This window comes from uncultured Parabacteroides sp. (assembly GCF_947855115.1).
In the GTDB taxonomy this organism is placed as follows: Bacteria; Bacteroidota; Bacteroidia; order Bacteroidales; family Tannerellaceae; genus Parabacteroides.
In genome coordinates this window covers 1-57671 of the sequence record NZ_CANTZW010000023.1, presented here as the reverse complement: position 1 = coordinate 57671, position 57671 = coordinate 1, and the positions used below count along the sequence as shown (strand labels likewise).

Here is a 57671-nt window from a genome sequence, read left to right as displayed (position 1 = left end):
GTATGATAAGGAAGGTAATAAGATCGAATCGTTCGTCTTGAACGATCCTACATATGGTGGAAAGATTTTGGTGGCGGGAAAGAATTTCGGTTCTGGCTCTAGCCGTGAGCATGCGGCTTGGGCGATCGCCGATTATGGTTTCCGTGTCGTGGTCTCCAGCTTCTTCGCTGATATCCATAAGAACAATGAGCTGAACAACTTCGTGTTGCCAGTTGTTGTGACAGAAGAGTTCCTCGCTGAGTTATTCGATTCGATTTATAAGGACCCGAAAACAGAAGTCGAGGTAAATCTGCCGGAGCAAACTATCACAAACAAGGCTACGGGTAAAAGCGAGCATTTTGAGATTAATGCGTATAAAAAAGATTGCCTGATCAACGGATTGGACGATATCGACTATTTACTGGCAAATAAATCAAAGATAGAAGCCTTCGAGGCTGCACGCTGATTATGATAGAAATAATGGATACAACCCTCAGAGATGGGGAGCAAACTTCGGGTGTCTCTTTCGCCGCTCACGAGAAACTCAGCATAGCGCAAGTGTTGCTGAGGGAGTTGGGCGTGAACCGGGTGGAGATCGCCTCTGCCCGGGTGTCGGACGGAGAGTTTGAGGCCGTGAAGCGTGTAGCCGCTTGGGCCGCCCGTTCTGGAAATCTGGACAAATTGGAAGTCTTGGGTTTCGTGGATGGTACGGTCTCTCTCGATTGGATTGAATCCGCTGGTTGCCGTGTCGTGAACTTGCTTTGCAAGGGATCTTATAAGCATGTCACCGAACAGCTCCGGAAGACCCCCGAGCAGCATATTGATGATATCCGTACGGTCGTGTTGGAAGCTGCGAAGCGAAAGATCGATGTGAATATTTATTTGGAGGATTGGTCGAACGGAATCAAGCATTCTCCGGATTATGTGTTTTTGGTGATTGATGCGCTGAAAGAGCTTCCGATCTGCCGTTTCATGCTTCCGGATACTTTGGGGGTCTTGAATCCCGGGAATACCTACGAGTATTGTAAGATGATGGTAGACCGATACCCGGATTTGCGGTTCGATTTTCATGCCCATAATGATTATGACTTGGCGGTGGCGAATGTATATTCCGCTATTCGTGCAGGTATAAAGGGAATCCATACGACCGTGAATGGGTTGGGTGAGCGTGCGGGTAACGCTCCGTTGAGTAGCGTGCTTGCCGTCATTAAAGATCAGTTGGGAGAGGAGACGGGGCTGAGGGAAGAAAAAATAAACCGGGCCAGCCGTTTGGTCGAGACCTATTCCGGGGTACATATCCCACCCAATAAACCGATTATCGGGGAACATGTATTTACGCAATGCGCCGGTGTCCATGCGGATGGTGATAGCAAGAATAATTTGTATTGCAACGACTTGCTTCCCGAACGTTTCGGACGGGTTCGTGAGTATGCTTTGGGCAAGACTTCCGGAAAAGCGAATATCCGCAAGAATCTGGAAGCTCTCGGCATTGATATGGACGAGAGCTCGATGCGTAAGGTTACGGAACGAATTATCGAGCTAGGGGATAAGAAGGAAATGGTGACCCCGGAAGATCTTCCTTATATTATCAGCGATGTTCTCCATCATGATAATGCGTTGGAAGATCAAAAAATCCGTATCTTAAACTATTCCTTGTCTTTGGCTCAAGGGTTAAAACCGGTGGCAACCTTGAAGATCGAGATCAATGGTGAGGCTTACGAGGAATCGGCTTCCGGTGATGGGCAATACGATGCTTTTGTCCGTGCCTTACGCCGGATTTATTCCCGTTTGAACCGCCCGTTTCCGATGCTTACAAACTATTCGGTATCCATTCCACCGGGGGGACGTACGGATGCGTTCGTGCAGACAGTCATCAGTTGGAATTATGCCGGGATCGATTTTAAGACCCGAGGTTTGGACGCAGACCAGACCGAGGCAGCGATCAAGGCGACTTTGAAGATGCTGAATAAGATAGAGGATTAATTATTTAAAAGGTAAAGGTTATGAAAAAGTTGACTATCGCACTTGTAGCGCACGACAATCGTAAGGCAGAAATGGTAGAATGGGCGGTACATAACGCAGAGTTTTTGTCTCATCACCATATTGTTTGTACGGGTACGACCGGAAATTTGGTTCGAAAAGCCCTTGAAGAAAAAGGGGTGAATGCAGATATTACTTGTATGCATTCCGGTCCGATGGGGGGAGATGCCGAAATTGCCGCTATGGTTGTTCGTAAGGAGATCGATTTGGCGGTCTTTTTGATAGACGACTTGAATCCGCAGCCACACGAGGCCGACATCCAGATGTTGCTTCGCCAATGCCGTGTCCATAACGTACCTATCGCTTGTAATCGTTATAGCGCGGACTTGATGATTACAAGTGCTCTGTGGGATGATGATACGTATATTCCCATGGAACCTAAATATATACATTTCAATAGAGAATAAATAATAAACATTTACGATGAAACTGAATATAGCTGTACTTCCCGGAGACGGGATCGGACCAGAGATTTCCGTGCAAGGCGTGGAAGTAATGAGTGCCGTTTGTGAGAAATTTGGACATGAGGTTCACTATGAGTATGCCCTTTGTGGCGCTGACGCAATTGATAAGGTTGGCGATCCTTTCCCGGAGGAGACATATCGGATTTGTAAAGATGCCGATGCTGTTCTTTTCTCGGCCGTAGGTGATCCTAAGTTTGACAATGATCCGACAGCGAAAGTACGTCCCGAGCAAGGTCTTTTGGCGATGCGTAAGAAGTTGGGTTTATTCGCCAACATCCGTCCGGTGCAGACTTTCAAATGCCTGTTGCATAAATCTCCGTTGCGTGCCGAATTGGTTGATGGCGCAGATTTCTTATGTATCCGTGAGTTAACCGGCGGTATGTATTTCGGTGAGAAGTATCAAGACAATGATAAGGCATACGATACAAATATGTATACCCGTCCGGAAATCGAGCGTATCTTGAAAGTGGGTTTCGAATATGCGATGAAACGGAATAAGCACTTGACGGTTGTTGACAAGGCAAATGTGCTTGCCTCTTCCCGTTTGTGGCGTCAGATCGCTCAAGAGATGGCTCCTAGCTATCCGGAAGTAACGACAGACTATATGTATGTGGACAACGCTGCCATGCGTATGATCCAAGAACCGAAATTCTTCGATGTAATGGTGACCGAGAATACGTTTGGCGATATCTTGACAGATGAAGGTTCTTGTATCAGCGGTTCTATGGGCTTGCTTCCTTCCGCTTCAACCGGAGAAAGCACACCGGTTTTCGAGCCGATCCATGGTTCTTGGCCGCAGGCGAAAGGTCTGAATATAGCGAATCCCTTGGCGCAAATCCTTTCTGTAGCGATGTTATTTGAGTATTTCGATTGTAAGGAGGAAGGAGCCCTGATCCGTGAGGCCGTAAACGCTTCCCTCGATGCGAATGTCCGTACACCAGAGATCCAAGTGGAAGGAGGAGCGAAGTATGGAACGAAAGAAGTAGGCAGTTGGATTGTCAACTATATCAAGGAAAAGTAGTATAAATGGGTCGATTTTACGCAAGTAGTGGCGTAGGTTCACGAGTATAGTGATATCGGCTTATACGAATAGTGGCATCGATTTACGCCGGTAATGGTGTAAGACGATGCCACTACTTGTATAAAATAGCCTTAACGGGTCATCTTCATTAACTCATCGATAATTGTTTTATCATATCCCATATCTAAGGCCTTTTGGAAGTCCGACGCGGCCGAGACCTTTTCGTATTGGGCGAGTTTTACTTTACCGCGTAATACGTATAATGCGGCTGTAGGGGTACTTTCCACAAATACACGGTTTATATCGGCCATGGCTCGGGCATTCTTGCCCATCATGAAGTATAGATCGGCACGGCCTTCGTATAAGATCCATTCACGGGGCATCTCGTTGATCAGGTAATTAAAGATACGTTCACTTTCTTCGTAATTGCCTCGTAACTTTTCAAGGATTGCGTGCCCAAGGCGTCCTTTCACGGATTTCTCGTTTACTTCCAATATCTTATCGAAATCCTGCTCGGCCAAAAGATAGTTCTTATGTTGTAAATGGAGCATCGCTCTGCAATATAATGCCTCCTGATGATGGGGATTCAGGATTAAGAGGGCATTATAATCATTAGTCGCTTTCTCGATCTCACCCATTTCCGCATATAAACCGGCGCGATTTTCCAGTATAGCCTCGTTATTCGGATGGCGGCTCAAGGCTGCGGTATAGGAGAGAAGGGCATCTTCTAGTTTCCCTTGCCTGCGCTGTATCGTCCCGAGATTCATGAGTAGAGCATAATTGTTTGGATTACCCGGTTCTAGGCGCATGGCGGCTCGTAGACTCTCTTCGGCCGAGACTAAGTCGTTCTTATCCAAGAAGTCGAAACTTTTTTCGACAAACTTTTCGTATGTTTGAGCGTAACCATAGCCTATCGAAAGGAAAAGGGTGACGAGTATCGTAAGGATTTTCATTTTGTCGTATTTAACCTGTTGCTTGATTGATCGCAAATCTACGCAATAATTTCATGGTTTTACCGGATTAAAAAAACTTTATACCTTTGCTACATTTCATAATATTTTGGGAAGTAAGATTGTTATATAAATAATAGATAAACTAAAAAAGAAAAGATATGTTATTATTAGCTGCCGTAGAGGCGAATTCTAAGTTGGAGGAGACAATAAAGTATTTGGTTGAGCATGGATCTCAGTTAGGGCTTACACTTATTAAAGCCCTTCTTGTGTTTGTAATTGGACGGTTGATCATAAATTTACTTAATAAATTAGTCCGAAAGATATTAAGCAAACGTGATATCGATCCATCGGTTAAGACATTTGTCGGAAGTTTGGTAAATGTCAGTTTGACAATATTGTTGATTATCTCTGTCGTGGGGGCTTTAGGCGTACAAACTACATCATTTGCGGCATTGTTGGCTTCTGCGGGTGTTGCGGTCGGTATGGCATTGAGCGGTAATTTATCGAATTTTGCGGGAGGGTTGATTATTCTTCTTTTCAAGCCTTATAAGGTAGGTGATTATATAGAGGCACAAGGTGTTGGTGGTACGGTGAAAGAAATACAAATGTTCCATACTGTACTAGGTACTACGGATAATAAGGTTATTTATATACCGAACGGCTCTTTAAGCAGTGGTGTTGTAACTAATTTCAGCAACCAGACTACTCGCCGTGTAGACTGGACTTTCGGTGTGGAATACGGAAGTGATTATGAAAAGGTAAAACAAGTAATAGAATCTGTATTGGCGAAAGATTCCCGTATCTTATCCGAGCCGGCCGCTCCATTTATCGCATTGACTGCCTTGGCAGATAGTAGCGTAAATGTGGTGGTACGCGTTTGGGTAAAGAGTTCTGATTATTGGGGGGTATATTTCGATATTAATAAGAACATCTATGCGACCTTCAATGAGGTTGGTATCGGTTTCCCGTTCCCGCAGCTTACCGTACATCAAGCGAAAGATTAACGTTGACGATAATTAATGCTTTGTCCTTGAAAAGATTCTTTTTGTTCAATAATCTTCCATCTTTGTTAGATGTATGATTATTTTATAGGCACTTGGACAAAAAGATTTATCTTTGTGAATCTTAATTCAGACATCAGACACAGAGTTGTATACGATATTACTGAACTTTATTTTATTACTTTAGTATTTTTATTTGATTATATTTAAGTGGAATGATTTAGGGCTCATCCTTGTAAATTAAGGATGGGCCTTGTTTTTATAGCATAGCGGTGTGTAGGGATTCCACACTTCGACGGGGAATTTTTCTACACTCTACGCTTTGTTCCACATGTCGGTAACTTGTTGGCCAGTTCTTATCTTTGGGATAATTCTCCTATTTACAGCTTATTATACCCTTGTTGTCTTTCTCCGTGAATTTTGGCACGGGGATTGTATTTCATTGTGCGATTTATGATGTAAGAGAAAAAAGGTTTAGGTATTTAGTTTTTTAAAGGTATGAAAAAGATTGTTTTCGGGGTTATTATCGCTTTATGCGGTTTATTTGTTTCCCCAAATGCAGGAGCGCAAATGGGGATGACTGATGACACTAAGGAAACCTTGATACAGGATAAGTTTTATCCGGTAGAAGTGACAGATATGCCTCAGGTATTGCGTGACGCGATAAATATTTCTTATGAGGGATATATGGTGAAATCAGTTGAGGTATCAAACAATAGTACATTTGTAAAATACAAGGTGGTATTGGTTTCCAGAAATGGTAAGATATATAAGGTTTATTTCGATGATAGAGGTCATGTCGTAAAAGAACATGCTTATTTTGAGTAAGCCTATAAAGATATTTATTGAGTAGATTAGATTTCCGGCCGTTTTGCCTGTGAAGGTAGGGCGGTTTTTCTCCAAAATATATAGTTTCATGATATTACTATATAAATACACTGTTTACATTTTTAGTAGTATAGTCGTCTTGTTCGTGAGAATAGGGCGATTTTTGTTATAAGACACTAAATCATTGTTAATCTCATACCCCCTCAAAACCTTTTCTAAACACCCCCTGTTTAGACTGTGATTAATAAATAAAATCTATTTTGATTATGGACAAAAAATGTACTTTTATTGCTGTGGCCCTGATGGTTGCGGGTACGTTCTCGGCTAACGCTCAGTCGGGTGCGACCGTTCCGGAGGCTCAGTGGAAAGCCGGAAACTATTATTATTTAAAGACAGGTTCCTCCGTTTTGTCTTTAAGTGGTGAGAAAGCAGACTCGGTGATCGTGAAAACGTTGGCGTCGGACGCTACCAAAGCCGCTATTGATTCTGCTTTGTGGCAAATCACAAATGCGGGTACGACTCCAGCCGGCCCTGTGTATCAATTCAAGAATAAAAAGACACAGGCCGTCTTGTCATTTGCGGCTTCATCTAAGGCAAAGCCTGTTATCGCATCAGGTGTGAACCAGTGGACATTCTCTGACGCTGCCGGTGGTAGCGCTATTCAGGCTTATTACGGAAACAATCAAATCCTGGCGTTGAACGTGACTGGAGCGGACTTAAGTTTGGGATCTTCTGCCTCTTCTACGAAATTTACCGTAGAAGCTCCTAACGATGCTATGTGTTTGAGCGCAAGCGAATTGGGAGATGGCTTCCAAGTCTTCCAATTGACATTTGGGGGAAATTACCAAGGAAATATCTTCGAGGGCAAGAATTTGATCGCAAAGAATACGACGGCTCCTTCTACAGGCGCTGTTGCCAACGCTAAATACGTGACTTTGCAGATCCAAGGCGACCAAGTATTTAGTGATGGTAAAGCAAAATACTTAGGTGTCGATACTTTGAAGAATGTGATCGCCGGTGCTACCGGTGTATACGGGGCTAAGTTTACGGTTGACTCCACTTATGAAGCTAGCGGCTTACATACGTTGGGTAACGCGGATTTCCAGAAATTCTATTTTACGATCAACTTGAAGAACGATGCTTTGGCTATGTATGCCGCTGCCGCTCCGACCGTGAACGCAAGTCCGATGACCTCCGTTCCAAATGTTCGTGTAGTATATGCCAGCGTGATCGAGACGAAAGCCTTGACCGTATCCGACTTGCGCTCCGGCTCTACTCAACCTGCGCAAGGTGCCGCTCCTGTTATTACCGTAACGAAAGGAACTCCTTCTACGATCGCTACAGGTACAGGCGTATACTTCTTGAAGAGCGCAAGCAAGGGCGATAAGGGTGGACAATATGCTGTCGCTTATGATAAGAGCGCCGCTTCCGATAAATTAATAACCATAGCGGGCTTCAAACCTTCTATTTATCAACCGAAGGGACAATGGTATATCAAGGAAAACAACGGAATGTATTCGGTTGTAGATCGTAATACGAATACGACTATAATCTCTAATGAGGAGATCTTCGCCGTTCAAGGTATGGCCAATACCTATACATTTGGTGGTAGCACCGATTCCATCACGGTAGAATATCAAGCGAATGTGGATTTAAAGGATAAGTTCTTAGGCACTCGTCATTTCTCAGCGGAGGAACTCGCTGATAATGGTTATGTATTGAACTTGATCTCCGGTACTCCGGGTGTAGACGATCTGTATGCGTTTACTTCAGATTCCGTGTTGATGATTAAATCCGGTGACGCCGCGAACGCTGCCGCTCTTCGCATCGTGGTTAGCCAAGATTCCGTACAGAACGTGACGGATGGTTTAGGTGCCCGTGCTTTGGGTGATACCTTGTATCATGCGACTTATATGTTGAAAGAACGTTTCAGTAACGATTTGGTTGCCAGCGAGAATGGGGGCCCGTTGAAATTATCTGATTATACCGCTCCGTTGGAATTTGTATTCAATACGGCTACGACCGGTGGTAAATACCAGATGGCTACCACTGTAGGCGCGACCACTCAATATGTCTTTATGAACGTGAATACGGCGAACCTAATTCTTTCCGATAAGGTTAACTACTTCGATTTTGTCGCTGTAGACGCTCCAGAGTACGCATCTATCGACAATTCTCACGAACGTTTCGGTACAAATGGTAAGTTCTTGACGATGAATCCGCTGAATTTCTTTGCCGAAGTGAAGAACGACGGTCAAGATATCTTAAAGTCAACTTATGAGCCGGACAATTTCTCTTTGTGGATTCAAGAAGCCGATACCGTGATCGCAGGTAAACCGTTGTATTTCCTCACGACATCGATCTATACGCCGGAGGCAACTACCAAGGCAGTTTCATCTCGTTATTGTATGATATCCTTGCGGGATTCTAACGAGACGTTCGTTAGCAATGGCGCTACTTACTATCGTGTAGGCTTCAGTGATAAGGCGAATATCATTCCGTCTTTGGATAACAACGCTTTGTTCGCCTTCAAGACAACTCAAGATGGCGGTTACTTATTGGAGAACCAGAAAGAGTTGAATCGCACCGTGGCCGCAGGCGAGTTGAAGACTCCTTACGTAGGTGTGGTAAACAATGTTGTGGTAATGTCTAGCGTTGGTGTTCCGTTTACGATCGAGAATGCTCCGACTCCGGTTTCCAACGAACAATTGGAAGAGGTTGCCAGCTTCACGGTAATCGCTGGCGAGGCTAGCGTTACGGTCTTGAATGCGGCAGGTAAGACCGTTACATTATCTAACATCTTAGGTCAGACCATAGCTTCCACTGTCGCTTCTTCCGACAACTTCGTGATACCGGCATCGAAAGGCATCGTGGTAGTTTCCGTTGAAGGCGAGACCGCCCGGAAAGTAGTCGTTAAATGATGAATAACTGATATTGGATATCAGTCTGTATATTACACCGGGACTCCTATTTTATAGTAGGGGGCCCGGTGCTTTATTTTATAGATAGGCCATTTGCATGGAGAACTTTTATTCCTCCAGTTTATTCTTTAGATAAGCGATCTTCTTCTCTGATTTCTCTTTTAAGGTATTCATGTTCTTGATGTCGCTTAATACGGTAGCGAGGTTAAAAGTGTTGACGATCGCTTTCTTATCGGCGTCTGCCATATATATAATGTAAGGCTTACCTCCCGTGTATTCCACCTTGATCCGTTCTTTCTCGTTATCGTAGATGAATTTGACCGCATCTACACAATGTTCCCCTTTATACGTCACCACCTCCGTGGTACTTCCCATGTCCTTGAAGCGGTAATTCAGCCCGCCGTCGTACGGGATGGAAGCGGTCTCGGCGAACAGGCCGTCTTTCGTGCTCAGCTTGACTCCCGTATGCTCGATGGGGCGTCCTCCGTAATATACGCTAGCCAGATACATCTCGCCCTCCTCGTTCACGCCGCAACGCACGTAGCAACGCTGCACGTTGCGCTCGATCGTCTGCTGTTTCCAGATATAATTGCCGATTTCCTCGTAAACGGAATCTTTCTCGAAAACGAAGCCTTTCTTCAATCCCTCTACCTCCTTTAGCTTGATAGGGAGTAAACTGTCGCAAAAAGCGATATTACGCTCTGCCTCCTTTACTTCTACCTGTCGCATAAGCGTCAATCCCTGTTTTAATACTTTTACTTCCTTGGGATAGAGTGCCCGGATACTGTCTATCTCGTTTTTTGCCCCGAAAAACTCGTTATTCTCGTACATGACCCGGGCCTTGTCTAAACGGGCCTGAGCCGCTTTCTCATCTCCGTTACAACCCGTTAAAATGGCGGCAATGAGCGTTATACAGATCGCTAACTTTTTCATATCTTTCTCGTTCAATGTATTTAATACCACAAAAGTACATGAAATTTGATTATCTTTGCGCTCTTTATTGGATTTGGAATACATAAATATGTATATAAACGAGGAAGAGATATTAGATCATATATCTGCGAAGCCTTTCCATTTGATATCGGAGGCGGCAGAAGAACTAGGTGTTGAGGTATATGTGATAGGAGGCTATGTGCGGGATATTTTCTTGAACCGCCCATCCAAGGACATAGACGTGGTCGCGGTAGGCAGTGGTATCGAGTTGGCCAAACGGGTGGCCAAGAAGATCGGGCGAGGCGCTTATCTTTCCGTCTTCAAGAATTTCGGGACGGCGCAAGTGAAAGCCGGCGATCTGGAACTGGAATTTGTGGGAGCGAGGAAAGAATCCTACAGCCATGACAGTCGTAAACCAATCGTGGAAGACGGGACTTTGGAGGATGACCAGAACCGCCGCGATTTTACGATCAACGCCTTGGCCCTTTGCTTGAATAAGGAGCGTTACGGAGAATTGGTCGATCCCTTCGGCGGGTTGGAGGATATGGACGAGCTTACGATCCGTACACCTTTGGACCCGGATGTTACTTTCAGCGATGATCCGCTCCGGATGATGCGTGCGGTTCGTTTCGCCACTCAATTAGGTTTCTTTATCGATCCCGATACCTTCGACGCTATCATCCGTAACCGGGAGCGTATCTCTATTATTTCCAAAGAGCGTATCGTGGATGAGTTGAACAAGATCGTCTTGTCGCCAAAGCCCTCTATCGGTTTCGACTTGCTGGATAAATGCGGTTTATTGCCATTGATTTTCCCCGAGCTTTGTGCCTTGAAAGGTGTGGAGACCAAGGAAGGGATCGGGCATAAGGATAACTTTGCCCATACCTTGATGGTGCTGGATCGTTTGAGCAAGACTTCCGATAATCTATGGCTGCGCTGGAGCGCTGTCTTCCACGATATAGCCAAGCCTGCCACGAAGCGTTTCGACCCTCGTTTGGGATGGACGTTCCATAATCATAATTTTATCGGCGAGCGGATGATCCCCGGTATTTTCCGGAAGATGAAACTTCCGATGAATGAGAAGATGAAATATGTGCAGAAGATGGTAAGCCTGCATATGCGTCCGATCGCCTTGTCGGATAATGAGGTGACGGATTCGGCGATTCGCCGCCTGCTGTTCGACGCGGGAGATGATATCGACGATTTGATGAAACTCTGTGAGGCCGATATCACAAGCAAGAATCCGGAGAAAGTGCGCCGTTTCTTGGAGAATTTCCGTAAGGTACGCGAGAAACTGGCCGATATAGAGGAAAAAGACCGTGTCCGTAACTTCCAGCCCCCGGTATCCGGCGAGGAGATCATGGAAACATTTGGCTTGGCTCCCTCCAGGCCTGTCGGTGTGCTGAAAGAGGCGATCAAGAACGCTATCCTCGACGGCGTGATCCCGAATGAGTATGAGGCCGCTCGCCAGTTCTTGATCCGTAAGGCTGAGAAAATGGGGTTAAAACCTGTTGTTGCGCAGTCTGAAAAGTGAATATCTTGAGTTTGAGAAATAATTATATTCCATAATCTTCACCACCGGTTCTATAACCACCGCCGGCGATTGTACGGCCAGCGGTGAAGATTATGAAAATCATTTGTTTACGATTGATAATACAAATGGCTATTTACCGGATATATACCTTAGCTTTCTTTGCGGCCTGTTCGGAAATGGCCTCAACCAAGTAGATACCTTGTGGAAGATTGAAGGAATGCACTGATGTGTTCAATCCGGAGAAAGCTTGTACCAATTGCCCGGTTACCGTATAGACCCGTACCCTGCCAAGCACATCCGGAGCGGGAGCCGCTACGATAAGCTGTCCGGGGTTGGGCGAGTAGATCGCTATATTGCCGTCCGCTGTCATCTCGTCTGTACCGTTTAGGAAGTAACGACCGTGCGTGGAGCCGGGAACCGTTACTTGTGTGGTGAGAGCGTCTAACCGGATGCTTTCTTTCGTGAGAGCATCGTATAGGTAAAGCGAATCGCCGAAATGCTCCAATCCTTCGAAAGTCAAAGTCACTTCTTCTTCGTTATCGCTGTAGATTCCTAAAGGAATATTACGCAGGGTAGGGGTTTGATTGATTTGTACGGCCATGTCACCTGCGATCGTATATAATGAAGGTTGTCCTTTAAGATTGGAGTCGATTAAGATTTCAACATCTTCCTTTGAGTCATAAACCGTATTTGCGTTTGTGTTATAAAGTAGCAACGCCTTACTGATAGAACCTTGGCGTTTAGCCTTGATAACCAATTGTTTTTCGTTTATGGCATTTGCCTTGGTCGTGAGAGGCTGTAGCGTGTCCTTTAGACTTCGGGGCGACATCATATTTGTCGAGAATGTTAGTTGTAAAGGATTTTTGTCCTTGGATTTTACAAAGAAGCCTTGGAGAGGAGCGATTTTACCTGTACTCAGTCCGTCGGCTTGCGTGGTAATCCATCCATTTTCGGCAGAATAGATCGCGGCTTGCATGCTACCATCGGCAGCAAACCAGTAGGTCTGTTCTGCTAAAACTTCATTGTTTTCTTCAATGAACTTCTGCATATCCAAGTCTGTCATAAAAGGATTTCCGGTTAAGAATATTTCATTTCCGTTTGCGGTCTCGTCTTTCGCTTTGGTTACGGTAAATGAGATAGATTCGTTATCTCCTTTATTTAAAAGAAGTTTACCCATATCGGATTTATCTACATCTTGTTGGTGAGAATTATATTCATCTCCGTTATTTTCTGAATAATACTTATAGGAAGTATCTTTCTTTGGTATCCGAAACATGGGGTTCTTATTGTTTATAAGTGTCGCATTCTCTACCCTTATGGAAAATCCATTTCCGGGTCCGTAGTGAACAAAAGCATCATTATAAGTACTACTCCAAGTTGAGGCCACGAATATATCTTTTTGAGAACCGTCATTAAAATACAGAAGTGACGATTTATCCCATCCTCGTTGGTAAACAGCAGGGGCGAAGCGATCATTGAAATTATTAGATTTCTTGTATTCAATCTCCTCAAAAGTTGGTGTTTCTTGCCTTGAGTTATATTTCGGAGTATACATATCACCCGAATAAGTATCTTTTAGAGGGGATGAGAGGATGTACCATTTATCTTTCTCCAGTTCAAACTCAACTCTTGCTTTCTCGTAAGTTAAATATTGTTGGTTCATTAGTCCTGTAGTAGGCTGAAAGCATATTTGTTCACAACGATTCCCGTAAAATTCTTTAGCCTCATAACCCTCTGTATTGTCATGTGCCGGATCATGTACCATCATATCGTATGCCATTAATGGGGTGGCTTCTCCTATAGGAGAAGATTGGGGTTGAAGGTTTAACACGCCATTATTGTTGAGCTGTAATATGCCTAAATAAGGAAATCCCTTAATATTGTTTCGTTGAAGGATGGTCACTTTGGTAAAAGCCATCGGAGCGAAGGCGTTTCGATTGTCGTCTTGCCCCTCTTGATAATATAAGTCATCACTTATTCGGGAGCGTTCCCAATTTGCGTCATTATTCCAATTGTTGCTTTCGCTAGCAATCCATGATAGAAATTCGGGAACTATTTTGAGCGGAAGAAATACGGAGGCATTACATTGGGATGGTATATTTCCTTCTCCTTCCACTTCCTCAAAAGGTATATCTAATGTATAGATATATCCTTCCTTGAATCTATCGGAGATATTCTCATTAAAACGTATTTCCAAATAACCTTCGACATTGTCTCCTTCTGTAGATAAATTCGATAGATTTATATTCAGCAAGGTAGCGACAGGTTCCATTGAAATATCTTCTCTATCGCTCTCGGAGGTGGAGACGAGATATATGGTTCCTTCTCCTTTTTTCTGGAATTTAGATCCCTCTCGGGTAGCCTTTGCCCAACGAATCGGAATAGTCAGTTGCTTGCCAGTGTCTCCGGAACAAGCTTGTATTTGTTCTTTGCCAATGCGAAGAGATACGATATCTTCCGGGTAGTTAATATTGGGTAACCCCAGTTTCATTTGAGGAGCCTCATTTGCGGTTTCTATCGTAATTTCCGTAGGTTGCCAACAAGTCTTTTGGTCTGTATTTTCGGTTTGAGGCTCTATTGGGATGGCTACGAACCGGTTCTTACCGGCTTTAAGTGTATAAGGGAATGCGTTTTTTAATAATATCAAGCTATCCTTATTGATTTTCTTTATCAGAAAGTCTCGCATCTCAGTTGTAAAGGCGTTGTTGTCAGAGCTGGTTATGTTAAGTGCTTTTAACCCCTCCTCATCTAAATAGGGGTCATGATATACTCTCCGGAAAGTTTTTAAGATACTTTTTATGGAAGGGGATTTTCCTAAGCCCTCTACGTCTTCTTGTATAATTTCCTCGAATTCTTCTTTGGAACCGATAAACCAGTCGAATCCCACGTTGTCGATATCATCTACAGGTTCATTGTTGTCGATATTGACTCCGGAAAGTTTGGCTTCGAGCATGATTGGCTCGTTAATACAAGGCTTGTTCCCGACAAGGTCGGTGGTTCCGTTTATTAATATGGTTGTAGCCGGCTCGAAGAAGAATGTCGATACCAAGGAACATGGATCGTTGGGGTTGGGGAAAGCCGTAGTACTTTCTCCTCCTTGGATTTGTACGCCATATAGCGTGTTTGGATACAGCTCTTGTGTGTTATCTCCTTCGTCCTCGCTTTTTATTTTTACATTCAGTTGGTTGATATAGACATAAGTCCTATCGCCTTCTTCGGCCATCCATGCGTATAAGGGCAAGGCATAATCTGCTGCCTCTGGATATTTCGTCAATAATTCTTTGTAATAAATTATTGATTTTTCCTTTGCCTCATCATGCGTAAGAAATCTATTCTTCTCTTTATTTTTGTAATCATCTTTATTTGTAGAGATAATTATGCGTCCGTATTGAGTGTTATGTTCGTATTTTTCATCTGTTAGGTTAATCCCCAATTCCTCTAGTTCAGTATCGGTATATCCCGTGTAATTCAATTTTATATATGTGTAGTCTTCGTCCTTAGTATCGTATGTGCCATCGGGTTGTGGGCGCATAAAGTAGTAATATACATTCTTTTGATATTGGGTGAAGCCTTCCGTGAACATATCCATATTAGTCTGCTCATGCGTGTTGTTGACTTCTTCATTCTCTGACAATCCTAGGTTTCTCAATAAGGTATTGAACTCGGTGCGAATCGTTAGGTTACGGGTCGCTTCTCCCTCCTCGCTACACATATTATCCTGCATAACCTCTATGTTTGGTTTGGTTCGATAAATCCGGATATCATCAATTGCGTAATCTGCGCCTACCGAACTGGCACAGTTATTTAATATTTCCAACTCATACTCTTTGTACTCCCATTCTTTAGAGAAATCAAAAGAGAAATAAACTTGTTGCCAAGCGGCTACATTTTTTCCTGCGTAACCCTCGGTTCCTTCGTAATAAGACTTGTTAGCCCAAGGTATCGAGCCGGTATAATATTTATATAAAGTATGTGTATGGCGTCCTTTCGTGATGGCGTCTTCATCTTCGTCTCCATCATGTACCCCCTTGAATGTGAAACTAATGTCAGCGTCTACTTCGCTGCCTTCTCCTTTCATGTTACATACCCAAGCCGTTACGATGATCCTAGTGTCCGGGCAGAGTTCATAAGGCAAAGGTATGTTGATGATTCTTCCGGCATTGTCTGATGCGTCTAGGTATAAGAAATAACCGTTTACATCTCCCCATGTACCGTTATCGATATAGGATTGCTCTGCGATTCTCCCTAGTAGGATCGTATTGCTTAAACTTTTTCTGGCAAACCACCACTTTGCCACATCCTTTCCCAAGATTTGGTTGGAAGATATATCGGGGACATTTAAGGTCTTGAATAGACCATACTCGTTTCGGGAGACCGAAATATAATTGTGTGCTTTCACATTCCCTTTCTCCATGGTTTCCCAATTCTTTATCACTTTACTGGGATAAGAGAATGCGTATGCGGATTCTGATTTGCCCAGGGGTGCGGGATAAGCGTTATTACTCCGGGTTGCCTTATCCGTGTCGTAATCGAATTCCACGGCTCCTAAGAGATGAAACCTTGTATCCATATATTTTTGGTTCCGGTAAAGGTATTGGTTTTTAGATTCTCCGTTTTTTATCTCTTGGGCAGTGAGTATTTGTGAGTTTTTTTCCGGATAGATCCTGTATTCGTAGAGAGGGGTCCAACCGCCTGATGGTGTCCAGTTGTTGAGAGTTCCTTCGGGTGGATTTTCCGTAGTGATATAGGTTTTTAACGTATAGTAGCCCTTGTCGGGTACATTCTCGGGTGTTTTAATCTTAAAAAATCCGGGATTATTTTTTTGTTTATCATTTTCATTTTTGTCTTGGATTGCTTTGAGATAGGGAGTGAGCGAACGGATTTGCTCATTATTCGTCTGTTCTGCATTCGTCCATTCTGCCTCCCATTTGATAGCGGAGATTTGTTTGGGATCCTCTCCCATATAGTAATTCTCTGGGTGGAGTATTGTACGAAAAGTAGTCTCTACATCAGTTGGTACGTGGATATCAACATATTCTATTGGTTCTCCACTTGCATTTTGTATCCGCTTTGCGATTGCGGAGGCTGGTTTTATGTGAAATATTTTCCTTAAGGTCAAGGTAGGTTCGGTTTGTATCTGCTTAGTGTTATTGGGAACTAATTCCCAGTCTAATAGGTCACTGACATCACAAACTACGCAGTCCGAGTAATCTGTATTATCGGAGGTTCCGTTATTTTTAAGCTTATAATTTATACCGAAACCGCATGAACTATCTGTTTGTTTACCTTTGTAAACAAATCCGTTTTCGTATTGTTGGTTCCAAGAGCTCCAATTAGCGGAGTCTATCTTGGTGAAGGCTAGCGAATCGAATTTTTCTACCTTTGTCTGGGGATCTTCATATTGGTACCATCGGAAATATCCCCGGTATGTATCGTCTGCCTTATGGATGATAGACAGGAATCGTGTTTCTCCGGGGAGCATATAAAGTGTGTCTACAAACTCGCTTACCTCTTGTGGAGTATTTCCTCCTTTGTATTGAATCTTTGTATTGAATCTATCGTCTTGTGCATAAGCATTTCCTTCACAAGGCATAAGAAGCAGGCAAACCAACAAGTGCTTCCAGAGTGATGAGGAATATCTGTGTATATAAGCTATAAAATTCATGATCTTTTATTTTTTCGTTATGTGAATATTATATGTCCTTATGTCGTCTGTGTCTAGGGTCAATGTCAGCTTTATGGTTACATTTCCGTTTTCCCCGCTGAAAAGACCTTCGATGTATCCGGAGGACTTCTTGCCTTCCGGAGCCGGGTTAAAGCGCAAACGCTCTCCCGTGGAGGAGTCGGGCAATGTTCCTAGTATTTTAGTACCTTCTGGTTCTATTTCTAGTTCTATTTGTTTTTTCTCCAGTTTTACCGGTTCATTTTCTGTTTTATAAAATAATTCCATTTCGATATAGAATAAACCGTCTTTATCGCTTACTTCGCAATAATATTGATCGGAGATATCAATTTGGTTGAATGTCGTTTGGGGTAACCCTCCGATTGGGGCTTTTAAGGAAGTCAAGGTTAAAAATAATCTTCCATCCTTTAATATTAAAGGGAGGATCATGTAGTCATTTCTCCGGATGTAGGTATATTGACTGTGCCCATGTAGCGTTTTATCTTTGAGAGTACCTGTGGTCGGAGTCAAGGTTACGACATAAGGTATGGTGGATTCACGGTCGGATGTACTGAATCCCTCTTTTACGTATATGATAGACTCTACGGTTTTATTTACGGATACCTTAGTCTCGCTCTTGCTTAATTCTAGCGGCTGAATTTTTTCATCTTCAGTTGGAAGTTGAGGTTGTAAACTTTCATCTACCGTTTCTTCGTCTAATCCTGGATATGGTAATAAGAACAATGTGGTATCATTACGGAAGGCTTCTATTTTCCAATTTTTAAATGATATCTCCTCTTCGGTTTTATTGGTTACAGATACTTTTATTTTCGCGAACATACGGATCAAAGGGAGAGGACCAATCTCTTGCAAGCCTTTTTGTGCCGTAAATGTATAAACATAACTCATCGGCATATATTTCCCATCCTTTTCTTTCGTGTAAACCAATCCTTCGGGAAGCCTTGTCACTGTTTTTTGGGACATTTCTTCCGCAGTGAAAGGAAATTCGAAAGAACTTCCATTTATATAATTTTGACAGGCATCTTGTAGTTCCTTGAAGAGTTCTTTATCTTGTTTCTCCGTAAATGTGTTGAAGTTAGAGAATATGTATATCTTTTTATTTCCTGTCGGTATTTGTTTATCGGTGGTAATGATCGCTTCTTTTACGTTTTCCTCATCAAACTTTTGATAAGCCGCAAACTCGATGACACCTTTTTGGTTGTTATTTTTTTCGTTAACGATGAAAAGCATGATATCAGACATGTATTCGTATGGGGTAGCGTCTTGTTCTTGCTGTTCATCTTCTGAGGCTTTGGCCTTAATCACGATGTTAAGCGTACACAACCCGTCGTCCGTAGTACCTATTTTTGTCTCTTGAGAGCAAGAAAGGCATAAGGAAACGGTTAGCCAAAGGTATATCGCTAAATATGAGTATCTGTGCGTCATGTCGGTTATCATTTTCTTATTTCTTGTTCTGTCGTATGTTATAAATCTACTTGATTGAGTCGTATTACCCAATCTTTCACTTGGATAACGTAGCAATCGTATCCAATGACAGGGGGAGTCGGGTCTGGGTCAGGGTCCGGCTCTGGATCGGGGTCTGGATCTGGCTCTGGGTCTGGTTCCGGGTCTGGACAATCCGGGCATTCGATCGGGGTAAGGAAGAAGATGATAGAATACTCATCTTGACGGTCAAGGTACTCTTGGGCGCTGATCTTGTGCCCCTCCATCTTGGAGAGGAGAAGATAGGTGTTGAGGTTGATGTTTAGCACGTCGTTCTCGAATTTCTTGTGGCGTACGATGAGACGATAATTTTTGTCTGCCATGAGGCGCATGGTGTTCATCTCGGCTACAGCTACGAGTTGGTCGCTGACGGTGGTGTCCGGGTCTGGGTCGGCCGATATTTCTACGTTCTCGGTGTAGTAGGGAAGGTAAGTGATCTTCGGGTCGGATAGCAGTGAGTTGTCGTACTCCATATAGCCATTGTCGGCGATGATACGGAAAGTAAAGTCGTTCACGTCCATATTATCACCTTTTACGTTCTGTAAGACAAAGCGTAGCTTGTTGGTATCCTTGTCTAGTCCGATCACTTTTTCTTGATGCTCGGTACCGGTTACGACAAGGGTATCCAGCCCGTGCCAGAGAGGATGCAACTCGTTGGGTTGCGTGTTGTCCGTATTACGTAGGGTTCGTACACGGATATCTTGGATGGTAGAGCTACCGGGGGTGAGTTGGGGTGGCGTGTATGTTTGCTTGTCCAATCCGGCCCACGACACGAGGTAGTAGGTTCCCGGGGCGAGATCCAGCCGCACGTTGTTCGCTTTCAATTCGTCTCCTTCTATATGGCGGCTCTCGATGAAAGTACCTTGTTGGTCACATAGAAACAAGGTTACTTGATCCACTTCATGCTGGAAAGCGTCGGCGAATTTCATGTTGTAATCGTATACGAAGCGGAGACGATACTCACATGGTGGCAGTGAGTCGTCGCGAATCCAGTCGCAGGCGTTCAGCCCACCTGCGATGGCGGCATAAACCAGTAGCTTACGGGTCGTATAGAAGAAGCGTTTCTTTTGCATATTCTCGGTTATTCTACTTTTACAATACTTTTAGAGGAGGCGTACCCTACCAGTACGCCTCCATTTGAAAAACATATAAAGATGACTTGCTTATCAAGGTTTTAACAAGCCATCAAACAAAGGGATATTCAATCCGATTATTTGAGGGTGATATTTCCGTTGTTACGGATTACCCAGTCCTTTACGTATAACGTAACTTGCAGATAGACATCTCCACCTTCATTCGGCTCATCCACGTCATCGAATGGGTGGGGAAGACCTAAACGATCTACTCCGGTTACGGCAATTTGATATACGTTGTTGCGTACGGTGGCAAACTCCATTATACCCATTTCTTCTGGATTACCGTTATTTGCGTGGCGAATCCAGTATTGGTAATAGCATTGTCCGTTTTCGTATCGAGTGATAGTCGTGGATTCGTTTGGTGTTGTATACACTTGCAATTCGTTCTGTGTCCAAGTAGCATTATCTATCTTGGCGGAAGAGAAAGCGTTCCATGTTAACTTGGACGCGGATGTGTTCCCAATTGGAGATTCGTCATTTTCCTTTCCTTGTATTTGCTCTTGTAAATATAAGCGATACCCCAAATCTACAGATTTAGAGAATGCGTTAGTAGCTTCATATAAATTTTTCCATGTCAAATTCGCTAACTCATTCGCATTGTTGATATTTTTCCGTAATGTCATTAGCGTGCTTTGAATGGTTGAACTTACTCCTTCTCGTTGTCCGATACATTCTATCTCCGCATCCATTAAGTCTTTGTAAAGAACGTTATAGACTTTGTAGAATGTTGTTCCTTTTGTATAATCCAGATCTTCAATCTTTTTCAATACGACTTCATCTTTCTCTGTATCATAAGCGGCAAGCTGTACTGGTGTATAAATTGCTTGGAAGATAAGTCCGGCGGTGTTACCATGCAATTGATCATCTTTATCCATCGTATTCTCCATCATATAGCCGAGGACACGGGCTTCATCTTCAGAATTTATAATATTGTCTAGTTGCTTATACTCCTCTTCTGTGATGTTTCCAGTTTCTAAGCTTGAGAAAGGATTATCGAATTGTTTCTCTATATCCTCATTTATCGTAGGATCGATAACATAGTTTTGCCCTGCTTCGGATGTGTGATCGCTGGGATTATCAAGCACGGGATGTTCATCGCCAAGTAGTACTGTAGGGTTATTTGCATAAACATTATCAACAGTTACCCTTTTGAAAATATATATGGGGTGTTTTGCCCGGTTTACCAAGGAGACTTTGTTCAAGATAACATCCGCTATTTTTTCTTCACCATTACTTGATCCTGCCATTACTTCAAAGGTGTTTTTGGTTCCGGTATAATCCACACGTGCGGCAAAACGTTCTACTTTAACAGTTGCCACATCAGGGCTCTCCTCGCTGTTTGTTTTACTGAAAGAGACTTGACTTCCACCCTCTTGGAGTTCTTCTACGTGAGTAGACATTACGAAACCATCATCGGTTTTATACTGATCAAAAGTCTCGTCTTTAGGGAGAGAGGTGCCTGCCGGATATTTCTCCCTTACGTCTGCGTTGACAATAGCTAGCACATTATACGGCTTCTCATACTCTAGATTTGTTGTATTGAATTTTACTGTCGCTTGGTGATGATGCTGGTTTAAGGAGGCATCGCTATTATCGATAACATCACTAGAATAAGCACTCGCCACTACATTTCCCGGATTATTGATATCACCTCCGTCATATAATACGATCGTCACGCTTTTGATCTGATTCTCATTATCAAATCCAATCAAGTCTCCGTCTCCATTTTCTCCTCCACTGGGATCTTTGCCAGGTTCACCACCGATTCCCTCGGCTTTAGTGTTTACTCCGGTTGCGATATTCACGGTCATAAATACCCCCTCGCTATCGATCGGGTTTTCTCCTTGTTTGTTCTCGATTTCATCCGAGCACCCCGCCATGGTAAGCAGCGCCGCCGCCATCCATGCCATGTAAAATTTGTTCTGTTTCATAATATTGTTTTTATTAGTTCGTAATTTTTTTTGATTGGGGAAAGACAGTTCCTCATTCGTTGTATTCGATATAAGCTTGGATCTGTCGTAAATTATCCCGTGCGGCTTCGGCTATTTGCGTGTCTGCGTGGTCGGCTAGGGGCGTGAGTAAAATCTTTGCCTCGTCCGTTTTTCCTTCCAGCATCAAGAGGCTCGCTTGGGCAAGTGTCCTGTAAGGCGTATCGTCTGTCCGATCTAGGTAACGCAGGGCTTCCTCTGCCTTACCTTCTCGAATAGCGGTATTCGCGGCGTTCAAGTTTGATATCGGGTCATTGGGGTATATACGTACCGCTATCTCGAATACCTCGTTGAACTCAGGGCTTCCGGATTCGTACGTCTGCGCTACTTGGAACATCTCGGACAGGCTCAATTGTGCCGGATCTCTATAGAGTAATTCCTTCGCTTCTTCCACGGTGAAATTACGGATGGTGTAACCTACCGTGTAGTCGGAATGTCGTAGGCCCGGATAGATCTCCCGCAAAAGATATTGATACGGTTTGCCTCCGGCCAATTGCTTGAGCTTCCATTCCTTCTTGTCCATATCCTTCGGTTCCGGATCGCGGATGATCGCAAGAATATCCGCTTTCTCTGCCAAGTCGGAAACCATTACCTCGCGTTCCAGGCCTTCCCAGTCCTCTGGTTCGTAGTCTACGGTCATTTGTACGTCGCTAAAATCATACAAGCTTCGGATATAATTCAACAATGCTTCCGAACGACCTTTGGCCAGTCGGGTATTATTGGCGTAGGAACCTTCCGGCGAGGCATAACCTTTGATACAGACCTTTGTGATCATGGCGTTCTTGTTGAGGCGAACCGAGTCTATTGTCGCACGGATAGCAGCTAGTTCCCGGGGGTTTTTGCGATAATCCGGATAGATCACCGTCTTATTAACCGGGAAATCAAGGAAGGCGCTACCTTGCAATGCCCTTGCCTTCACGGTCTCCACCAGAGGGACCCGATATGCCAGGCTCGGTTGTAATACCACCGGTTTAGCGATACGGATTGGGAATAACGGTGATTTTTTGTTGGCCAGACTCTCCCAACCACAACCGCAAAGATCGGTCACTAAGTAGACCTCCGATTTCTCCATCCATTTATGGAAAGGTATGCGGGCTTGGTATTGGATCTGTTGCCGGGTGTTGTTATAGCGGCGGTACTCTTTTGCCTGTTCCTGCTGCTTTGCGCTCATCCGCTCATAAAGAATATGGCGTGTACGACCATTTAACATGAAAGAGGGCAATTTTACCAGACTGTCGCCCCGTTCGATCAGGGGGGTACAGACAACAGATTGGTTACCGCTGACCGTCATGCCCGATATATCGATTATCATGTCGATTTGCAGCAGGGAATCAATCCGTGTGACGGTTTTCTCGTTCACGAGGATCTCTGTTTTCTCCTCCTGCTGGGCAGAGAGGGCAGGATTGATCAGAAAAGTCCAAAGAAACGTATATACAAATAGGTGTCTCATAAATGTCTGCGTATTAGGGATTATTTGTTAAAACATATAGATTAAGCTGACAGCCGCCTGTGTGGGGCCGAAATAATGCTTGTGGTTGTCGGTCTGCTTATTGCCACAATTGGTACAAGGAAAGCGGTCATAACCAAAATACAGGTAACCCACGCCCAATGTCGCCTCCAAGTTCCAGTTTTTATGTAGCAGCCATTGGTAGCCATAGCTCACGCCTATACCGGTTCCCCAGCCTTGATGACGTTCTCCTTCGGTTCCCAATAATTTGATATCGGATACATTATATAATATATAAGGTACGTGAAGCCCGATGAAAGATTGGTGGAATGCCTCGCAAAACCAGTAGCGGATTTCCGGGTGGATTCTCAGGTGGCGCATAGACTTTCCGTAACTGCCATCGTCATTCTTCCCGGAGAAAGGATTCAATCCGGCTTCCACTTCGAAAGTCCATTTTGCGGCCAACCGAGCCTCCAATCCTGCGTTAAAGCTTGCGGTACCCCAGTAGGGTATATTCGTCTTCAAGCCGATCATGCTTCCCTTGTATTCGGATAAGGCTTTGTTTTGGGCAAAAACGGGCATGATGGATACAATAAGAAATGTCTGTAGTATTAGCTTAATGCCCGAAATTGATAGTTTGACAATGTTCATGATCCTATTCTGTTAGTTAATAATCAGTGTGTTATAATTTATAGGAGGTTTGTGTGAGTGGGCTTGGAACAATGGATATAGTCTGTCTTTCTTTTGTTAATAGATGATAAAATGACGGGTTTAAACGTTCGTTTAGACCCGTCGTTTTAACACAAGAGCCACTGATGACTCTTTTGATGTATTAATCTTTAATGGTTAGGTATTTAACTGTTTGGTAGAGCGACTATGAATTAAAGGATCTAGGCAAAAAAAAGACTAATTTAAACGAACGTTTAAACCAGTCAAAATCACCTTTTAGTTTTTATCTTTAATGCCCCTATGATTTGGGTTACAAAACTAATAAAAATAGTTATATATTACAAATAATGAAATACAATATTTGATGTTTAGTTTTATCCAAAAAAATACGTACGTGTTTTTTGAAAAACACGTACGTATTTTCTCGAAAACATGTACATGTTTTCGAATTAAGAATTCAATCGTTCCACCGCTTTTACTCCATTCACCGCCTTGATCTTTTTCGTTAGCATGGTCAATGCGGTTGTGTCTCTAACCGATACCGTGAAGTTTCCTTGGAATAAACCATCTATCGAACTGATATTCAATGAACGAAGCGTGACGTTCGATTCTTTGCCGATCACGGACGTGATGTTGGTGACGATCGCTATATCGTCTCGTCCGATCACCCGTAGCGTAACCGTATAGCCATTGTCTCCCTTGCCACTCCATTTAGCCCGGATGATCCGGTAACCGAAACGGCTGAACATCTCTTGGGCGTTCGGGCAATCCATACGGTGTATCTTGATACCTTGCGTGGAGACAAAACCGAAAACCTCGTCGCCATAAATCGGGTTACAGCATTTGGCGAGTTTGTATTCGATACCCGTCAGGTTTTTATCGATTACCAAGATATCCTTGTTTGTCGATATCACCTCTACCGGAGTCGTTGTCACGAATTCCTCCGCGCTCCGCACCTCGGTACGCTCGCTCGCCTCCGTTTCCTTGCGGAAAGCCTCCAGATATTCGTCGATGACTTGGTTGGGGTCAAGGCGTTCCTCGGCGATCTCGATGTAGAAATCCGTGACGGTCTTAAACCCCTTCTTCTTGATATAACGCATCATGGTAGGCTCGTCCATATCGATCTTCCGGTTCTTGAAGCGGCGCTGCAACATCTCCTTGGCGAATTCCACGGCCTTCACGGTCTCCTCCTTCAAGGCCTGCTTGATCTTTACACGAGCCTTGGAGGTGACGACAAAGTTCAGCCAATCCCGCTTCGGACATTGGGTAGGCGACGTGATGACGGATACGCTATCGCCATTGTTCAAGGTGTATTTGATCGGTACGTTCTTCCCGTTCACTTTCGCCGATACGCATTTGCTTCCCAGCATCGTGTGGATGGCGAAAGCGAAATCAAGGACAGTCGCTCCCTTGGCCAGCTTGATAAGCTCTCCGGTAGGCGTGAATACATAGATCTCGTCCTTGTATAAATCCATCTTGAAATCCTGCATCAAGTCGAGCGGGTTGTTCTCCTTGGCTTCCAGGGCGGCACGTACGGTATTCAAGAACTCGTCTAGTCCGCTCTCCGCTTTCACGCCCTTGTATTTCCAATGCGCCGCTAAGCCTCGCTCGGCGATCTCGTCCATTCGCCTCGTACGAATCTGCACCTCCACCCATTTGTTCTGCGGGCCCATCACCGTGATATGCAAACTCTCGTAACCATTAGTCTTCGGGATGGATATCCAGTCTTTCATACGCTTCGGGTTGGGCTGGTACATATCTGTGATGATGGAATATACTTGCCAGCATTCCGAGCGTTCCTTCTCGAATGGCGTATCCAATACGATCCGGATAGCGAAAAGATCGTAGATACCCTCGAACTCCACCTGTTGCTTCTTCAGCTTATTGTTAATGGAATATATAGACTTGGTACGCCCCTTGATATCGAACTTGAATCCCGCCTCCGTCAGTTTCTGCTTGATAGGAGCGATGAACTCGGCTATATAAGCGTCGCGGGAGCGTTTCGTCTCGTTCAACTTCCGCTTGATGAAATCATACTGCTTCCTGTCCGTATATTTCAAGGATAGGTCTTCCAGCTCGCTTTTGATCGAGTATAATCCCAGCCGGTGGGCCAGAGGAGCGTATAAATAAGAGGCCTCGGTAGCCAGCCGGATACGGTCATCTTCCTGCATCTGTTTTCCCATGCGCATGAGGCAGAGGCGATCGGCGATCATAAGTAGGATCACACGAACGTCTTCGGCAAACGAGAAAAGCAAATGATGAAAATTCTCCGAGTTGACGGCGGTGTTACGGGCGTATAAGTCGGAGGTCTTCAAGAGGCGTTGGACGATTAAGGTCACGTCTGCCCCGAATTTCTGTTCCACTTCCTCTATCGTAATCGCTTTCTTCAGTACCGGGCGGTATAATAATAAAGCGATGGCCGAGGTACGTTTCAAGCCTATCTCTTGGGTAGCGATCAAAGCCGTGTCGATATTTCGCAATAAACCGTTGATACCATTTTTATCCCTGCCGTAGCAATCGAGGGCGACGACCCGTTTCATCAACTCTTTCATCTTTCGGATATCTTCCTTTTCAAGGAAGGAGTAAAGGCTTCGTAACAGGAGTCTGTATTTGGAGAAAAAAGTCTTTTTTTCTTCCGGCGTAAAGAATTCAATTGTATCCATTGTTCTGTCATTTTTACTGCCCAGTTGAGGACAGGCCGTAAAACATGCTGTAAAAATACTTTTTTATATGGAATTTCAATACGTATCTTAAGGTTATTTTATACATTTGCGATACACATAGCGTTTTTAAATGCCCGTGTGGTTACGGATAAGATTATTCACATAAAAAACAATACTATGTTAAACGCAAACGATTTAGAACAGCTGAAGGCCAAAGGAATCAGCGAAAAACAGATTGAAGAGCAACTCGCTTGCTTCGTGAAAGGTTTCCCATATCTAGAAATTGCGGCTTCCGCCTCGGTAGAGAAAGGTATTATGGTAATATCGAAGGAGGAACAAGCTTCTTACATGGATGCTTGGGATGCTTATCTGGCTAAAAATAAGAAAATTGTAAAATTTGTCCCGGCTTCCGGTGCGGCGAGCCGTATGTTTAAGAATCTCTATGAGTTCCTTTCCGCGGATTATAAAGAACCGACCAACGCTTTTGAGAAGAAGTTCTTTGGTGAGATCGAGAAATTCGCTTTCTATCAAGCCTTGAACGCTAAATGCGTGGAGAATACGGCAAAGGATATCCCAGCGTTGATCGCGTCTGGAGAGTATAAAGAGGTGGTTTCGAATTTACTTGACGCAAAAGGTCTGAATTACGGGCAATTGCCAAAAGGTCTGTTACTTTTCCATACCTATCCGGAGGCAGTCCGTACGGCGATGGAGGAACATCTGGCCGAGGGTGCCATGTACGCCAAGAATAATGCCGGAGAAGTGAATATCCATTTCACGGTATCCCCGGAGCATCAGGCTTTGTTCGAGCAATTGGTAGCCGAGAAATCCGGAGAGTATGAAGAGAAGTTCTCCGTAAAATACGATGTCTCTTTCAGTATCCAGAAGCCAAGTACCGATACGGTAGCGGCCGCTATGGATAACACGCCGTTCCGCGACAAGAATGATAAATTATTGTTCCGTCCGGGTGGGCATGGCGCTTTGATCGAAAACCTGAATGATGTGGATGCCGATGTGGTATTCATCAAGAATATCGATAACGTGGTTCCGGACAGTTTCAAATGTTCCACGGTTATCTATAAGAAAGTGATCGCCGGTGTCTTGGTAACGTTGCAGGAGAAAGCTTTCAAATACTTGGAACAGATCGAGACCGGAAAATACACCCATGCCGAGGTAGAGGAGATGATCCATTTCTTGCAAGACGACCTATGCATCAAGAATCCGGATACGAAATTATTGGAAGATGCCGAGTTGATCCTATATATCAAGAATAAATTGCTTCGCCCGTTGCGTGTATGCGGTATGGTGAAGAATGTGGGTGAGCCGGGTGGTGGCCCGTTCTTGGCGATGAATCCGGATGGTACGGTTTCCTTGCAGGTGCTTGAAAGTTCGCAGATCGATATGAACGATCCGGCTAAGAAAGCGATGTTCGAGAAGGGTACTCACTTTAATCCCGTGGATTTGGTTTGCGCCGTCAAGAATTATAAAGGCGAGAAATACAACTTGCCGGATTACGTGGATAAGAACACAGGCTTCATCTCTTATAAGAGCAAGGATGGCCGTGAGTTGAAAGCGCTGGAATTACCGGGCTTGTGGAACGGTGCCATGAGCGACTGGAATACGGTATTCGTAGAAGTTCCTATCGAGACGTTCAACCCCGTGAAGACGGTGAACGATCTATTACGCCCCGAACACCAATAAATATCCTGTGTTTTTTGTAGAGACGGGGCGTGCCCCGTCTCATCCCCTCGAAATGTTTAACGGGAATCTTATTTGTATAGTTGGAATACTACCGGTTTGTGATGAGACGGGGCACGCCCCGTCTCTACAACTACTATATTTTAGGCAATTCCCACGGAGCCCGATACTCTTTGCAGAGATACTTATCTGCCTCTGCGTCGTGGAAACTCTTTCCATCCCACGATAATTTCTTCCCGGTCCGATAAGCGATATTCCCTAGCTGCGAGAACTTGGCGATATGCGCCCCGATTTCTACGCTGGCGTTACAATTCCGGTTCCGGCTCTTGATACATTCCAGATGATTCTTCGCATGCAAATTCAAGCCACCCTCTCCATATGCTTTCTTTAAGGGAACCGCCTCCATGCGGGCCTGCCCGTTTACTTTTTCCGGGATAACTTCCCAACCGCCTCGATCGATCACTAAAGTTCCGTTCTCTCCGACAAATCCCAGGCCGTGGTTCCGTCCGTAAGCCCCATCGTCGATACCGATCGCGTGATCCCACATAACGGTGAAATCTTTGAAAGTATAAATGGTTTGCAATAAATCCGGAGTCTCGCAAGCATCATCCGGATAGCCGAATTTTCCCCCGGAAGCCATGATAGACTCCGGAGCGGTGACGTTCATGCCATACAATGCGTAATCCAGTAAATGCACGCCCCAGTCCGTCATTAAACCTCCCGCGTAATCCCAGAACCAACGGAACGTGAAATGGAAACGGTTCCGGTTGAACGGACGTTTCGGCGCCGGCCCCAGCCACATATCATAATCCACTCCGGCGGGAACCGCTTCGTCCGGCTTGACGGGAATAGAGGGGCACCAACCTTGATAAGAGAATACTCGTACGGTTCGGATCTTGCCCAGTTGTCCGCTATGTACGAATTGCATGGCATCCTGCCAGTGCGGATCGCTACGTTGCCATTGGCCTACTTGCACGACCCGATTGTATTTTTTGGCTGCCCGTACCATGATGTTACATTCCTCGATACTATTTCCCAGCGGTTTCTCGCAATACACATCCTTCCCGGCTTGGCAAGCGGATACCATTTGCAGGCAGTGCCAATGATCGGGAGTACCTACGATTACGAGATCAATATCCTTATTGTCTATCAATTTACGCCAGTCTTTATATAAATGCTTGACTTTTTTCCCGGTGATCTTCTCGGTCTCTGCCGCCCGGTTATTCAATACGCTCTCATCGATATCCGACAAGGCGATACATTCTACCTCCGGATTGCGGAGGAAAGCCTTTAGGTCTTCAAATCCCATGCCATTGCATCCGATAAGTCCGATACCTATCTTATCGTTTGCGCCCACACCGGCACTCCCGGCTTTAATGAAAAAAGGACTGATGGAAAGTCCGGCACCGAGCAAAGCGGTCTGCCGGAGGAAATCTCTTCGTGTTGTCATATGGTCTATACAGATTTAAGTATACGCGATATTAATGGATTTTTATTACAAATGCAAAAATGCAAACCTCATTTTCTTAGAATCCCATCATTCCGGTTGGTCTGAGGAAAGGGCTTTGTGAAAAAGTTATTAAAATATATTGGAATACTACGTATCGCATAATAGATTATCTTTGTCCTCCGTTATAGATATTTGAGAGAGACCTATATGAATAACAGGAAGGTGTGATCCTTTTTCAGTATGAATTATAAAGATTTTGAAGTATGAAGGTACAAAGTTTTGTTTTATGCTTTTTATTGACGCTACTCTCCGTCGCTTGTATCCGGGAGGAGGCGCCTAATGCGGAAGCGGATATCTTGTCATGTACGGTAGATGGCGATATATTAAAAACCGAGCCGGAGATCGACAATGAGTCCGTGACACTGACCGTGAAAAGTGACGCTGATATTACAAACCTAGCCCCGGTATTTACCTTGACTCCCGGCGCTACTATCGAGCCGGCTAGTGGTTCCGCTTTTGATTTTACGACACCGAGAACCTATACGGTTACTTCCGAGGATGGCCACTGGACAAAGACTTATACGGTACGTTGTATCGTCTCCGGCATAAGCACGGAATATCATTTCGAGCACATAACGATGGAGCCGAAGAATGCACGTTACCAGATATTCTATGATTTCACGTCGAATGGGGATTCCGTGACGTGGGCGAGCGGTAACGCCGGTTTTGGCTTGACGGGTGTGCCCAAGACCCCGCTGGATTATCCTACCATGCAAGACGATAACGGATATATAGGTAAATGCGCTAAGCTGGTGACCCGCAACACGGGGAGTTTCGGTAGCGGATTCGGTATGCCTATCGCCGCGGGAAACCTTTTTATCGGTACGTTTGATTTGCTGAACGCCATTCCGGACGGGAGGAAAGGTACTCGGTTAGGCCGTCCTTTCGATCGTGTACCGACTTATCTGAGCGGTTATTATAAATATAAAGCGGGAGAGTCGTATAAGGTAGATGGCGAGGAGGTAAAAGGCAAGAAAGACCAATGCGATATCTACGCCATCTTCTATGAGACGGATGAGGACGTGAAATACTTGGACGGTGTCAACGGATTGACAAGCCCGAACCTGATATCCGTTGCCCGGATCAGCGATCAGAAAGAGACGGATGAGTGGACGCGTTTTTATATCCCGTTCGTGGCTAAGCCCGGTAAGGTGATTGATAAGGATAAGCTGGCGAAAGGTGGTTATCAGTTATCCATAGTCTTCTCTTCAAGCTTGAAAGGCGATGTCTTCGAAGGAGCGGAAGGTAGCACGCTTTGGATTGATGAGGTTGAGATAATCCAGTCTGATGAGAACTAAAAAAACAGAGGATATGAAAAGATATATAATATTAATAGGTATACTGTGCCTGTCGAGTCTCGTTACGTTGAAGGCACAGCAGGAAAGAAACCAAGGCATAATCTGGTCTTCTCTCAGGGGATTGGAATATACGGTAAAAGCCGGTATCAATATCGGCGGAACCGCTCCGGTGCCATTGCCCCGTGAGATTCGTGCGATAGATAGTTACCGCCCTACGCTTTGCATCTCTATAGAAGGCGATATCAAGAAATGGTTCGGCGAGAGCAAGGAATGGGGTATGATGATCGGTCTCCGTCTGGAGAATAAAGGTATGGAGACGAAAGCGACGGTTAAGAATTACAGCATGGAGATCATTGGTTCCGGCGGTGAGAAGCTGAAAGGAAACTGGACCGGAGGCGTGCAGACGAAAGTGGAGAACTCTTATTTCTCGATCCCGGTCGTGGCTCTTTACCAATTGAATAACCGGGTGAGTTTCTCGGCGGGACCCTTTGTCTCGTTCGCTACAAACCGGAACTTCTCCGGCTACGTGTACGACGGTTATCTGCGTGAGATCAATCCTACCGGCACGAAGGTGGAGTTCTCCGGCGACAACCGTGCCTCCTATGATTTCTCGGATAACCTCAGAAAGTTCCAGTGGGGAGCACAGATCGGTACGGAATGGAAAGCGTTTAAGCACCTTATCGTATATGCCGACTTGACATGGGGATTGAACGACATCTTCCGGAAGGATTTCGATACGATTACTTTCGGGATGTATCCGATCTATCTGAACGTAGGCTTCGGATATGCTTTTTAAAATTGATTTTAGTCAAAATGAGGCTATCCTTTAAAAAGGGTAGCCTTTTTAATTAAAATATTATTATGGAAATAAATTATTTTTTTTATAACTTTGGACAATAATTCTCAGACCAAGTTACATTTTATCTTATATTATTAATAGAATTTACCATGAAAGAAAACACTAAGAAGGGCGTAAGCCGTAGAGAGTTTTTGGGCCTTTCCGCTCTAGGGTTGGCTAGTTTAACAATTCTTCCCAGTTGGACCATGGATGGTGTTCGTATCGCTCCGAGCGATCGGGTAGTCTTAGGCTTTATCGGCCTAGGCCAGCAAGCGTTGTCGGATTTTAAAGGATTTGCCGCATGTCCGGGCGTACAGGTTGCCGCGTGTTGTGATGTGGACACGATGAAAACAGAGCGTTTCAGAAGGCGTGTCGCAGAGTGGCAAGCCTCCAAGGGAATGAACCAACGTTGTGATCAATATGAGTTTTATGAGGAATTGCTGGAGCGTAAAGACATCGACGCTATAGAGGTAGCCACTCCCGACCATTGGCATGCCTTGGCTACGATTCATTCTTGCCAGTCCGGGAAAGACGTATATTGCCAAAAACCGTTAGCTTATACGATCGCTGAAGGTTTGGCTATGGTGAAGGCCGTACGTAATAACAAACGTGTGCTTCAGGTAGGTAGCCAACAACGTTCCAGCAGGGAGTTCCAAGCTGCGATTGATATGGTTCAGAATGGAGCCATCGGTCATATCGAGAAAATATACGCACGTGTAGGCGAGCCTCCAACGCCGTTGAACTTGCCGGAAATGCCGGTTCCCGCTAATTTGAACTTCAACCAGTGGATGGGTCCGTTGAACGATCCGAAGATTCATTATCATCCCGATTTATGCCCTCCTATTTCTCTGGACCCGGAAGAGAACGAGAAGTTATGGGGCGCATGGCGTTGGTATCAAGAGACCGGTAATGGTTATACCGCAGACTGGGGCGCTCATATGTTCGATATCGCCCAAGCCGCTATCGGTATGGATGGTTCAGGTCCGGTAGAGTTTACACCCAAGGGATACAATGGCACGCAATATTCAACCATGCGCTATGCGAATGGTATCGTAATGACTGAACAACCATATTTGGAGGATAATCCGGATGCGCAGGGTATTAAGTTTGTCGGTGATAACGGCTGGATCGAGGTAGCTCGTGGCTACATCAATTGCTCTGATCAGTCTAAGATCCCCTCCGACCTAAAGAACTTGATCGAGAAACGTCCGAGACTTATGACCCCGGAAGAGCAGAAGAGATTGTATGAAGAATATATGAAAAAGCTGAAAGACAGCAAAAAGAAGGGTAACGATGCGGGCAATTATGAGACTAGCGCTCCGCATATGCAGAACTTTATCGACTGCGTTCGTTCACGTGAGAACCCGATCGCTCCGGTTGAGGTAGGTTGTAGTACGAATACGCTTTGTTGTTTACAGAATATCGCCCGTGAGCTAGGTCGCCCGGTTAAATGGAATCCGGCTACGTTGAGTTTCGGTAGCGATAAAGAGGCGGCTTCTCACCGTTTGTACTGGTATCAATACCGTAATCCGTATTCATTACCTTATTTCTGCAAATAAACCTATTTAAATAGAATGATGTTATGAGTAACAGACGAGATTTCTTGAAAAATATATCTCTCTTTGCCGCGGGTGGAATGCTGGTAGGTAAAGCGGGGTCTGTAAATGCGGCGAACACTGCGTTGGGAACTGTTGATGAGATTCATGCCGGCAAAGAGATTGGCTTGCAGATCTATTCTTTATCCCAGGAATTATATAAAGGCGACGTGGCCGCTAATCTCCGGAAGGTGAAGGATATGGGATACTCTAAGCTGGAGTTGGCGGGTTATGGTAAAGGCGCTATCGGAGGTGTTCCTATGATGGACTTCAAGAAAATGGCGGAAGACGCGGGTTTGAAGATCATTAGCTCGCATGTAAATCCGGTAGACACATCTATCTCCGATCCTTTTAAGGCCATGATTTTCAAATATTCGAAGGAGGTAACCCCAAAGATCATGGAGTATTGGAAAGCTACGGCTGCCGATCATGCGAAACTTGGCTGTAAATATTTGATCCAGCCGATGATGCCGACGATTACTACGCACGATGAGGCTAAACTCGTTTGCGATGTTTTCAATCAGGCCTCGGATGTGATCAAGGCAGAAGGCATCGCTACTGGATTTGGCTATCATAATCATAATATGGAGTTTAATCGGGTCGCGACGAAAGAGCAACAGGAGAAGGTGAAGGGGAATCCTTTCGCGGCCTTCATGAAAGTTGGAGACCAGATTTATGACTTGATGCTGAGAGATACGGACCCGAACAAAGTTTACTTCGAGATGGATGTCTATTGGACTGTCATGGGGCAGAACGATCCTGTCGAGTATATGCGGAAACATCCGGATCGTATCAAGGTATTACATATCAAGGATCGTGCCGTATTCGGCCAAAGTGGTATGATGAACTTTGAGATGATATTCAAGCAGATGTATGCGAACGGAATTAAAGACTATTTCGTAGAGTTGGAACAGATGCCGGACGGACGAACTCAATTCGTGGGCGTGAAGGATTGTGCCGACTATTTGATCAAGGCTCCTTTTGTGAAATAAAGTAACAATCGATAGATCGCAAGCCTCGGGGTTAATAGACTCCGGGGCTTTTTTATTGGATCGGAGGCAACATAAACGGATCTATTTTGTTTTTTATAAAGAGAAGTTTATATCGCAAAAGTAGAGGAAAGGATGAGTTATAGGACAAGGAAGATATTGAAACATACGGTGATCGCTGTTTTATCGTTGCTCGTATTGTTTCTTGCTTTGAATCTTTTCCTGACAAGTCGTTTGGAGCGGTACCTGAAAAGAGAGTTGATAGAGCGCACGGCGAAGGCTACGGATGGCTTTTATCGCCTTTCTTTCGATAAGCTTTCTATTAGTTTTTTCAGGGGAGAGCTAAGGCTAGAGGGGATTTCTTTGGAACCGGACTCTAAGGTCTTCGAGCATTGGGCCACCTTGGATAGCTTGCCCGATACCTACGTAAGTACCCGGATTGAGGTGATCGACTTTAAGGGAATCAATTTGGTATGGCGTTGGAATTACCGGCAACTCCATTTCGATACCTTTGAGATCCGCTCGCCGGAGGTTCGTATATACGGCTCTTCCGGATCAAATCCGTTAACTTCCGAACTGGCGGCAGATACGGTAGAACGTGCCGAATCGAAGACATTGTACGAGGTGATCTCTCCATACATAGATGCCCTGAGCGTAAAGACCTTGAACTTGGAAAATGCCAGTATCTCTTATAATGTGGAAAACCAAGTCTCGCCGATTATCTATACGTTGAGTAACGTAAGTTTCCATGCGTATGGTTTTATGTTGGATTCTACGTCCTCACGGAGCGGGAAACTGTTGTATTGCGATAACTTCGATTTTGTCACGAACCAACCACAGACCTTGTTGGTAAATAATGATTTCAGGTTGGAGACGGATAGTATATGCCTCAGTACCCAAGATTCCATTATCTATCTCCAAAAAATCCAATTGCTTCCGCAAGAATTATTGTGGGGGGAGACCAATCGGAAACCTACGAATTATCTAGAAGGGAAGGTGCAAACCGTAGAGATACAGGGGATTCACTTTAGACGGGAAGAAGCCTTGAATTATTTGTCTGCCCGTAATTTCGAGATACAATCTTCGGATATTAAGGTGTATGACTTGACTCGGGAGAAGGAGCAGGCGAATGCCGACACGGGTTCTTTGGTGCAAGCCTTATCGTTGTATGATGTGATCTCTCCGATACTGCACAGTATATCCGTGGATCAGATACGGATAGAGCGGACCGCCCTTCACTACTCCTTGGCCTTGAAAGGACAGATAGAGGAATTCTCGATCCCCGAGTTCAATTTCCATGCGGAAGGTCTTCTGATCGACTCCCTGGTAGCTCCGGGCGAGGAACTGAATTATTTTCGTTCCATTGCGTTTGAGGCGAATGATATACAGGGGATTATGAGAGCTCGTAATCATCGGTTCGATATCAAGCGGTTGGCGATGAATACGGCTTCCGGCTCGTTTCATATGGACAGTATGCGGTTGCGTCCGTTGTCCGTTCGTTCTCGCGATGATTATGTGTCGGGAAGTATCGATACGATCCGGATAGACGGGTTGGCGTACGATAAAGGTATTAGCGCGGATTTACTGATGGTTCGGTCACCTCGCTTGGTTTATTATAAAACACCCTCTGTTGAATCTCCGGATAAAGGAAAAAGCGCATCTGTAAATAGCCGTGTGAATGTGGAAAGTTTGTTAAATCCTTTCCTTCGGTATCTTTCCATCCGTAAAATCCAGATTCAGAATGCGAATGTGACATTGGAGGATCGTGAGATAAATGATATGACCCGGTACCGGCTCAACGGCCTCAATTTCTTTGCCACGAATTTCTTGGTGGATGAGCAAACGAACCGGAGTGGGCAATTGTTTTTCAAGTATGATCATTTTGGTCTTAGCTTTAGGGATTTCGATAACTTCTTACCGGGAAAGGATCTACGTGTGGCTATAAGGAGAGGTTCGCTATCCACCGTAAACGGCTCTCTCCGTCTACAGGATGTGACCTTGGCCGCTAAAAAAGACTCGATACGTTTTTCAACCCCCTTGATTTCTTTAGCGGGTATCCGGATTCCCCAAAATAGTATCTACCAGATCGGGTTCGATCGGTTTGATTTATCCGATGGTGATTTTTCTATGTCTTGGGGATCGGATACGACGGCATTGCGGACTGAGAGCCAAAAGGATATCCAATTGGCTCTAGAGGATGTGCTCGTGGATTTGAAGAAGAAGACCTTTCAATTGGGCGATCTTCAGCTACAGACGAAGGACATCGATATACCCTTGGATAATGGCTTTTACCGGTTGAAGATCGGGGATCTGGATTTGAGAAAGTCGGGTTTGAGGTTGGATCACGTACATTTGGTCTCGCCTTATTCCAAAATGGAATTCGCTTATAAACAGCCTAAGCATCAAGATTGGTTTGACGTGAAGGTTGGGAACGTGAGATTAACCGAGGTGGATATTCCCGGATATTTCTCAACCAAGGAATTACATGTGGGGGGACTCTGGATAAACGATGTCTTACTACAAAACTTAAAGAACCGGAAGATCCCAGTGAAGCCTCATATCGTCCCGATGATTTATGAAGGTCTGCAAAAGGCCCCGGTCCGTTTCAAGATAGATACCGCTTCCGTTACCAATTTCTCCGTGGTTTACGAGGAATTACCCGTTAAAGGTGATAAGCCCGGTAAGCTTTATTTTACCGATATGAACGGCCGGTTTTCAGGTTTGACCAATATCGTCTCCTACCCGGAGCAATTCGTCACATTGCATGCGGACGGGAACCTGATGGGATCGGGGCATTTTACGGCTACATGGCAACTCCCGGTAGATTCATTATACGACCGCTTTCTATTGGATGCCCGTCTGGATAGCCTGGACCTGCTTTCCTTGAATGAGATCGTAAAACCTCTGGCACCGGCGGAAGTGACGAGCGGTTGGGCGCAGGATGTGGTCTTTCATATGGATGCCTCAAGCCGGAAAGGACGAATACGTTTAGACTTCCCGTACCGGAAATTGAAAGTCGCTTTATTGAAAGAGAAAGACGGAGAGACCACACAAAAAGGTTTCTTGTCGAGATTGGCGAACTTAGTCCTACGGGATAATAATCCGGCTCATCCGGAGCGAAAAGATAGTAAGTTGCGTAAGGTAGATATGGAAATCGAGCGAGATCCCTATCATTCCACGTTTAACTATCTATGGCAGATGTTAAGGCCGGCCTTGGTAGAGTCGGTCGGAGTCTCGAAAAAGGAACAAGATGCGGCCTTGAAAGCGGCAGGTTTCTTCACGAAGGTAAAGCGCTTTTTCGGTCTTGATAAAAAGAAGGATAAGCGGGAAGAGGTCGATACAAATGATAAGGAAATAGAACCTTTAAAAGAATAAATAATGGAATATACAGTAAATCACTATCCGGAGAAACATCGTTTCGAGGTAGTAGAAGACGGCTTGACAGCCTGTGTGGAATATCGTTTAAGAGGAGATGCCTTGGATATTATCCATACCATTGTCCCGAAACCCTTGGAAGGACGTGGGATTGCGGCGGCTCTTGTTGAGACAGCTTATAAATACGCGAAGGAACAGGGATTACGCCCTTTGGCCACCTGTTCCTATGCGGTTGTGTGGTTAAAACGCCATCCGGGGTTTTAATCCTTGATCGTAATACCTAGCATTCTGGCGATGTCCAGCGCTTGTAAGGACGTTACGGTAGCGCCTCTCAACTCTCCTCCGGGGATCGATCCGATACGTATACCGGCGATCTCGGAGGAAGTAAGATCGATCCCTTTCAAAGAGGTCCGGTGAAACTCCACCTCTACTAAATTACAATGCTCGAATTCTACGTTCGTGAATTGGCAATTGTCCAATCCGCCTCCTCGTAAAAAGCATTGGTCAAAAAATACGTTCCGGAGTTTACTCATGGAGAAGATTACATAATCTCCTTTGCAATCTCGTAAGGTCGTATGATTGAAGATCGATTCGGAGAAATTCGTTCCGGTAAGTTTACACCCAATGAACTCTACCCGGTAAAAGCCACATCCGGATAAATTTATATTTGACAGGTCACAGTTTTTAAATACCACATCGCTAAACTGGGATTTACGATAATTGCAAGCGATAAAACTGCAATGAGCGAACAAACAGGAACTAACGGATAGGTTTTGCTTGGATATATCCTTGACGCATAATCCATTGAAAGAACATTCCGCGAAATCATCCTCTTGGTTGGATATACAATCCACCCAATCCACATCCTCCCGTAAGTTTTTTACCAATCTAGGCGCTGTTATTTTCAACATCTTATTGTTTCCTATTTAAATTTGGATGGTAAAGATAACGGATTTGGGCTAAATAAACGATATCTTTACCCTATACTTCATTTTAGCAATATCGGAAAAGTGTGTTCGGGATAATTCTTCTACTTTTGCCTTGAAATCCTAAGAATCATGCGAATAAAGACAACGACAAAGACAGAGTATCAACAACGTATCAATGTGCTGGTGGAGTACATAAATAATCACTTAGGTGAGGATACCGATTTAAATAAGCTGGCAGAGATATCCGGATTCTCTCGTTGGCATTTTCATCGGATCTTTGCGGAATTCTTAGGGGAACCGGTTGGTACGTTTATCGTTAGGATGCGGGTCGAGACGGCCGCTCGGCTTTTGCGTTACACCGAAATACCTGTCAAGGAGATCGCTTATAAGGTAGGGTATGACGTACCCTCTTCTTTGTCTAAAGTTTTTCGCCAGTTTTATGGGATTTCTCCAAATGAGTATAGAAACAATAAAGATTATGTAATTATGGAACCTAATAGAATAATGCCCGATATGGAATTGAACGTCGAGGTGAAAGATTTACCCGGTAAACAAGTTGCCTACATCCGTTTAAACGGAGGGTATAAAGAAATTGATTATCCGGGAACTTGGATGCGCTTGCTCCAATTTGCCAAGGAGCAAAACATCCAGCCATTGAGTTTTTCACCGATCTGCTTATACCATGATGACCCGAAAGTAACCTCGCCGGATAAGCTGCGTACCGATATTTGTATGGAAGTCGCTCCTTCAGTTTGTCCTAAAGGGGAGATTGGCACGAAAAAAGTACTGGAAGGCCGTTTTATGGTTGTTCTTTATAAGGGAACTTATCAGCAATTAGGAGCTGTGTATGATACACTTTACGGCAAATATCTTCCCGAGATGGGTCTTTCCTTACGGGAAGTGCCTAGCGGCGAGATCTACTTGAATGATCCTCGTAATACGAAGCCGGAGGATTTATTGACCCAGATTTATGTGGCGGTAGAATAATAAGAGCTAGAGAGGTTTCTGAAGTGAATAAATGAATTAATCTTGATTGCCGTCTTCTCTAATTAGCGGCAATCAAGATTTTTAATATTTTAGACGCGATTGTCTGATGTGATAGCCTATATACTTGCTTTTACAAATTCGTTATCGATCCAATAAGTCGCTTCTTCGGAAGTGAATTTCAATATGCAATAGTTCGGATCTGTGACTCCTCCGGGGAAATGGGCGAACATCCACTCAGACCATAAGGCTTCCTTGATTTCCATATCCGATACGATCTCGACCTTTCCGGTTAATATGACGCTGTCTCCATCCTTCATAAAGCAAACTCCGGCCTTTGGATTGGCTTGGAATTGTATCGTCTTATCAGAGAACGTACCTGTCGAGATCCAAATAGAAGAAATCCCTTCCGCTTTGATCTTTCCGATGGGTACGGGACGTGGATATCCGGTTTCTGTAACAGACGCTAGCATAATGGTATCACATTCAGCCAATAAATGAGTAGCTTTCTTTTCAATCGAATCCAAATCGATCATTTGTACGGGTATGCATAAATCAAGTAGGCATATTCCCTGTGGATGTTGATTGGGATCACTTTGATAAATCTCGAAAGACTTCCCTTGGCGAGGCTTGCATTGATGTTTCGAGGTAAGTGTGTACATCAAACTCCATGCGCTAGGTATTTCTCCAAGGCCGATCTCGAAATGCCCGATGGCATAAAGCCCTTCCGGTAACGACCCTTTTGATACCTGGCCATCTCCTTCAACTTCAGCAGATACGATTATGCCGATATCCGTACTCATCCCTTTTTCTCCCTGCTGATAGATAGAAACGAGCTTATTTTCCGCATTAGCCATCAATCCTTTAAGGTCGGCCCATTGCATAAGCTTGCCGATCGTATCCGGTATTTGATTCATATCACCTTGGTGGTGAAGATATACGATGTGTTCAGCCTGTAATTCTTTTAATTCAAAGGTGTAGTTCATAAGATTTTTATTTGTAAAAGTTTAATCATGCAAACCTATGGAATCTAATATTATTCCCGTTGTAAAAAAACGACTTTCTGTGGTGTGTCTTTTCTTAGCCATACTATTAAATATAAGTAAGCGGTTCATCCGATGGTTTAGGTAGGCTTAAGAAATAGGAAGGTACGTTTCCCGCCAAACGCTTGAATTCCTTAATAAAATGGGAGTGGTCATAATAGCCGCAATCTAGAGCGAGGGTTTCCAGATCTGGGTAGGTGGTGTTCCGGAGGATTCCTATCGCATGTTGGAATTTTATGATCCGGCTGAATTCTTTGGGGGTATATCCTGTGGAATCCTTGAATTTACGTTCGAATTGGCGTTGGCAGAGGCATACTTTATCGATCAACTTTTGGATGGGGAGATGGCCATGTGATTGCTTGATCAGCGATGTTGCGTATATGATTTGTTTGTCGACTAAGATTTGACGGTTTAAACGGTGTGTTAGGTAGGCTTCAATGATTTGGATGCGATAAGAATCGTCCGGTTGTTCGCAAAGCATTTCAGAGAAAATATTATCAAATAAAAGATTAATATCGGAAGACTGGATTCGGAGGTCGGCGAATTGTCCTAGAGGCTCATTGGTAAAAGCGGCTAGCCCGCAAGGGCGAAAACGGACCCCAAGCATATGAAGTGTGTTAGTTGTTGTCGTTAGATTCGAATAGACCCGCATAGGACCGACAAAAAAAGAGCGATAAGGCTGCATGATCATTTGATGCTCATCCGCGGGAATTGTCATATTCCCGATGGAAAAGATGAAATCCGTGCAGCCATCCGCTAAAATCTTAAAGCGTGTCCCGATTTCCGCATAACCTTTAAACACCCAAAACTTATCGATAAAAGGGGCTAAGTTTATGGTTGGGGTGAATTCTTGGTACATAAATTTGGTTTTAGTTTATAATAGTCGCCACGATCCTTCGTCCACCTCCTCGGTTTCGGAACTCGCATAGGTAGATGCCTTGCCAAATACCTAGATTTAAATGGTGATTGGTAATGGGGATCGTGAGGCTTGTACCTATAATCGTGCTTTTTGCGTGTGCCGGCATATCATCATCGCCTTCGCAAGTATGATTGTAATAGCTTTCACGTTCTTTTACCAATCGGTTGAAGATCGCTTCCAGATCGATTTGCACATCCGGGTCTGCGTTTTCGTTAATGGAGAGGGCTGCGGAAGTATGCTTTATAAACAAATGTAACAGCCCAGTCTCGGGTAGGGAGGGAAGATGCCGTGCTACCTCCTCCGTGATTAAATGAAATCCCCGGCTATGGGAACGAAGGGTAAATTCCGCTTGAGTTACCATATCTTTTCTGGTTTTGTGATAATAAGTTTATATTATTTAAGTAACGAAGATACTGTTTTTTATAGAAAGGGGGCTATCATACATAGACTTATATAATAGGCAATATATCCTCCCAAATATGTTTCTTCAAATCTACACAACCATTCTTTTTGAAAGTAACTCCTTCCTGTTCCAACAATCTCCGTTGTTCTGCCCAATTGGGAGCTAGGCGACCTTGACTGTTTACGACCCGATGACAAGGAAGGTTTAATTCCTTGGGAACGTTAAACATGGCCTGCCCCACCATGCGGGAACATTGCGGCCTTCGTGCGAGCTTGGCTAACTGCCCGTACGTGACCACATGTCCTTCAGGAATCTCTTTGACTATGTTGTAAACTTCTGTATAAAAATCAGCCTTCATAAATTCTGGTCTTTATCTTCGCCCATGCATGTGTATCGTATAGGCAAGAGTTGCGCATTGTCTGATACATCGTCTTGAAACGTGACATCGGTATCGTGAAACTTAATAAGTTGCTTTCTACATATGGACGTACTGAAGGATCGAAGAAACCGAGAAATGTACGGTGACCTCCATGTCTGTTCTCATTGACGGTAAGCGTGATGGTAGAACTGCAACCGGAACCAAATAGCGTGGAGACGGCATCCGGGTTATTATTATCGAAAAAAGTCCAAGTAATCAATCCCGATAAAATATCCGGAGTCGCAAGGAACAGAAGCCCTTCTACTTCCTCAAGCGAGGTTAATCGATCGATTCTGGCGAAATGGAGATATGGCTGAGAGGCTCTTTGCACGTTTATGTTTTTTATACTCTCGATCACCATTTCCGGAGTTTGCTTATACCTCTCTTTCAAAGAGACAAAATTAGGGACATGCTCCGGCATAGGGGTAAATCCGGTATAAAACTTTCCACCTCCACAACCGACGCAATCTTTGTTCATACTGATAATCTCGCCTCGCCTGATAGCGGGAAGGGCTTTGAATAGACAACCCTGTGTCTGTTTTAATTCTCCTGATAAAGAATCGGAATACCAGAAAGCTATCGGTAATTCCGCTTTTTGAGAAAATGCCTCATAATAATTATTGATGAAAGTTTGAATATCCATATACGATTGATTAATATTGATTTATGCCTACCAGTCAATTTCCGGGATGCCTTTGCCGCACAGGAAATCATTCGCCTTGCTGAAATGTTTACAACCGAAGAAACCATATTCGGCGGAACGGGGAGATGGGTGTACGGTTGTTAGCGTCAGATGCCGGCTGGTATCGATAAGGGAAATCTTGGCTTTAGCGTAACTTCCCCATAGCATGAATACCAGATTTTCCCGTTCATCACTTAGTTTCTTGATAACGGCATCCGTGAACGTTTCCCATCCCATGTTCCGGTGTGAACCTGTTTGGTGGGCACGGACCGTGAGGACGGAGTTCATCGGAAATACACCTTGGTTTACCCAGCGATCCAAATTTCCGGAGGAAGGAATTGGTTTCCCGAGATCGTCATGAATCTCTTTGAAGATATTCATTAAGGAACCGGGAATCGCCACACCTTCGGGAACCGAGAAGCAGACCCCATAGTATTGTCCCGGATTAGGATAAGGGTCTTGCCCTAAGATAACGACTTTTACTTTCTCAAACGGGCATGCGTTAAATATATGGAATATCTGAGGCCCGGGAGGAAGTATATGAGCTTGCTTATATTCGTTTTTGACAAATGTAACCAACTTCTCGAAATAAGGCTTGTCGAATTCCTCTTGCAGACGTTTTCTCCAACTTTCATCTATTTTGACATTCATAATTTCTTCTTACTTTTAACAAGCGATTTTTAATCAATTTTCGGTCGAAGGAGATTTTCTTCTTCTATAAAATGAACAGGATATTTGTTCCAGTATTTCGTATATACCCAGTCCTGTTGCCCGTCGAAATTCAGTTGGTACATTCGGAATGTAACCAGAAAGTTTTTCGGTTGCCACAATTCCTCATAAGAGTATTTATATTTCATACCTATAGCTTGCATCACTTTTCCACTTCTGGGATTGTTTACATCGTGCGTGGCTGTGATATAAGGGATATCCATTTGCTTCAACATGTCCACTACCGCTAGGCAAGCCTCGGTACAAATACCTTTATGCCAAAACTCTTTCTTGATGCTATAACCTAAATCGTGGCTGTCGTCTCCGCATACATGGATACAACCGATGGGAATATTATCCTCTTTCAAGCAGATTGCGTGATAAATTCCTTTTTGTTGAATCCAGCTTTCTATGTACGTAAGATAGTCTTCTGCTTCTTTTATGTTTTGCAACGGGAACATGGGCAAAAACTTATTCACTTCCTTATCACTTAGTATAGCGAATAAAGCGGTTGCATCTTCTTTAGTGAAATCTCTTAAAATCAGTCGTTCTGTTTCCAAGTGGTTCATATTCGCTCTTAGATATTAGTAATACGGTTACAAACATAATGAAAATATGTCTATTAATTCTCAATCATAACTGCGCTAATCTGCGTTTTTTCAAGGTTATTCCAGAGAATTTGCCTAAGTTTGCCTTCCGATTTGAAATTAAATTAGAAAACATGATAAGTTACCTTCAGATAGATAAGCTGACCAAGAGCTTCGGTGATTTGGTTCTTTTCGAGGATATAACGTTTGGAGTCGCGCAAGGACAGAAGATCGGATTGATCGCTAAAAACGGTACGGGTAAGACTACCTTATTGAATATTATCGGTGGTAAGGAGGATTACGACTCGGGTGAGGTGGTTTTCCGGAAAGACTTGCGGGTCGGGTATTTGGAGCAATCACCTTCCTACCCGGAAGAACTGACCGTGCTACAGGCTTGTTTCTACTCGAAGAACGAGACCGTCCGGTTGATCGCCGAGTACGAGGAGGCGATGGCGAAAGAGGATCACTCGAATCTGGAGGACATCCTTACCCGTATGGATAGCTTCAAGGCGTGGGATTATGAGCAGAAAGCAAAACAAATCCTCGGGCAGTTGAAGATCCGTAATTTCGATCAGAAGATCGGAGAATTATCCGGTGGCCAGTTGAAACGGGTTGCCTTGGCGAATGTCTTGATCACGGATCCGGAATTGATCATCTTGGACGAGCCGACCAACCATCTGGATCTTGAGATGACCGAATGGCTGGAAGATTATCTGAGCCGTGCCAATATCAGTATCTTGATGGTGACGCACGATCGTTACTTCTTGGATCGTGTATGTAGCGAGATCATCGAGATCGATAATAAGCAAATCTATTCGTATAAAGGTAATTATAGCTATTATCTGGAGAAACGCCAAGAGCGTGTCGAGGCGATGAACGCTGACGTGGAACGTGCGAAGAATCTTCTCCGTACGGAACTGGATTGGATGCGCCGCCAGCCACAGGCACGAGGTACGAAAGCGAAGTACCGTATCGACGCCTTTTATGAGCTGGAAAAGAAAGCGAAGCAGCAACGGGATACTGGAAAGGTGAACCTGGACGTGAAGGCTTCTTATATCGGCTCTAAGATTTTTGAGGCGGTGAATGTGAGCAAACGTTTCGGTGATTTGAAGATTACGGAGGATTTCAACTATATTTTCGCCCGTTATGAAAAGATGGGTATTGTTGGGAACAACGGTACGGGTAAATCTACCTTTATCAAGATGCTGATGGGGGAGGTAGCTCCCGATAGCGGTCATTTCGATGTGGGCGAGACCGTTCGCTTCGGTTATTACAGTCAAGATGGCTTGAGGTTCGATGAGCAAATGAAAGTGATCGACGTGGTGCAGGCGATCGCCGAATACGTGGATTTGGGTAACGGACAGAAAATGGGAGTCTCTCAATTCCTGAACTATTTCCTGTTCTCGCCTGAGAAACAGCATAATTACGTTTATAAATTGAGCGGTGGCGAGAAACGGCGGTTGTATTTGTGTACGGTATTGATGCGTAGCCCGAACTTCCTGGTGCTTGATGAGCCGACCAATGATCTGGATATCGTAACCTTGAACGTATTGGAAGAATATCTTCGTAATTTTAAGGGATGCGCCATCGTCGTTTCTCACGACCGTTACTTTATGGATAAGGTGGTAGATCATTTGCTGGTTTTCCGGGGTAACGCCGATATCAAGGATTTTCCCGGTAACTATACGCAGTACCGGGACTGGAAAGAGGTACAAGATCAACTGGAAAAAGAGGCGGAGGCCGCTCTGCAAGCGAAACAAAACCCAGCTCCGGAGAAACCGTCCCGTCCTGCGGGTGAGCAAAAGAAAAAACTCACTTTCAAGGAGCGGAAAGAGTTTGAGGCTTTAGAGGAAGAAATCCCGGCTTTGGAGGCAGAGAAAGCGGAGTTGGAAACCTTGATGAGTAGTGGTACCTTATCTCCGGACGAACTTATGGCTAAATCTCAACGGATCACCCAAGTCATGGAGGAGATCGATGAGAAAACGATGCGCTGGCTGGAATTGAGCGAGCTGGCATAAGTAATAAAATAGAGGAATGAGCGAGACTAAGCCTGTACTTTGGAACCGGAATTTCGTCCAATGTTGTATCTCTTACTTCTTGATGAATTTCGCCTTTTATATGTTGATGCCTACTATGCCGGTCTATTTGGTGGAAGAGTTGAGCATCAGCACGTCCGAGGTGGGGATGGTCTTGTCTAGCTATACAATCGGTTTGCTGTGCGTACGCCCGTTCTCGGGATATCTGGTGGATTGTTTTTCCCGCAAACCGTTATATGTATTCGCTTTCACGATATTCGCCTGTTTGTTTGCCGGTTATTGGTTGGCCATGACGGTTTATACGATCATGGCGGTTCGTTTCATTCAAGGAGGGTTTATGGGGCTGACCTCTGTCTCCGGTAATACGATTACGATAGACGTGATTCCTTCCAAGCGAAGGGGGGAAGGTATGGGTTTCTACGGATTGACGATCAATCTCGCTATGTCTTTGGCTCCTTTGGTAGCGGTCGGGCTGTACGACCGGCATGGGTTCTTCTGGATCATAGGGGTTGCTTTGGTGATCGCCTTGATAGGGATTGGTTCTGTCGGGCTGATTCGTTACCCGAAGCGGGAGAAAGTGCCTCGTCCGGCATTCTCGTTGGATCGTTTTATCTTGGTGAAAGCGCTTCCGGCGGCCTTGGCCTATTTGCTGGTCGCTATACCTTATGGGATGTTGCTCTCGTTCGTGGTATTATATGGTAAAGAGATTGAGGTGCCTAACCCCGGCTATTTCTTTATATTTATGGCGATCGGTGTAGGGACGGCCCGTTTGATTTCCGGACGGTTGGTGGATCATGGTAAGATCCATGTCGTGTCCATCGTATCTTTGATTTCTTTAGCGATCTCGTTTTCCGTGTTCGCTACCGTACATACATCGTTTGTCTTTTTTGCCTGTGCCTTGGCGATCGGTATCGGTTTTGGCGTGAGTGTGCCGGCTTTTCAATGTCTTTTTGTGAATGTCGCTCCGCATCATATGCGTGGTACGGCCACTTCTACTTACTTGACCTCTTTTGATTTCGGGATGGGGGTCGGAATGTTATTCGCAGGTTTTATCGCTACTCATGCTAATTTGGCTACCGCCTACGGAGTAGGGGCGGTATGTTGCCTTCTTTCCTTATTTGTTTATATCCGTTTGGTAAAAGCTTCGTACGAGAGGAATAAGCTGATTCCTTGATCTGCTCGATTCCCGATTTCGTCTAAACCCGTGGGGCACTTCGTCGATTCTTCCTTTTCAGGCGGGAAGCCTTACCCTATATTTGTATCAAAGATCACAGAGAAATAGGTTTTAAGGTTTAACAAATGAAAGGAATAGGTAGTATGAAACGTTTAGTGATGGCTATATCAGCCCTGTTGGTAAGTGTGACAATGAGTTTCGCGCAGGAATCGAGCTTAGGTAAAGAACCGTTTGTAGTCAATGTGCCTCAATTGGTAAGCTATCTGGAATTACGTCCCAGCCAGATTGATGAGGTAGCGATGATCAACGACTATTTTATGGAAAAGCAGAGCGAGAGTTTGAGGGGAAGTGATAAAATGAGGGATAAACGGATGCGGCAAGCCGTATTTGGCAACTTGAAGTTGATGAAAAAGGCGTTGAGTGCCGATCAATACCGGAAATACGTGGCTTTGATCAATGTAACCTATAATCACCGATGGAGATTATAGAATAGATGGGGTATCTGTAAGAATATACTTGGTTTTTTGTTTACATTATAAATGTTGTATATTATTAAATAGATAGTATTTATGTAATATGTATTACAAAATGATTGCCATATGCCTTGATATATATCAATAACGTCAATTGTTTGCGAAAATTAACCATATTGAAGAACAATGTTATAAAACATGCTGTTATATTTGCAGTAACAAAAAGAGAAAGAAGATGCGGAAACGCCGCATTTATTAGTTAAGGTCTTAGTTTAGGTTTAAATTTTAGGTATTATGAGACGTTTAGGTATGATGGTAGTCGCTTTAATGATGGTAGCGACAATGAGCTTCGCTCAAAAGGTTAGTGATTCAAAGGGTATGAGTTTCGATAAGTTGAGCAGATATTTGCAGCTTGACGAAAGCCAGATCGCTGAGGTATCAGAGATCAATGCTTACTTTGAGAATCAATTAGGTCAACCTCTGTCTGCGGAAGTGCTTTGCAATAACGCAAGACCGGAAGAAACTCGCAACGCATTGTTATGTAATTTGAAACTGATGAAACGTGCGTTGACTAAGGAGCAATATCGTAAATATGTAGCGTTGATTAATGTGACTCGCGCTAATCAGGAAGATAAGATTTCTAATCCGCTTTTAGACAGCTATTTGGCTGAGAAATAATTAAGCCTGTGTGATTGGGCTATGTGTTTTTAAGGTTTTTGTTTAGGTTTAACAATTTAAGGTTTTTAGGTATTATGAAACGTTTTGGAATGGCAGTCGCAGCCTTATTGATGTGTGCGACAATGAGCTTCGCTCAGAAACCAAGTTTGAGTAGAGAACCGTTTGTGGTAAGTACAGAAAAGTTAGCGAATTATCTGCAATTGACTCCGAGCCAGTTGGATGAGGTCGCTAATATCAATGAATATTTCATCGAGATGCAGAATGCTAGCGTGAAAGCTAGTGCCAAATTGCAGGATAAAAAGATGTATCAGGCGGTTTATGGTAATTTGAAATTGATGAAGAAGGCTTTGACTCCGGATCAATATCGTAAGTATGTTACTTTATTGAACATCACGAATAATAATAACCGTACGATGGGGGTTAATACATTCCCGGATGTGTATTTGGCTGATAACGCAAATAAGTAATTTGTACGGTATAAAATGTGTATTCCCCGCTATTTACCTTTTAACAGGAAATGGCGGGGATACTTTTTTTTGAGGCTTGCGTATAATTCGAAGAAGATTATGTAAGTTTGCTGCGTTTTATAAATAACGCTTAATTCGAGTCATGACAACACAAAAATTTTCAGTTCCTTCTAATGCTACTTTGAAGAAAAATCTAGTAGACTACTCCTTGATCGTTGTAGGTTCATTCTTACAGGCGCTTAGTTACGTGCTTTTCCTTGCGCCTTACAAAATCGTACCGGGAGGTGTGTACGGTATCTCTATCGTGATCCATTATGTGACAAAAAATTTGTTCCCGTTTTTCCCGGATGGCTTACCGATGGGTGCGACGGCGCTTTGCTTTAATATCCCGTTGATGATTTTGGCGATGAAAAAGATTGGGTTGTCTTCCGGACCGAAGACGATCGTCACTTTTCTGCTGATCTCTATATTTACCGACTCGTTGTCTTATTTCCTTACCGATCCTTTGGTGGAGAATGATGCCTTTATCGCTGCTTTTTATGGAGGGGCTGTATTGGGACTGGGAGTGACTTGTATTTTCCGTGCGCAAAGTACGAGTGCGGGGACGGACGTGTTGGCACGTGTGATAGCCAACGACTCGAATTTGAAAGTCAGCAATATGATTATCCTGCTAGACTCCGCTGTCGTTTTACTAGGACTGATCGTGTTTAAGGATTGGGCGGTGCCCTTGTATTCTTGGTTTACGATCTTTGTCTATGGTAAGATCGTGGAGATGTTTCAGACAGAAAATCCGAATCGCGCCGTCTTTATCGTTTCCCGTAAAACAAAGGAAATGCGTGATTTGATCGTTGATAAAATGGGGATGCGAGGAACTTTTATCCATGGTAAAGGTATGTATGAGGGGCACGAGACCGAGATTATTTTCACGATTGCCGAACGTAAGGATATGCCTCGCTTGAAAGATGAGGTGAAAGATATTGATCCCCATGCTTTTGTCTCTACAATGCACGCAAGCAAGGATTCTCCCAGACCGGGCATTTAGGGAATTGAAAATTGTGAGTTGAAAATTGAAAATTAGGAGGGGGATTGAGGCAAGAGGTTTCTTTTTGTAAGCCTTGTTTGCATTTTAATTTTCAATTTTCAATTTTCAATTCTTAATTATTTCCTATCTTTGTCGCTAATAAATAAACATTAGATAGTAATGCCCAACATTTCACAACGAGGGGTCGATATGCCGGCTTCTCCCATTCGAAAACTGGTACCGCTGGCTAATAAGGCAAAAGCGAAAGGTATAAAGGTGTATCATCTGAACATCGGTCAGCCCGATTTACCTACTCCTGAAGTCGCGATGGAGGCGATGCGCCATATAGATCGCAAAGTGTTGGAGTATTCGCCCAGTGAAGGTATCCGTAGTTTCCGCGAGAAACTGGTTAAATATTACGCAAAGTTCAATATTAATGTAGACGTAGACGATATCATTATCACTACCGGAGGTTCGGAAGCCGTATTCTTCTCGTTTATGGCTTGTTTGGACCCTGGGGATGAGATTATCGTGCCGGAGCCTGCTTATGCCAACTATATGGCTTTCGCTATTTCAAGTGGTGCCGTGATCAAGACGATTCCTTCGACCATAGATGAAGGTTTTGCCCTTCCTTCCGTAGAGAAGTTTGAGGAATTGATTACCCCCCGTACGAAAGCGATCTTGATTTGTAATCCCAATAACCCGACCGGTTATCTCTATACCCAAAAAGAGATGGACCAGATCCGGGATATCGTGAAGAAATATGACCTTTTCCTGTTCTCGGACGAGGTATATCGTGAGTTCTGCTATACGGGTGCCCCTTACATCTCCGCTTTTCATTTGAAAGGAATCGAGAATAATGTCGTGCTGGTGGATTCTGTTTCCAAACGTTATAGCGAGTGCGGTATCCGTATCGGTGCGTTGATCACTAAGAACCAAATGGTGAAAGAGAATGTTATGAAATGGTGCCAGGCTCGTTTGAGCCCGCCATTGATCGGACAGATTATTGCCGAGGCTTCCTTGGATACTCCGGATGATTATATGCTGGATGTATATAATGAATACGTAGAGCGGCGCAAGTTCTTGATTGATGGCTTGAACCGTATTCCGGGATGTTACTCTCCGATACCGATGGGCGCTTTCTATACAGTGGCCAAACTTCCGGTGGATGATGCCGATAAGTTCTGCGCTTGGTGCTTGGATGAGTTTGATTACGAAGGTCAGACTGTCATGATGGCACCGGCCTCCGGTTTCTATACGACACCCGGATTAGGCAAGAATGAGGTGCGTATGGCTTATGTCTTGAAAAAGGAAGATTTGGCGAAGGCGTTAACGGTATTGGCGAAGGCGCTGGAGGCTTATCCGGGAAGAACAATTTAGCTGACAGTTGACAATTGTCAACTATCAACTGTCGACTATACATGAACTTAGAATTATTTATAGCAAAAAAAATACATTTCAGCAAGGAGGGGGATCGCGAGGTTACTCCTCCGGCTGTTCGTATTGCCATGATCGGGATAGCGTTGGGATTGGCGGTGATGATCCTCTCGGTGGCGATCGTGGTTGGTTTTAAGAAAGAAGTCCGTAACAAGGTGATCGGTTTCGGCTCGCATATCCAGATCACGAATTTTGATAATAACTCTTCTTATGAGTCGCAACCGATAGCGGTTAGCGATACTTTATTGAATGCGCTCAATACGTTTCCGGGGATTCGCCATGTGGGGAAATTTGCGACAAAACTGGGTATCTTGAAGACCGATCAGGATTTTCAAGGTATTGTCGTGAAGGGAGTGGATACGGATTATGACTGGACGTTTTTTAAAGATAACATGAAAGAGGGCGAGATCTTTACGGTACAGCCGGATAAGAACTCTACGAATGTTATTATTTCCAAATACCTATCCGACTTGTTGGGGCTAAAGGTTGGAGACGCTTTCCTGACGTATTTCGTACAAGAGGATGTGCGTGCCCGTAAATTCACGATCACGGGGATCTATGAGACAGGCTTTCTGGATTATGACAAGCTGTTCGTAATAGCTGATATCAAGCAGATGCGTCGCCTGAATGGTTGGGATAAGGATCAGGTGAGTGGGTTGGAATTGCAGGTAGATGATTATGATCGTTTGGATCAAATTACCGAGGATGTCTATTTTGATCTGGCAGAACGGCAAGACCGGAATGGCAATACGTTTTATGCCCGTTCGATCAAGGAATTGAACCCGATGATTTTTAACTGGCTGGATGTGTTGGATATCAATGTGGTGGTTATCTTGGTACTGATGCTTTCCGTCGCCGGCTTTACCATGATCTCAGGATTGTTGATCATTATCTTGGAACGTACCAATATGATCGGAATCTTGAAAGCCTTGGGGCAAAATAATAATAGTATCCGCAAGATATTCTTGTATGTCTCTTTCTTCTTGATAGGCAAAGGGATGCTGTGGGGGAATGTGATCGGTATCTCTCTTTGTTTGCTTCAATCTCATTTCCATATTATCAAATTAGATCCTTCCGTTTATTATTTGGATGCCGTGCCTGTCGATCTGAGCCTATTTTCGCTGATCCTTTTGAATATAGGGACATTAGCAGCCTCTATGTTGATGATGTTAGGGCCTTCTTATTTGATTACGAAGATTGATCCGGCCAAAAGTATCCGTTTTGAATAAAAGCCGTATCTTTGGCCTATATTCTAGTTTTGCCGGATTGATATGACTGATATTATCTCAAAAGAAAAGCGTAGCTATATCATGTCTATGATTAAGGGCAAGAATACAAAGCCCGAGATTATAGTGCGTAAATACTTGTTCCATTGTGGTTTTCGTTTCCGTGTGAATGTAAAACGCCTCCCTGGTACCCCCGATATCGTATTGCGTAAATATAAGACAGCTATCTTTGTGAATGGCTGTTTCTGGCATGGGCACGAAGGTTGCCCAGAATTTCGCCCTCCACGTACCCGGGTAGAGTGGTGGACCGAGAAACTGAACCGGAATAAAGCCCGGGATACCCGTGTACGTGAGGAATTACGGGCGATGGGTTGGAATACGATGGTGATCTGGGAATGTCAACTTAAGCCCAAAGAGCGGCAAGCCACTTTAGAGAATGTCGTCCGTTTATTGGAAAAGACGTATGTAGAATCTACTTACCAAGCGAAGTTTACCCCAGCCTATCCTCTTGTGGAAGGAGAAGAATTACCTATGGTGGCAGAGAAAGAGACTTCCTATGAAAGCGTTCGCCACTAATTCTCCAACCGGAATGTATAGTCTTTACTGTTTCTGAAAAGTCGGTAAATACGAACATATCCATTGAACATCGGTTGAATAAACTCCAATAGGAATAGCCAACCGATTGCAGGGCTTTGTTGAAGCATTCGGGCAGATTTGCCGAAAACGATCGCTTTGATTATAAAACGTATCAGATATAGTAATACGGCAAATAGGGAAACTAACCAGTTGCCTGATAGACCGATTACGACCGCAGCGATAACCGATGCTTGGAAAAGAAAGAAACAGGCAGATTCTAGATGGTAGAACGTTAGAGCGTTTCCTTTGTAATACCGTTGAGTGGAAGCTCGGGAAATTTTCATCTCTTTCCAGACTCCGAAACGTTCGATTCGATCCATTTCCGTCAAGCTGTCCGGAGTATAGGTTACTCTCGTATTCTCTTTGGTTGAGGCTTCGTTGATGAATAGGTCATCGTCTCCGGCATGCAAATTCAAGGATTGATAGAATCCCTTATGCTTAAAGAATAACTCTTTGCGGTAAGATAAATTCCGTCCGTTTCCGGTATATGGATGATGGGAGAGGGCAGAGGATAAATAACGTAAACCCGTCAATAAGTTATCGTAAGCGATTAGCTTATGGAAAAGTCCCTTATAATTACCATATTTGCAGTAACCCAAGACGATACTGGTTTCGGGTGTGTAGCGGCCAACCATGGCAGATAGCCATTGATCGTTGAGAGGTTGGCAATTTGCCTCGGTGAATAGAAGAATGTCGTATCTAGCAGCTTTGGCTCCTAAGGTAAACGCTAGTTTACGGCGGCTCAGATACCGGACATTCGAAGGAATATAGGTATGATACAAATGTTTATACTCATTTTGGAAGCTTTTTAACGTATCGTCGGTATCGTCGCTCGAGCCATCGTTGATAACAATTACCTGATATTCCGGATAATCTTGTGTGAGTAATGCGGGAAGATGTTTCTTAAGGTTCTCTGCGCTATTTTTGGCATAGATGATTATAGAAACAGGGATTTTATTACTCTCCTCGAATGTACGATCTATTTGTTTGGAAGCACGTAAAGGACGGGCATAAGCGATCAGATAATAAAGAGACAAGATAACGAACCCTATCAAGGAAATCACCGATAGGAAAAGTTCTGTATTATTGAGTAGAAACATAATATGTACCAATGTGTTAAATATCAATGCTCTAAAACGACAATATACCTATGCGATACCTGGAATGTATTCGCATGGGTATATTGATATAGTAGCGGAGCGCTATTACCTCTATTATATCGTATCGGAATAATAAGCTTTCGGTAACTGGCGGCAGTTGTATTGGGAGGCCATGACCTCACCATAAGCACCGGCAGAACGAAGAGCGATGAGATCTCCGCGATGAGCTTTGTTCAGCTCTACATCCTTACCGAATACGTCCGATGATTCACAGATCGGACCTACCACATCGTAAGCCTCTATAGGTTCATCGCTGCTGATATTCTCGATACGGTGATAAGCGTCGTACATCGCCGGACGGATCAATTCCGTGAAACCGGCGTCAAGGATCGCGAACTTTTTCGTCTCGCCTTCCTTCACATATAATACCTTAGAGATCAAAGTACCGCATTGAGCGACGATCGAACGTCCAGGTTCAAAATGCACTTGTTGGCCCGGACGTATTTGGAGTAGTTTATGAATGGCTGCGAAATAGTTGTCGAAAGCCGGAATCGATAAATGATTCGGGTGATAGTAATCAATACCTAACCCTCCTCCGAAGTTCAGGTTCTCTACCGTAACTCCGTGAGCTTCCAATTCCTCTTGTATCTCGTTGAAACGGATTACCAAATTACGGAAGCTAGACATATCCGTGATCTGCGAACCGATATGGCTATGGATACCGATCAACTTCACGTTCTTCATCTCTTTTAATTTATCCAGCACACCTCCTAATTGGCTAAGGTTGATACCGAATTTATTCTCCTTCATACCCGTCGTGATCTTGGCATGCGTATGGGCATCCACTTCCGGATTGATACGAAGGGCGATAGAAGCCACTTTATTCTTGGCGGCCGCCAGTTCATTGATGATTTCCAGCTCAACGGCAGATTCTACGTTAAAACAGAAAATATCATTATCCAGTCCGAGGTTGATCTCCCAATCCGCTTTACCTACACCGGCGAAGACAATCTTGTCGGCGGGGAAGCCGGCATTTAAAGCTGCCTGTACCTCACCACCGCTTACGCAGTCGGCACCAAGGCCATTTGCCGCTATGATGGAAAGGATACGGGGATTGGCATTCGCTTTCACGGCATAATGCACGTGGTAACCATATTTTCCGGATTCGGTTTTTACTACGTCTAATGTGTCTTGCAATAGCTTGACATCATAATAATAAAAAGGCGTAGAAAACTGCTTAAACTTTTCTATAGGAAATATTCCCTTTAACATAATTGAAAATTGAAATTGAGAATTGAAACTAATAAAGAGGAGCTGTGCATAATTGAGAATTGAGAATTGAAAATTAGGAGTATCCATACATTTTCAATTCTCAATTCTCAATTTTCAGTTATTAAAGAGGTGGTCACTTAAAGCTTGCAGCGCTCTTTGCTTGTCCGAGGCCTTGACCAGCAAGGAAACGTTGTAGTTGCTACCTCCGTAGGAGATCATGCGGACTGGTACATCCTTCATGGCTTGTACGATACGAGCCTCGAAGCCGATGTTGTCCCATTCAAGGTCGCCAACCACACAAACGATAACCATATCCTCATCTACGCTTACGGTTCCGTATTTCTTCAAATCGTCAACGATCTCTTCCAGATGCTTGCGGTTATCGATCGTAACGGAGACACCTACCTCGGAGGTCGTAACCATATCGATCGGGGTCTGATAGTTCTCGAAGATCTCGAATACCTTGCGTAAGAAACCTGTAGCCAACAGCATACGTCCGCTCTTGATCTTGATAGAGGTAATATTGTCTTTAGCGGCAACCGCCTTGATCTTACCTTTCTCAATTACGTTGGAGATTAATGTGCCTGGGGCATCCGGCTGCATCGTGTTTAACAAGCGAACCGGGATGTTGTTCAGTTTCGCAGGCAATATACAAGTCGGGTGAAGTATCTTGGCTCCGAAATAAGCTAATTCCGCAGCTTCCTCGAAATGTAATTGGCGAACAGGAGATGTGCCCTGTACGACACGGGGGTCGTTATTATGCATACCGTCTATATCCGTCCAGATCTGGATCTCTTCCGCATTGACCGCTGCGCCGATCAAGGATGCGCTATAATCGCTACCACCCCGTTGCAGGTTATCGATCTCGCCATAAGCATTGCGGCAGATATAACCTTGCGTGATGTATAGGTCAGCGTCTTTATTATCCGCAAGTATTTTAACTAATTTCTCTTTGATATAGACAGGATCCGGTTCCGCGTTCTTATCCGTGCGCATATAATCCAGAGCTGGGATCAATACGGATTTCACGCCGCATTCGTTCAAATAAAGATTCATCATACCCGTAGAGATCAACTCTCCTTGTGCCAAGACAACCTTTTCCTCGAACAAGGTAAACAAGTCTTTCGTGAACGTGCGGATATAATCGAAATGAGATTTTATCAGTTCTTTGGCCTTCTGCTTATATTCCTCGGTGCTGTATAGTTCCTCAACATGGCCCATGTATTTCATGGCAAGTTTGTTGATGATCTCATTCGCTCCGTCCGGGTTCTTTTTGTACAGGTAGTCGGAAATCTCGACCAACGAGTTGGTTGTACCCGACATGGCTGACAATACAACGATCTTACGGTCTCCCGTGATCAGTTTCGCTACATCTTTCATTCTCTGTGCAGATCCCACAGAAGTACCGCCAAACTTTAAAACTTTCATTTTCTTTT

The 57671-nt window shown here is 44.2% G+C and carries 46 protein-coding genes and 1 pseudogene (1 of these 47 running past the window's edge); 25 read left to right on the top strand and 22 right to left on the bottom strand.

What is annotated here, in order from left to right:
• The 4 genes in view from leuD to leuB are tightly spaced (at most 20 nt apart) and all read left to right on the top strand, a layout consistent with a single transcriptional unit that may run on beyond the window.
• Positions 1-445: the 3' portion of a 3-isopropylmalate dehydratase small subunit gene (gene leuD, locus Q0110_RS13570; protein ID WP_297907333.1), read on the top strand. 143 nt of this gene lie to the left of the window's left edge; 445 of the gene's 588 nt are visible here — the last part of the coding sequence; the start codon falls outside the window, past its left edge; its stop codon occupies positions 443-445.
• A gap of 2 nt (positions 446-447) precedes the next feature.
• On the top strand, positions 448-1962 hold the full coding sequence (locus Q0110_RS13565) for an alpha-isopropylmalate synthase regulatory domain-containing protein (RefSeq protein ID WP_297907330.1): 1515 nt from the start codon (positions 448-450) through the stop codon (positions 1960-1962).
• Positions 1963-1982: 20 nt separating this feature from the next.
• Entirely contained in the window at positions 1983-2426 is a 444-nt protein-coding gene (locus tag Q0110_RS13560; protein ID WP_297907327.1) for a methylglyoxal synthase, read from the top strand.
• Positions 2427-2442: 16 nt separating this feature from the next.
• Positions 2443-3504 carry a 3-isopropylmalate dehydrogenase gene (gene leuB / locus Q0110_RS13555; RefSeq protein WP_297907324.1) on the top strand — a complete coding sequence of 354 codons (1062 nt, stop codon included), beginning with the start codon at positions 2443-2445 and terminating at the stop codon, positions 3502-3504.
• A gap of 131 nt (positions 3505-3635) precedes the next feature.
• Here the strand turns inward: leuB and Q0110_RS13550 are convergent, their stop codons facing one another.
• A complete protein-coding gene (locus tag Q0110_RS13550; protein WP_297907321.1) occupies positions 3636-4457 on the bottom strand; it encodes a tetratricopeptide repeat protein in 822 nt (273 codons plus the stop codon).
• Positions 4458-4615: 158 nt separating this feature from the next.
• On the opposite strand from Q0110_RS13550, the gene Q0110_RS13545 reads away from it, so the two are divergent.
• The 3 genes from Q0110_RS13545 (at position 4616) to Q0110_RS13535 (ending at position 9207) form a co-directional block, all read left to right on the top strand.
• Complete coding sequence (locus Q0110_RS13545; RefSeq protein ID WP_297907318.1) at positions 4616-5461, top strand: mechanosensitive ion channel domain-containing protein; 846 nt, start codon at positions 4616-4618, stop codon at positions 5459-5461.
• 495 nt (positions 5462-5956) lie between these two features.
• Positions 5957-6286 (top strand): hypothetical protein, encoded by a 330-nt coding sequence (locus Q0110_RS13540; RefSeq protein WP_297907315.1) that lies wholly within the window; start codon positions 5957-5959, stop codon positions 6284-6286.
• A 266-nt stretch (positions 6287-6552) separates the two neighbouring features.
• Positions 6553-9207 (top strand): DUF6383 domain-containing protein, encoded by a 2655-nt coding sequence (locus Q0110_RS13535; RefSeq protein ID WP_297907312.1) that lies wholly within the window; start codon positions 6553-6555, stop codon positions 9205-9207.
• 108 nt (positions 9208-9315) lie between these two features.
• On the opposite strand, the gene Q0110_RS13530 is transcribed toward Q0110_RS13535, so the two are convergent.
• Complete coding sequence (locus tag Q0110_RS13530; RefSeq protein ID WP_297907310.1) at positions 9316-10140, bottom strand: hypothetical protein; 825 nt, start codon at positions 10138-10140, stop codon at positions 9316-9318.
• An 88-nt stretch (positions 10141-10228) separates the two neighbouring features.
• Between Q0110_RS13530 and Q0110_RS13525 the strand changes: the two genes are divergently transcribed.
• Complete coding sequence (locus tag Q0110_RS13525) at positions 10229-11674, top strand: HD domain-containing protein (RefSeq protein ID WP_297907308.1); 1446 nt, start codon at positions 10229-10231, stop codon at positions 11672-11674.
• Between the two features lie 133 nt (positions 11675-11807).
• Here the strand turns inward: Q0110_RS13525 and Q0110_RS13520 are convergent, their stop codons facing one another.
• The 7 genes from Q0110_RS13520 to Q0110_RS13490 form a co-directional block, all read right to left on the bottom strand.
• Positions 11808-17339 carry a T9SS type A sorting domain-containing protein gene (locus tag Q0110_RS13520; RefSeq protein WP_297907304.1) on the bottom strand — a complete coding sequence of 1844 codons (5532 nt, stop codon included), beginning with the start codon at positions 17337-17339 and terminating at the stop codon, positions 11808-11810.
• A gap of 6 nt (positions 17340-17345) precedes the next feature.
• Positions 17346-18782 carry a hypothetical protein gene (locus Q0110_RS13515; protein WP_297907299.1) on the bottom strand — a complete coding sequence of 479 codons (1437 nt, stop codon included), beginning with the start codon at positions 18780-18782 and terminating at the stop codon, positions 17346-17348.
• 38 nt (positions 18783-18820) lie between these two features.
• Positions 18821-19912 (bottom strand): FimB/Mfa2 family fimbrial subunit, encoded by a 1092-nt coding sequence (locus tag Q0110_RS13510; RefSeq protein ID WP_297907297.1) that lies wholly within the window; start codon positions 19910-19912, stop codon positions 18821-18823.
• Positions 19913-20049: 137 nt separating this feature from the next.
• Entirely contained in the window at positions 20050-21906 is a 1857-nt protein-coding gene (locus Q0110_RS13505; RefSeq protein WP_297907294.1) for an Mfa1 family fimbria major subunit, read from the bottom strand.
• A gap of 52 nt (positions 21907-21958) precedes the next feature.
• The gene (locus Q0110_RS13500; protein WP_297907291.1) at positions 21959-23413 is read right to left on the bottom strand and encodes a DUF3868 domain-containing protein; all 1455 of its coding nucleotides are present in this window, start codon (positions 23411-23413) and stop codon (positions 21959-21961) included.
• 27 nt (positions 23414-23440) lie between these two features.
• Positions 23441-23992 carry a DUF3575 domain-containing protein gene (locus Q0110_RS13495; protein ID WP_297907380.1) on the bottom strand — a complete coding sequence of 184 codons (552 nt, stop codon included), beginning with the start codon at positions 23990-23992 and terminating at the stop codon, positions 23441-23443.
• Positions 23993-24528: 536 nt separating this feature from the next.
• Complete coding sequence (locus tag Q0110_RS13490) at positions 24529-26742, bottom strand: RelA/SpoT family protein (RefSeq protein ID WP_297907288.1); 2214 nt, start codon at positions 26740-26742, stop codon at positions 24529-24531.
• A 177-nt stretch (positions 26743-26919) separates the two neighbouring features.
• Here Q0110_RS13490 and Q0110_RS13485 point away from each other — a divergent pair, with 177 nt between their 5' ends.
• Positions 26920-28440: a DUF4301 family protein gene (locus Q0110_RS13485; RefSeq protein ID WP_297907286.1), complete on the top strand. Its 1521-nt coding sequence runs from the start codon at positions 26920-26922 to the stop codon at positions 28438-28440.
• A gap of 133 nt (positions 28441-28573) precedes the next feature.
• Here the strand turns inward: Q0110_RS13485 and Q0110_RS13480 are convergent, their stop codons facing one another.
• Positions 28574-29887 (bottom strand): Gfo/Idh/MocA family oxidoreductase, encoded by a 1314-nt coding sequence (locus tag Q0110_RS13480; RefSeq protein WP_297907283.1) that lies wholly within the window; start codon positions 29885-29887, stop codon positions 28574-28576.
• Between the two features lie 263 nt (positions 29888-30150).
• Between Q0110_RS13480 and Q0110_RS13475 the strand changes: the two genes are divergently transcribed.
• From Q0110_RS13475 to Q0110_RS13450, 6 genes are all read left to right on the top strand, one after another.
• Positions 30151-31245, top strand: a complete 1095-nt coding sequence (locus Q0110_RS13475) for a PCMD domain-containing protein (RefSeq protein WP_297907280.1) — start codon at positions 30151-30153, stop codon at positions 31243-31245.
• Between the two features lie 13 nt (positions 31246-31258).
• Positions 31259-32041: a porin family protein gene (locus Q0110_RS13470; RefSeq protein ID WP_297907277.1), complete on the top strand. Its 783-nt coding sequence runs from the start codon at positions 31259-31261 to the stop codon at positions 32039-32041.
• A 152-nt stretch (positions 32042-32193) separates the two neighbouring features.
• Positions 32194-33642, top strand: a complete 1449-nt coding sequence (locus Q0110_RS13465; protein WP_297907274.1) for a Gfo/Idh/MocA family oxidoreductase — start codon at positions 32194-32196, stop codon at positions 33640-33642.
• A gap of 23 nt (positions 33643-33665) precedes the next feature.
• On the top strand, positions 33666-34670 hold the full coding sequence (locus Q0110_RS13460) for a sugar phosphate isomerase/epimerase (protein ID WP_297907271.1): 1005 nt from the start codon (positions 33666-33668) through the stop codon (positions 34668-34670).
• 132 nt (positions 34671-34802) lie between these two features.
• Complete coding sequence (locus Q0110_RS13455) at positions 34803-38042, top strand: hypothetical protein (RefSeq protein ID WP_297907268.1); 3240 nt, start codon at positions 34803-34805, stop codon at positions 38040-38042.
• Positions 38043-38045: 3 nt separating this feature from the next.
• Positions 38046-38306, top strand: coding sequence for a GNAT family N-acetyltransferase (locus Q0110_RS13450; protein ID WP_297907265.1), 261 nt, complete (start codon positions 38046-38048; stop codon positions 38304-38306).
• On the opposite strand, the gene Q0110_RS13445 is transcribed toward Q0110_RS13450, so the two are convergent.
• Positions 38303-38953 carry a pentapeptide repeat-containing protein gene (locus Q0110_RS13445; RefSeq protein WP_297907261.1) on the bottom strand — a complete coding sequence of 217 codons (651 nt, stop codon included), beginning with the start codon at positions 38951-38953 and terminating at the stop codon, positions 38303-38305. The genes Q0110_RS13450 and Q0110_RS13445 overlap by 4 nt on opposite strands.
• Before the next feature lie 147 nt (positions 38954-39100).
• On the opposite strand from Q0110_RS13445, the gene Q0110_RS13440 reads away from it, so the two are divergent.
• Complete coding sequence (locus Q0110_RS13440; RefSeq protein ID WP_297907258.1) at positions 39101-39958, top strand: AraC family transcriptional regulator; 858 nt, start codon at positions 39101-39103, stop codon at positions 39956-39958.
• 116 nt (positions 39959-40074) lie between these two features.
• Here Q0110_RS13440 and Q0110_RS13435 read toward each other — a convergent pair whose 3' ends face one another.
• The 8 genes and pseudogenes from Q0110_RS13435 to Q0110_RS13400 all read right to left on the bottom strand — a co-directional run bounded on the left by Q0110_RS13435 (position 40075) and on the right by Q0110_RS13400 (position 44697).
• Positions 40075-40491 (bottom strand): pyridoxamine 5'-phosphate oxidase family protein, encoded by a 417-nt coding sequence (locus Q0110_RS13435; RefSeq protein ID WP_297907377.1) that lies wholly within the window; start codon positions 40489-40491, stop codon positions 40075-40077.
• Positions 40492-40506: 15 nt separating this feature from the next.
• Positions 40507-40941, bottom strand: a pseudogene (locus tag Q0110_RS13430) (GyrI-like domain-containing protein); the annotation flags it as partial.
• A 106-nt stretch (positions 40942-41047) separates the two neighbouring features.
• The gene (locus Q0110_RS13425) at positions 41048-41857 is read right to left on the bottom strand and encodes a helix-turn-helix domain-containing protein (protein WP_297907255.1); all 810 of its coding nucleotides are present in this window, start codon (positions 41855-41857) and stop codon (positions 41048-41050) included.
• 10 nt (positions 41858-41867) lie between these two features.
• Entirely contained in the window at positions 41868-42278 is a 411-nt protein-coding gene (locus tag Q0110_RS13420) for a secondary thiamine-phosphate synthase enzyme YjbQ (protein WP_297907252.1), read from the bottom strand.
• A gap of 88 nt (positions 42279-42366) precedes the next feature.
• Positions 42367-42678, bottom strand: a complete 312-nt coding sequence (locus tag Q0110_RS13415; RefSeq protein ID WP_297907249.1) for an MGMT family protein — start codon at positions 42676-42678, stop codon at positions 42367-42369.
• Positions 42668-43381: a DUF169 domain-containing protein gene (locus Q0110_RS13410; protein ID WP_297907246.1), complete on the bottom strand. Its 714-nt coding sequence runs from the start codon at positions 43379-43381 to the stop codon at positions 42668-42670. Before Q0110_RS13410 ends, Q0110_RS13415 begins: the two co-directional genes overlap by 11 nt.
• A gap of 27 nt (positions 43382-43408) precedes the next feature.
• Positions 43409-44071, bottom strand: a complete 663-nt coding sequence (gene ung / locus Q0110_RS13405; protein ID WP_297907243.1) for a uracil-DNA glycosylase — start codon at positions 44069-44071, stop codon at positions 43409-43411.
• 29 nt (positions 44072-44100) lie between these two features.
• On the bottom strand, positions 44101-44697 hold the full coding sequence (locus tag Q0110_RS13400; RefSeq protein ID WP_297907240.1) for a GNAT family N-acetyltransferase: 597 nt from the start codon (positions 44695-44697) through the stop codon (positions 44101-44103).
• Between the two features lie 152 nt (positions 44698-44849).
• Between Q0110_RS13400 and Q0110_RS13395 the strand changes: the two genes are divergently transcribed.
• From Q0110_RS13395 to Q0110_RS13355, 9 genes are all read left to right on the top strand, one after another.
• On the top strand, positions 44850-46733 hold the full coding sequence (locus tag Q0110_RS13395) for an ABC-F family ATP-binding cassette domain-containing protein (RefSeq protein ID WP_297907237.1): 1884 nt from the start codon (positions 44850-44852) through the stop codon (positions 46731-46733).
• A gap of 16 nt (positions 46734-46749) precedes the next feature.
• On the top strand, positions 46750-47925 hold the full coding sequence (locus Q0110_RS13390) for an MFS transporter (protein ID WP_297907231.1): 1176 nt from the start codon (positions 46750-46752) through the stop codon (positions 47923-47925).
• Positions 47926-48068: 143 nt separating this feature from the next.
• A complete protein-coding gene (locus Q0110_RS13385) occupies positions 48069-48413 on the top strand; it encodes a hypothetical protein (protein ID WP_297907228.1) in 345 nt (114 codons plus the stop codon).
• Between the two features lie 279 nt (positions 48414-48692).
• Complete coding sequence (locus Q0110_RS13380; RefSeq protein ID WP_297907225.1) at positions 48693-49076, top strand: hypothetical protein; 384 nt, start codon at positions 48693-48695, stop codon at positions 49074-49076.
• 74 nt (positions 49077-49150) lie between these two features.
• Positions 49151-49543 (top strand): hypothetical protein, encoded by a 393-nt coding sequence (locus Q0110_RS13375; protein ID WP_297907222.1) that lies wholly within the window; start codon positions 49151-49153, stop codon positions 49541-49543.
• 142 nt (positions 49544-49685) lie between these two features.
• A complete protein-coding gene (locus Q0110_RS13370; RefSeq protein ID WP_297907219.1) occupies positions 49686-50585 on the top strand; it encodes a YitT family protein in 900 nt (299 codons plus the stop codon).
• Positions 50586-50744: 159 nt separating this feature from the next.
• Positions 50745-51944, top strand: a complete 1200-nt coding sequence (locus Q0110_RS13365; protein WP_297907216.1) for a pyridoxal phosphate-dependent aminotransferase — start codon at positions 50745-50747, stop codon at positions 51942-51944.
• 41 nt (positions 51945-51985) lie between these two features.
• The gene (locus Q0110_RS13360) at positions 51986-53230 is read left to right on the top strand and encodes an ABC transporter permease (protein WP_297907213.1); all 1245 of its coding nucleotides are present in this window, start codon (positions 51986-51988) and stop codon (positions 53228-53230) included.
• Positions 53231-53272: 42 nt separating this feature from the next.
• Positions 53273-53803: a very short patch repair endonuclease gene (locus tag Q0110_RS13355; protein WP_297907210.1), complete on the top strand. Its 531-nt coding sequence runs from the start codon at positions 53273-53275 to the stop codon at positions 53801-53803.
• Here Q0110_RS13355 and Q0110_RS13350 read toward each other — a convergent pair.
• From Q0110_RS13350 to Q0110_RS13340, 3 genes are all read right to left on the bottom strand, one after another.
• Positions 53800-54963: a glycosyltransferase gene (locus Q0110_RS13350; RefSeq protein ID WP_297907207.1), complete on the bottom strand. Its 1164-nt coding sequence runs from the start codon at positions 54961-54963 to the stop codon at positions 53800-53802. The genes Q0110_RS13355 and Q0110_RS13350 overlap by 4 nt on opposite strands.
• 114 nt (positions 54964-55077) lie before the next feature.
• On the bottom strand, positions 55078-56235 hold the full coding sequence (lysA, locus tag Q0110_RS13345) for a diaminopimelate decarboxylase (RefSeq protein WP_297907204.1): 1158 nt from the start codon (positions 56233-56235) through the stop codon (positions 55078-55080).
• A 114-nt stretch (positions 56236-56349) separates the two neighbouring features.
• On the bottom strand, positions 56350-57663 hold the full coding sequence (locus Q0110_RS13340) for an aspartate kinase (protein ID WP_297907374.1): 1314 nt from the start codon (positions 57661-57663) through the stop codon (positions 56350-56352).
• Positions 57664-57671: the final 8 nt, after the last annotated feature.

What these genes read in the sequence shown, in the direction of transcription:
- Q0110_RS13565 (WP_297907330.1), top strand. Translation starts at nt 448, where the DNA reads ATGATAGAAATAATGGATACAACCCTCAGAGATGGGGAGCAAACTTCG.
- Q0110_RS13560 (WP_297907327.1), top strand. Translation starts at nt 1,983, where the DNA reads ATGAAAAAGTTGACTATCGCACTTGTAGCGCACGACAATCGTAAGGCA.
- leuB (WP_297907324.1), top strand. Translation starts at nt 2,443, where the DNA reads ATGAAACTGAATATAGCTGTACTTCCCGGAGACGGGATCGGACCAGAG.
- Q0110_RS13550 (WP_297907321.1), bottom strand. Translation starts at nt 4,457, where the DNA reads ATGAAAATCCTTACGATACTCGTCACCCTTTTCCTTTCGATAGGCTAT.
- Q0110_RS13545 (WP_297907318.1), top strand. Translation starts at nt 4,616, where the DNA reads ATGTTATTATTAGCTGCCGTAGAGGCGAATTCTAAGTTGGAGGAGACA.
- Q0110_RS13540 (WP_297907315.1), top strand. Translation starts at nt 5,957, where the DNA reads ATGAAAAAGATTGTTTTCGGGGTTATTATCGCTTTATGCGGTTTATTT.
- Q0110_RS13535 (WP_297907312.1), top strand. Translation starts at nt 6,553, where the DNA reads ATGGACAAAAAATGTACTTTTATTGCTGTGGCCCTGATGGTTGCGGGT.
- Q0110_RS13530 (WP_297907310.1), bottom strand. Translation starts at nt 10,140, where the DNA reads ATGAAAAAGTTAGCGATCTGTATAACGCTCATTGCCGCCATTTTAACG.
- Q0110_RS13525 (WP_297907308.1), top strand. Translation starts at nt 10,229, where the DNA reads ATGTATATAAACGAGGAAGAGATATTAGATCATATATCTGCGAAGCCT.
- Q0110_RS13520 (WP_297907304.1), bottom strand. Translation starts at nt 17,339, where the DNA reads ATGAATTTTATAGCTTATATACACAGATATTCCTCATCACTCTGGAAG.
- Q0110_RS13515 (WP_297907299.1), bottom strand. Translation starts at nt 18,782, where the DNA reads ATGACGCACAGATACTCATATTTAGCGATATACCTTTGGCTAACCGTT.
- Q0110_RS13510 (WP_297907297.1), bottom strand. Translation starts at nt 19,912, where the DNA reads ATGCAAAAGAAACGCTTCTTCTATACGACCCGTAAGCTACTGGTTTAT.
- Q0110_RS13505 (WP_297907294.1), bottom strand. Translation starts at nt 21,906, where the DNA reads ATGAAACAGAACAAATTTTACATGGCATGGATGGCGGCGGCGCTGCTT.
- Q0110_RS13500 (WP_297907291.1), bottom strand. Translation starts at nt 23,413, where the DNA reads ATGAGACACCTATTTGTATATACGTTTCTTTGGACTTTTCTGATCAAT.
- Q0110_RS13495 (WP_297907380.1), bottom strand. Translation starts at nt 23,992, where the DNA reads ATGCCCGTTTTTGCCCAAAACAAAGCCTTATCCGAATACAAGGGAAGC.
- Q0110_RS13490 (WP_297907288.1), bottom strand. Translation starts at nt 26,742, where the DNA reads ATGGATACAATTGAATTCTTTACGCCGGAAGAAAAAAAGACTTTTTTC.
- Q0110_RS13485 (WP_297907286.1), top strand. Translation starts at nt 26,920, where the DNA reads ATGTTAAACGCAAACGATTTAGAACAGCTGAAGGCCAAAGGAATCAGC.
- Q0110_RS13480 (WP_297907283.1), bottom strand. Translation starts at nt 29,887, where the DNA reads ATGACAACACGAAGAGATTTCCTCCGGCAGACCGCTTTGCTCGGTGCC.
- Q0110_RS13475 (WP_297907280.1), top strand. Translation starts at nt 30,151, where the DNA reads ATGAAGGTACAAAGTTTTGTTTTATGCTTTTTATTGACGCTACTCTCC.
- Q0110_RS13470 (WP_297907277.1), top strand. Translation starts at nt 31,259, where the DNA reads ATGAAAAGATATATAATATTAATAGGTATACTGTGCCTGTCGAGTCTC.
- Q0110_RS13465 (WP_297907274.1), top strand. Translation starts at nt 32,194, where the DNA reads ATGAAAGAAAACACTAAGAAGGGCGTAAGCCGTAGAGAGTTTTTGGGC.
- Q0110_RS13460 (WP_297907271.1), top strand. Translation starts at nt 33,666, where the DNA reads ATGAGTAACAGACGAGATTTCTTGAAAAATATATCTCTCTTTGCCGCG.
- Q0110_RS13455 (WP_297907268.1), top strand. Translation starts at nt 34,803, where the DNA reads ATGAGTTATAGGACAAGGAAGATATTGAAACATACGGTGATCGCTGTT.
- Q0110_RS13450 (WP_297907265.1), top strand. Translation starts at nt 38,046, where the DNA reads ATGGAATATACAGTAAATCACTATCCGGAGAAACATCGTTTCGAGGTA.
- Q0110_RS13445 (WP_297907261.1), bottom strand. Translation starts at nt 38,953, where the DNA reads ATGTTGAAAATAACAGCGCCTAGATTGGTAAAAAACTTACGGGAGGAT.
- Q0110_RS13440 (WP_297907258.1), top strand. Translation starts at nt 39,101, where the DNA reads ATGCGAATAAAGACAACGACAAAGACAGAGTATCAACAACGTATCAAT.
- Q0110_RS13435 (WP_297907377.1), bottom strand. Translation starts at nt 40,491, where the DNA reads ATGATCGATTTGGATTCGATTGAAAAGAAAGCTACTCATTTATTGGCT.
- Q0110_RS13425 (WP_297907255.1), bottom strand. Translation starts at nt 41,857, where the DNA reads ATGTACCAAGAATTCACCCCAACCATAAACTTAGCCCCTTTTATCGAT.
- Q0110_RS13420 (WP_297907252.1), bottom strand. Translation starts at nt 42,278, where the DNA reads ATGGTAACTCAAGCGGAATTTACCCTTCGTTCCCATAGCCGGGGATTT.
- Q0110_RS13415 (WP_297907249.1), bottom strand. Translation starts at nt 42,678, where the DNA reads ATGAAGGCTGATTTTTATACAGAAGTTTACAACATAGTCAAAGAGATT.
- Q0110_RS13410 (WP_297907246.1), bottom strand. Translation starts at nt 43,381, where the DNA reads ATGGATATTCAAACTTTCATCAATAATTATTATGAGGCATTTTCTCAA.
- ung (WP_297907243.1), bottom strand. Translation starts at nt 44,071, where the DNA reads ATGAATGTCAAAATAGATGAAAGTTGGAGAAAACGTCTGCAAGAGGAA.
- Q0110_RS13400 (WP_297907240.1), bottom strand. Translation starts at nt 44,697, where the DNA reads ATGAACCACTTGGAAACAGAACGACTGATTTTAAGAGATTTCACTAAA.
- Q0110_RS13395 (WP_297907237.1), top strand. Translation starts at nt 44,850, where the DNA reads ATGATAAGTTACCTTCAGATAGATAAGCTGACCAAGAGCTTCGGTGAT.
- Q0110_RS13390 (WP_297907231.1), top strand. Translation starts at nt 46,750, where the DNA reads ATGAGCGAGACTAAGCCTGTACTTTGGAACCGGAATTTCGTCCAATGT.
- Q0110_RS13385 (WP_297907228.1), top strand. Translation starts at nt 48,069, where the DNA reads ATGAAACGTTTAGTGATGGCTATATCAGCCCTGTTGGTAAGTGTGACA.
- Q0110_RS13380 (WP_297907225.1), top strand. Translation starts at nt 48,693, where the DNA reads ATGAGACGTTTAGGTATGATGGTAGTCGCTTTAATGATGGTAGCGACA.
- Q0110_RS13375 (WP_297907222.1), top strand. Translation starts at nt 49,151, where the DNA reads ATGAAACGTTTTGGAATGGCAGTCGCAGCCTTATTGATGTGTGCGACA.
- Q0110_RS13370 (WP_297907219.1), top strand. Translation starts at nt 49,686, where the DNA reads ATGACAACACAAAAATTTTCAGTTCCTTCTAATGCTACTTTGAAGAAA.
- Q0110_RS13365 (WP_297907216.1), top strand. Translation starts at nt 50,745, where the DNA reads ATGCCCAACATTTCACAACGAGGGGTCGATATGCCGGCTTCTCCCATT.
- Q0110_RS13360 (WP_297907213.1), top strand. Translation starts at nt 51,986, where the DNA reads ATGAACTTAGAATTATTTATAGCAAAAAAAATACATTTCAGCAAGGAG.
- Q0110_RS13355 (WP_297907210.1), top strand. Translation starts at nt 53,273, where the DNA reads ATGACTGATATTATCTCAAAAGAAAAGCGTAGCTATATCATGTCTATG.
- Q0110_RS13350 (WP_297907207.1), bottom strand. Translation starts at nt 54,963, where the DNA reads ATGTTTCTACTCAATAATACAGAACTTTTCCTATCGGTGATTTCCTTG.
- lysA (WP_297907204.1), bottom strand. Translation starts at nt 56,235, where the DNA reads ATGTTAAAGGGAATATTTCCTATAGAAAAGTTTAAGCAGTTTTCTACG.
- Q0110_RS13340 (WP_297907374.1), bottom strand. Translation starts at nt 57,663, where the DNA reads ATGAAAGTTTTAAAGTTTGGCGGTACTTCTGTGGGATCTGCACAGAGA.